Origin of the sequence: Devosia sp. (assembly GCF_017307495.1) — a bacterium.
Taxonomy (GTDB): domain Bacteria; phylum Pseudomonadota; class Alphaproteobacteria; order Rhizobiales; family Devosiaceae; genus Devosia_A.
Genome location: NZ_JAFKHE010000020.1, coordinates 1 through 54,942, shown reverse-complemented (window position 1 = coordinate 54,942; position 54,942 = coordinate 1). Strand labels below are relative to the sequence as shown.

At 66.9% G+C, this 54,942-nt stretch carries 53 protein-coding genes, 2 tRNA genes and 1 riboswitch (1 of these 56 only partly in view); of the genes, 27 read left to right on the top strand and 28 right to left on the bottom strand.

Translation table 11 applies throughout. From position 1 onward, the window contains the following. Positions 1-668, bottom strand: partial view of a co-chaperone YbbN gene (locus tag J0I99_RS12920; RefSeq protein ID WP_291389979.1) — the 5' portion only. The gene continues 280 nt to the left of window position 1, outside the view; only the first 668 of its 948 coding nucleotides appear in the window; its start codon is at positions 666-668; its stop codon lies beyond the left edge, outside the window. 206 nt (positions 669-874) lie between these two features. On the opposite strand from J0I99_RS12920, the gene J0I99_RS12915 reads away from it, so the two are divergent. Continuing rightward, a tRNA-Gly gene (locus tag J0I99_RS12915) sits at positions 875-949 on the top strand. A 92-nt stretch (positions 950-1,041) separates the two neighbouring features. On the opposite strand, the gene J0I99_RS12910 is transcribed toward J0I99_RS12915, so the two are convergent. The 6 genes from J0I99_RS12910 to J0I99_RS12885 form a co-directional block, all read right to left on the bottom strand. Continuing rightward, entirely contained in the window at positions 1,042-1,209 is a 168-nt protein-coding gene (locus J0I99_RS12910; RefSeq protein ID WP_291389978.1) for a hypothetical protein, read from the bottom strand. Positions 1,210-1,228: 19 nt separating this feature from the next. Then, positions 1,229-1,480 (bottom strand): hypothetical protein, encoded by a 252-nt coding sequence (locus tag J0I99_RS12905; protein WP_291389977.1) that lies wholly within the window; start codon positions 1,478-1,480, stop codon positions 1,229-1,231. Positions 1,481-1,865: 385 nt separating this feature from the next. Beyond that, positions 1,866-2,072 carry a cold-shock protein gene (locus J0I99_RS12900; protein ID WP_291389975.1) on the bottom strand — a complete coding sequence of 69 codons (207 nt, stop codon included), beginning with the start codon at positions 2,070-2,072 and terminating at the stop codon, positions 1,866-1,868. 214 nt (positions 2,073-2,286) lie between these two features. After that, the gene (locus tag J0I99_RS12895; RefSeq protein WP_291398081.1) at positions 2,287-3,435 is read right to left on the bottom strand and encodes a serine hydrolase domain-containing protein; all 1,149 of its coding nucleotides are present in this window, start codon (positions 3,433-3,435) and stop codon (positions 2,287-2,289) included. A gap of 115 nt (positions 3,436-3,550) precedes the next feature. Beyond that, positions 3,551-4,042 (bottom strand): ferritin-like domain-containing protein, encoded by a 492-nt coding sequence (locus tag J0I99_RS12890; protein WP_291398079.1) that lies wholly within the window; start codon positions 4,040-4,042, stop codon positions 3,551-3,553. A gap of 134 nt (positions 4,043-4,176) precedes the next feature. Next, the gene (locus tag J0I99_RS12885; protein ID WP_291398078.1) at positions 4,177-4,923 is read right to left on the bottom strand and encodes a FadR/GntR family transcriptional regulator; all 747 of its coding nucleotides are present in this window, start codon (positions 4,921-4,923) and stop codon (positions 4,177-4,179) included. Positions 4,924-5,033: 110 nt separating this feature from the next. Between J0I99_RS12885 and J0I99_RS12880 the strand changes: the two genes are divergently transcribed. Continuing rightward, the gene (locus tag J0I99_RS12880; protein WP_291398076.1) at positions 5,034-6,044 is read left to right on the top strand and encodes a mannonate dehydratase; all 1,011 of its coding nucleotides are present in this window, start codon (positions 5,034-5,036) and stop codon (positions 6,042-6,044) included. Between the two features lie 95 nt (positions 6,045-6,139). Here the strand turns inward: J0I99_RS12880 and J0I99_RS12875 are convergent, their stop codons facing one another. The 4 genes from J0I99_RS12875 to kdgD all read right to left on the bottom strand — a co-directional run bounded on the left by J0I99_RS12875 (position 6,140) and on the right by kdgD (position 10,416). Further along, positions 6,140-7,036, bottom strand: a complete 897-nt coding sequence (locus J0I99_RS12875) for an NAD(P)/FAD-dependent oxidoreductase (RefSeq protein WP_291398074.1) — start codon at positions 7,034-7,036, stop codon at positions 6,140-6,142. A 41-nt stretch (positions 7,037-7,077) separates the two neighbouring features. Next, positions 7,078-8,124 (bottom strand): NAD(P)-dependent alcohol dehydrogenase, encoded by a 1,047-nt coding sequence (locus tag J0I99_RS12870; RefSeq protein ID WP_291398072.1) that lies wholly within the window; start codon positions 8,122-8,124, stop codon positions 7,078-7,080. A 101-nt stretch (positions 8,125-8,225) separates the two neighbouring features. Further along, positions 8,226-9,188: an alpha/beta hydrolase gene (locus J0I99_RS12865; protein ID WP_291398070.1), complete on the bottom strand. Its 963-nt coding sequence runs from the start codon at positions 9,186-9,188 to the stop codon at positions 8,226-8,228. 322 nt (positions 9,189-9,510) lie between these two features. Next, positions 9,511-10,416 (bottom strand): 5-dehydro-4-deoxyglucarate dehydratase, encoded by a 906-nt coding sequence (gene kdgD / locus J0I99_RS12860; protein ID WP_291398068.1) that lies wholly within the window; start codon positions 10,414-10,416, stop codon positions 9,511-9,513. Positions 10,417-10,844: 428 nt separating this feature from the next. Here kdgD and J0I99_RS12855 point away from each other — a divergent pair, with 428 nt between their 5' ends. The 3 genes from J0I99_RS12855 to J0I99_RS12845 all read left to right on the top strand — a co-directional run bounded on the left by J0I99_RS12855 (position 10,845) and on the right by J0I99_RS12845 (position 15,829). Then, positions 10,845-12,248 carry an ABC transporter substrate-binding protein gene (locus J0I99_RS12855; RefSeq protein ID WP_291392006.1) on the top strand — a complete coding sequence of 468 codons (1,404 nt, stop codon included), beginning with the start codon at positions 10,845-10,847 and terminating at the stop codon, positions 12,246-12,248. A 211-nt stretch (positions 12,249-12,459) separates the two neighbouring features. Then, a complete protein-coding gene (locus J0I99_RS12850) occupies positions 12,460-14,379 on the top strand; it encodes an ABC transporter permease subunit (protein WP_291392005.1) in 1,920 nt (639 codons plus the stop codon). 121 nt (positions 14,380-14,500) lie between these two features. Then, entirely contained in the window at positions 14,501-15,829 is a 1,329-nt protein-coding gene (locus tag J0I99_RS12845) for an enolase C-terminal domain-like protein (RefSeq protein ID WP_291398066.1), read from the top strand. Between the two features lie 84 nt (positions 15,830-15,913). On the opposite strand, the gene J0I99_RS12840 is transcribed toward J0I99_RS12845, so the two are convergent. The 6 genes from J0I99_RS12840 to J0I99_RS12815 form a co-directional block, all read right to left on the bottom strand. Next, positions 15,914-17,071 carry a mandelate racemase/muconate lactonizing enzyme family protein gene (locus J0I99_RS12840; RefSeq protein WP_291392004.1) on the bottom strand — a complete coding sequence of 386 codons (1,158 nt, stop codon included), beginning with the start codon at positions 17,069-17,071 and terminating at the stop codon, positions 15,914-15,916. 172 nt (positions 17,072-17,243) lie between these two features. Continuing rightward, complete coding sequence (locus J0I99_RS12835; protein ID WP_291398064.1) at positions 17,244-18,233, bottom strand: SDR family oxidoreductase; 990 nt, start codon at positions 18,231-18,233, stop codon at positions 17,244-17,246. A gap of 99 nt (positions 18,234-18,332) precedes the next feature. Beyond that, positions 18,333-19,142 (bottom strand): ABC transporter permease, encoded by an 810-nt coding sequence (locus tag J0I99_RS12830; RefSeq protein ID WP_291398062.1) that lies wholly within the window; start codon positions 19,140-19,142, stop codon positions 18,333-18,335. Next, positions 19,127-20,362, bottom strand: a complete 1,236-nt coding sequence (locus J0I99_RS12825) for a hypothetical protein (RefSeq protein WP_291392001.1) — start codon at positions 20,360-20,362, stop codon at positions 19,127-19,129. The genes J0I99_RS12830 and J0I99_RS12825 overlap by 16 nt, the downstream gene beginning before the upstream one ends. Before the next feature lie 85 nt (positions 20,363-20,447). Continuing rightward, positions 20,448-21,437 (bottom strand): PQQ-dependent catabolism-associated beta-propeller protein, encoded by a 990-nt coding sequence (locus tag J0I99_RS12820; RefSeq protein ID WP_291392000.1) that lies wholly within the window; start codon positions 21,435-21,437, stop codon positions 20,448-20,450. Continuing rightward, on the bottom strand, positions 21,434-21,847 hold the full coding sequence (locus J0I99_RS12815; protein ID WP_291391999.1) for a hypothetical protein: 414 nt from the start codon (positions 21,845-21,847) through the stop codon (positions 21,434-21,436). The genes J0I99_RS12820 and J0I99_RS12815 overlap by 4 nt, the downstream gene beginning before the upstream one ends. A gap of 169 nt (positions 21,848-22,016) precedes the next feature. On the opposite strand from J0I99_RS12815, the gene J0I99_RS12810 reads away from it, so the two are divergent. The 4 genes from J0I99_RS12810 (at position 22,017) to J0I99_RS12795 (ending at position 25,313) form a co-directional block, all read left to right on the top strand. After that, positions 22,017-23,015 (top strand): ABC transporter substrate-binding protein, encoded by a 999-nt coding sequence (locus J0I99_RS12810; RefSeq protein WP_291398060.1) that lies wholly within the window; start codon positions 22,017-22,019, stop codon positions 23,013-23,015. Positions 23,016-23,143: 128 nt separating this feature from the next. Then, the gene (locus tag J0I99_RS12805) at positions 23,144-23,827 is read left to right on the top strand and encodes an ABC transporter permease (RefSeq protein WP_291398058.1); all 684 of its coding nucleotides are present in this window, start codon (positions 23,144-23,146) and stop codon (positions 23,825-23,827) included. Then, positions 23,824-24,555, top strand: a complete 732-nt coding sequence (locus J0I99_RS12800) for an ABC transporter ATP-binding protein (RefSeq protein ID WP_291390612.1) — start codon at positions 23,824-23,826, stop codon at positions 24,553-24,555. Before J0I99_RS12805 ends, J0I99_RS12800 begins: the two co-directional genes overlap by 4 nt. Next, a complete protein-coding gene (locus J0I99_RS12795) occupies positions 24,552-25,313 on the top strand; it encodes an ABC transporter ATP-binding protein (RefSeq protein WP_291398056.1) in 762 nt (253 codons plus the stop codon). Before J0I99_RS12800 ends, J0I99_RS12795 begins: the two co-directional genes overlap by 4 nt. A gap of 108 nt (positions 25,314-25,421) precedes the next feature. Here J0I99_RS12795 and argC read toward each other — a convergent pair whose 3' ends face one another. Beyond that, on the bottom strand, positions 25,422-26,372 hold the full coding sequence (gene argC, locus J0I99_RS12790; RefSeq protein ID WP_291398054.1) for an N-acetyl-gamma-glutamyl-phosphate reductase: 951 nt from the start codon (positions 26,370-26,372) through the stop codon (positions 25,422-25,424). A gap of 106 nt (positions 26,373-26,478) precedes the next feature. Between argC and deoD the strand changes: the two genes are divergently transcribed. Continuing rightward, complete coding sequence (deoD, locus tag J0I99_RS12785; RefSeq protein WP_291390609.1) at positions 26,479-27,192, top strand: purine-nucleoside phosphorylase; 714 nt, start codon at positions 26,479-26,481, stop codon at positions 27,190-27,192. Positions 27,193-27,359: 167 nt separating this feature from the next. Continuing rightward, the gene (locus J0I99_RS12780) at positions 27,360-27,677 is read left to right on the top strand and encodes a hypothetical protein (protein ID WP_291390608.1); all 318 of its coding nucleotides are present in this window, start codon (positions 27,360-27,362) and stop codon (positions 27,675-27,677) included. Here J0I99_RS12780 and J0I99_RS12775 read toward each other — a convergent pair. Next, positions 27,669-28,874 carry a GGDEF domain-containing protein gene (locus tag J0I99_RS12775; protein ID WP_291398053.1) on the bottom strand — a complete coding sequence of 402 codons (1,206 nt, stop codon included), beginning with the start codon at positions 28,872-28,874 and terminating at the stop codon, positions 27,669-27,671. The genes J0I99_RS12780 and J0I99_RS12775 overlap by 9 nt on opposite strands. Positions 28,875-29,051: 177 nt before the next feature. Between J0I99_RS12775 and J0I99_RS12770 the strand changes: the two genes are divergently transcribed. Then, positions 29,052-29,357 carry a hypothetical protein gene (locus tag J0I99_RS12770; RefSeq protein WP_291398051.1) on the top strand — a complete coding sequence of 102 codons (306 nt, stop codon included), beginning with the start codon at positions 29,052-29,054 and terminating at the stop codon, positions 29,355-29,357. Positions 29,358-29,375: 18 nt separating this feature from the next. Here the strand turns inward: J0I99_RS12770 and J0I99_RS12765 are convergent, their stop codons facing one another. Next, on the bottom strand, positions 29,376-29,582 hold the full coding sequence (locus tag J0I99_RS12765) for a DUF1674 domain-containing protein (protein WP_291390604.1): 207 nt from the start codon (positions 29,580-29,582) through the stop codon (positions 29,376-29,378). Positions 29,583-29,674: 92 nt separating this feature from the next. Here J0I99_RS12765 and htpX point away from each other — a divergent pair, with 92 nt between their 5' ends. The 4 genes from htpX (at position 29,675) to purH (ending at position 35,388) form a co-directional block, all read left to right on the top strand. Further along, positions 29,675-30,661: a zinc metalloprotease HtpX gene (gene htpX, locus J0I99_RS12760; protein WP_291390603.1), complete on the top strand. Its 987-nt coding sequence runs from the start codon at positions 29,675-29,677 to the stop codon at positions 30,659-30,661. A 6-nt stretch (positions 30,662-30,667) separates the two neighbouring features. Then, positions 30,668-31,966, top strand: coding sequence for an RsmB/NOP family class I SAM-dependent RNA methyltransferase (locus tag J0I99_RS12755; protein ID WP_291398049.1), 1,299 nt, complete (start codon positions 30,668-30,670; stop codon positions 31,964-31,966). Positions 31,967-32,024: 58 nt separating this feature from the next. Further along, positions 32,025-33,659 carry a heparinase II/III family protein gene (locus tag J0I99_RS12750; RefSeq protein ID WP_291398047.1) on the top strand — a complete coding sequence of 545 codons (1,635 nt, stop codon included), beginning with the start codon at positions 32,025-32,027 and terminating at the stop codon, positions 33,657-33,659. 40 nt (positions 33,660-33,699) lie between these two features. Beyond that, positions 33,700-33,781: riboswitch (ZMP/ZTP riboswitch) on the top strand. A gap of 20 nt (positions 33,782-33,801) precedes the next feature. After that, a complete protein-coding gene (purH, locus tag J0I99_RS12745) occupies positions 33,802-35,388 on the top strand; it encodes a bifunctional phosphoribosylaminoimidazolecarboxamide formyltransferase/IMP cyclohydrolase (protein WP_291398045.1) in 1,587 nt (528 codons plus the stop codon). A gap of 108 nt (positions 35,389-35,496) precedes the next feature. Here purH and J0I99_RS12740 read toward each other — a convergent pair whose 3' ends face one another. Further along, complete coding sequence (locus J0I99_RS12740) at positions 35,497-40,257, bottom strand: NAD-glutamate dehydrogenase (protein ID WP_291398044.1); 4,761 nt, start codon at positions 40,255-40,257, stop codon at positions 35,497-35,499. A 176-nt stretch (positions 40,258-40,433) separates the two neighbouring features. Here J0I99_RS12740 and leuC point away from each other — a divergent pair, with 176 nt between their 5' ends. Both leuC and J0I99_RS12730 read left to right on the top strand, forming a co-directional pair. Then, positions 40,434-41,837: a 3-isopropylmalate dehydratase large subunit gene (gene leuC / locus J0I99_RS12735; protein ID WP_291398042.1), complete on the top strand. Its 1,404-nt coding sequence runs from the start codon at positions 40,434-40,436 to the stop codon at positions 41,835-41,837. Between the two features lie 142 nt (positions 41,838-41,979). Continuing rightward, entirely contained in the window at positions 41,980-42,402 is a 423-nt protein-coding gene (locus J0I99_RS12730; protein ID WP_291398040.1) for a metallopeptidase family protein, read from the top strand. Between the two features lie 103 nt (positions 42,403-42,505). Here J0I99_RS12730 and J0I99_RS12725 read toward each other — a convergent pair whose 3' ends face one another. The 4 genes from J0I99_RS12725 to tsaD are packed head-to-tail and all read right to left on the bottom strand — an operon-like array spanning position 42,506 to position 45,244. Next, the gene (locus tag J0I99_RS12725) at positions 42,506-42,931 is read right to left on the bottom strand and encodes an EVE domain-containing protein (protein ID WP_291398038.1); all 426 of its coding nucleotides are present in this window, start codon (positions 42,929-42,931) and stop codon (positions 42,506-42,508) included. A 2-nt stretch (positions 42,932-42,933) separates the two neighbouring features. Beyond that, entirely contained in the window at positions 42,934-43,227 is a 294-nt protein-coding gene (locus tag J0I99_RS12720; protein WP_291398036.1) for a YciI family protein, read from the bottom strand. Continuing rightward, positions 43,228-44,196: an NAD(P)H-dependent glycerol-3-phosphate dehydrogenase gene (locus J0I99_RS12715; protein WP_291398034.1), complete on the bottom strand. Its 969-nt coding sequence runs from the start codon at positions 44,194-44,196 to the stop codon at positions 43,228-43,230. It lies immediately after the preceding gene. Then, positions 44,186-45,244 (bottom strand): tRNA (adenosine(37)-N6)-threonylcarbamoyltransferase complex transferase subunit TsaD, encoded by a 1,059-nt coding sequence (gene tsaD, locus J0I99_RS12710; protein WP_291398031.1) that lies wholly within the window; start codon positions 45,242-45,244, stop codon positions 44,186-44,188. Before tsaD ends, J0I99_RS12715 begins: the two co-directional genes overlap by 11 nt. Positions 45,245-45,340: 96 nt before the next feature. On the opposite strand from tsaD, the gene hemC reads away from it, so the two are divergent. The 6 genes from hemC to J0I99_RS12680 all read left to right on the top strand — a co-directional run bounded on the left by hemC (position 45,341) and on the right by J0I99_RS12680 (position 51,602). Beyond that, on the top strand, positions 45,341-46,276 hold the full coding sequence (gene hemC, locus J0I99_RS12705) for a hydroxymethylbilane synthase (protein ID WP_291398029.1): 936 nt from the start codon (positions 45,341-45,343) through the stop codon (positions 46,274-46,276). Positions 46,277-46,290: 14 nt separating this feature from the next. Beyond that, the gene (locus J0I99_RS12700) at positions 46,291-47,013 is read left to right on the top strand and encodes a uroporphyrinogen-III synthase (protein WP_291398028.1); all 723 of its coding nucleotides are present in this window, start codon (positions 46,291-46,293) and stop codon (positions 47,011-47,013) included. A 25-nt stretch (positions 47,014-47,038) separates the two neighbouring features. Beyond that, entirely contained in the window at positions 47,039-48,313 is a 1,275-nt protein-coding gene (locus J0I99_RS12695; protein WP_291398026.1) for a hypothetical protein, read from the top strand. Beyond that, on the top strand, positions 48,310-49,704 hold the full coding sequence (locus J0I99_RS12690; protein ID WP_291398024.1) for a heme biosynthesis HemY N-terminal domain-containing protein: 1,395 nt from the start codon (positions 48,310-48,312) through the stop codon (positions 49,702-49,704). Before J0I99_RS12695 ends, J0I99_RS12690 begins: the two co-directional genes overlap by 4 nt. A 235-nt stretch (positions 49,705-49,939) precedes the next feature. Continuing rightward, positions 49,940-51,427: a phage integrase SAM-like domain-containing protein gene (locus tag J0I99_RS12685; RefSeq protein WP_291398022.1), complete on the top strand. Its 1,488-nt coding sequence runs from the start codon at positions 49,940-49,942 to the stop codon at positions 51,425-51,427. Between the two features lie 99 nt (positions 51,428-51,526). Then, positions 51,527-51,602: transfer RNA gene (locus J0I99_RS12680), tRNA-Thr, on the top strand. Positions 51,603-51,678: 76 nt separating this feature from the next. Here J0I99_RS12680 and J0I99_RS12675 read toward each other — a convergent pair. Both J0I99_RS12675 and J0I99_RS12670 read right to left on the bottom strand, forming a co-directional pair. Beyond that, complete coding sequence (locus J0I99_RS12675) at positions 51,679-52,422, bottom strand: hypothetical protein (protein ID WP_291398020.1); 744 nt, start codon at positions 52,420-52,422, stop codon at positions 51,679-51,681. A 38-nt stretch (positions 52,423-52,460) separates the two neighbouring features. Next, the gene (locus J0I99_RS12670) at positions 52,461-52,880 is read right to left on the bottom strand and encodes a hypothetical protein (protein WP_291398019.1); all 420 of its coding nucleotides are present in this window, start codon (positions 52,878-52,880) and stop codon (positions 52,461-52,463) included. Positions 52,881-53,088: 208 nt separating this feature from the next. On the opposite strand from J0I99_RS12670, the gene J0I99_RS12665 reads away from it, so the two are divergent. After that, positions 53,089-53,406, top strand: coding sequence for a MarR family transcriptional regulator (locus tag J0I99_RS12665; protein WP_291398016.1), 318 nt, complete (start codon positions 53,089-53,091; stop codon positions 53,404-53,406). Positions 53,407-53,478: 72 nt separating this feature from the next. On the opposite strand, the gene J0I99_RS12660 is transcribed toward J0I99_RS12665, so the two are convergent. Further along, positions 53,479-53,685 (bottom strand): hypothetical protein, encoded by a 207-nt coding sequence (locus J0I99_RS12660; RefSeq protein ID WP_291398015.1) that lies wholly within the window; start codon positions 53,683-53,685, stop codon positions 53,479-53,481. Between the two features lie 91 nt (positions 53,686-53,776). On the opposite strand from J0I99_RS12660, the gene J0I99_RS12655 reads away from it, so the two are divergent. Both J0I99_RS12655 and J0I99_RS12650 read left to right on the top strand, forming a co-directional pair. Then, positions 53,777-54,148 carry a helix-turn-helix domain-containing protein gene (locus J0I99_RS12655; RefSeq protein ID WP_291398014.1) on the top strand — a complete coding sequence of 124 codons (372 nt, stop codon included), beginning with the start codon at positions 53,777-53,779 and terminating at the stop codon, positions 54,146-54,148. Between the two features lie 142 nt (positions 54,149-54,290). Continuing rightward, positions 54,291-54,704: an ImmA/IrrE family metallo-endopeptidase gene (locus J0I99_RS12650; protein ID WP_291398013.1), complete on the top strand. Its 414-nt coding sequence runs from the start codon at positions 54,291-54,293 to the stop codon at positions 54,702-54,704. Positions 54,705-54,942: the final 238 nt, after the last annotated feature.

Sequence of the window (54,942 nt, the reverse complement as noted above, 5' to 3'; positions counted from 1 at the left end):
AGGAGCCTCAGCGACTGGACCAGCGAGGTGTAGGCGTCGCCCTTGCGCTCGGCCTCGGGCATGGTGTCGAGCACAGCCTGCGCCTGCTCGGTGTCCTCGGCGGCGAGGAAGACCCTGGCCATGCCGAGGATGGCGCCGGCGTGGTCGGGCTTGTGCTGCAGTACCATGCCGTAGATCTGCGCGGCCTGGTTGAGGTCGCCCTGCGCGAGCGCCTCGTCGGCGGCGGCGACGGCGTTCTTGATCTCTTCCTCGATCGAGCCGGGGGCGGGCTGGCCGGCCGGAGCGGCGGCGATCACCTTGTCGGCAAAGCGCCGCACCTCGCTTTCGGGGATGGCGCCGAGGAAGGCATCGACCGGGCGGCCGCCGGCAAAGGCGAACACGGCGGGGATCGACTGGATGCCGAGCTGTCCGGCGACGCCCGGGTTCTCGTCGATATTGATCTTCACCAGCCGGATCTTGCCGGCCTTCTCGTTGATCACCTTCTCGAGATTGGGGGTGAGCTGGCGGCACGGGCCGCACCAGGGGGCCCAGAAATCGACCAGCACGGGCGCCTCGAGCGAGGCATCGATGACGTCGGCCTTGAAGGCGCGATCGGTCGATTCCTTGATCAGCGCGGCCGGCGGCGTGGCGGCCGAGGGAGTGGCGGTGTTGAGGTCGTTGAGCGACATGCTGGTGTTTTCCTGCCCGACCGGGCCGCCGAAAGGCCCGGATCACCTTGAGATTGTTGTGCCCCGATGGGTCCCGGAGGCAAGCCATATCACGGCTTGCACGAGACCAGAATTATGGGTTGCAAACCCGCTTTCGATTGGGCATATAGGCGCCCGTCGACCCGATGCCAAGCGCAACCGCGCGGCGACATCGGATGGACTGGAGTGCGGGTGTAGCTCAGGGGTAGAGCATAACCTTGCCAAGGTTAGGGTCGAGGGTTCGAATCCCTTCGCCCGCTCCATTATCCTCCCGACGCAAAGGGACGATGACAAAGGCGCCTTCGGGCGCCTTTTTGTTTTACCGCGACAATAATGGGAGCCGGCCGACCGACCGTCAGGGCTGCCGGTAGCGCAGCTGGCGCGCCAGTTCGGCGGCCGAGTCGCGTTCGCCGCAGGCGCGGTCGAGGATTTCACGCGCCTGCGCGAGCGTCAGCCCGAACGAGTTGGCGAGGAAGGTCGCGGTGTACTGCGGGCGGGCGGTGGCTGCGGAAGCATCGGTCATGACGGGCGTCCGTGCTGGTTCAGGCGGCGACGCGCAGGCGCGGCAGCGGGTAGCGCGCCGACTCGTAGAGCGCGCGGATGGCGTCGCCGTCGTAGCGCTGCTCGCCGACCTCGAGGAACGAGCCGGTCAGCCAGGTACCGGGGACATCCTCCATGATGTAGCGGATGGCCTCGGCTGCCGTGCCGAAGCGGCGGTACTGTTCGCGCGCCGACTTGGCGTAGCGGCGGCTGGGGTAGAGTTCGGCGGTCGCGCCGTAATCGAGGTCTGCCATTGTCTCTTCCTTTGCGTTGATGCGTGGGCGGCGCGGCGTTGCTGCTTGCGCTCGAGCGGGTAGTCGTCGCTGCGATAGAGCTCTGCGAGCGCGGCGCCGGAATAGACCCGGTCCCCGACCTTGAGCCGTGCTCCGGCCAGGCTGACGGGAGCGGCTTCCTCAAAGGCAAATCGTAGCGCGTGTGCGGCGACCCGGAAGGCCCGCGGGCCCAGCGTCGTCGCGGTGTCCCAGTCGCGGCCGAGAAAGAGCTCGGCGGCGTGCTGGTAGTTCAGGTCTGTCATATGTGTCCTATGGACCCGCGCCAATGGCGCAGGTCGCTGTCTCGCCCCGTCGTTCAGTCGCGGGGCGTGGGGCCGACCTGCGTGGCAGGTCGAGCGGTCGTGGGTCAGGCGAGGTTCAGGTTGGTGGCCGAGAGCTTGCCGTCGCGGCCGCTCTCGAGGTCGTAGGTCACCTTCTGGCCCTCGGCCAGGCCCATGATGCCGGCGGCCTCGAGCGCGGTGGCATGGACGAAGGCGTCCTTGCTGCCATCGCTCGGGGCAATGAAGCCGAAGCCCTTGGTTGCGTTATAGAATTTCACGGTGCCGTTGATCATGGCGAAGTTCTCTTTCGGTTGTGGGTCACGCCAGAGGGCGAGAGCACACGTTCCCTCGCCGCGACATGCGGCAAGGGCCTAGACGTCTGCAAAAGCGGGGACCAAACAACCGGCGAACCGGACGATCAGGAGCCAACGATGGCTGCAACGTACATCCTATATGGGGTCGCGCTGGCCGGAAAGCAAGGCCGCGGCGCCGGAAAGGTCAGGCCGGTCAGCGGACGAGCACGTCCCGCAGGGCGGCGACGACGCCGTTGCCGCGCGGATCGGGTGGGCTTTCCATGCGGTTGGTGAGGTAGGCGAAGCCGACCCGATACTCGGGATCGGCAAAGGCGACCTGGCCGCCGGCGCCGTCATGCCCGAAGCTCCTTGCCGTCAGCAGGCGCCTGGCCTCGGCGTCCAGCATGAAGCCCATGCCCCAGCGATAATACGGCGGCAGGCCCGGGTAGATGCCGGGGCCGCCCGAAACCTCGCGTGTGGCGCGCGCGATCACCTCGGGGCCGACGGTCCGCAGCCCTTCGGTCCGCGCCACCGCGGCCGACCAGAAGGTCGCGAGCCCGTCGGCGGTGGCGACGCCGCCGGCGCCGGGCAACTGGGCGGCGAGCAGGCGCCGGTCGTTGAAGCCGCCGGTCGGCGTGGCCAGCGCCAGGGGCAGGGCGTTGCCGAAGCTCAAGGCCCGCTCCGGCCAGTTCGGCTCGGGCGGCGGCGGCAGCGTCGGCTGCGGGTCGGGCGGGATCACCGTCAGGTGGGCCGGCACGACCCGGTCGGGGATGCCGATCCAGAGGTCGGCGCCGAGCGGGCCGGTGAGTTGTTCCAGGTAGGCGCCGGGCATCATCCCGGTGACGCGGCGCACCAGTTCGCCGCTGAGCCAGCCATGCGTGATCGGGTGGTAGGCGTAGCCCGAGTCCGGCTTGAACAGCGGGGCCTGGGCCGCGAGGGCCTCGACCATGGTGTTCCAGTCGCACAGTTCGTCGACGGTGAAGTCCCGGTCGATGGCGAGCAGGCCGGCCCGGTGCGACAGGGCCTCGCGCACGGTGATCGCCGCCTTGCCGGCGGCCGCGAACTCGGGCCAGTAGCGCGCCAGCGGGGCGTCGTAGTCGACGAGCCCCTGCTCGACCAGCCGGGCGACCAGCACCGACATCACGCCCTTGGTGCACGAGAAGATGACGCTCGGCGTATCGGCCTGCCACGGCCGGCCGGTGCGCGTGTCGGCGGTGCCGGCCCAGAGCCGGGCGACGTAGGCGCCATCAACGCGGATGGCGAGCGCGGCGCCCATGCCCGGGCGGTCGGCAAAGCCCTGCGCAAAGGCATCGGCCACGGGTTCGAAGCCGGGCGCGACCTGGCCCTCGATACGGATCGTCATTGGTGCCCCCTCGCAACTGGGTGACACTGTGGCCGATCCGCACGGGAAAGGCGACCGAGCCCTAAGGCTAGTCCTGCGGCCGGGTTTGGACGCCCGGCCGCGCGCCGGGAGCCGGCTAGGCCGCCTTGAGGTTGACCTGGGCCATGGCCAGCTGGGTCAGCTTGCGGTCGGTCGTCTCCTCTTCCTTGAGCGTGGCCTCGAGGAGACTGGCGGCCTGCTTCAGGCCGAGCTGCTGGGCCCAGGTCTTCAGCGTGCCGTAGCGGGCTATCTCGTAGTGCTCGACGGCCTGTGCGGCGGACACCAGGCCGGCGTCGAGGGCCGGCGTGTCCTTGAAGTCCTCGATGATCGACTTGCCTTCCTCGATGATGCCGAGGATGGCTTCGCAGGTCTTGCCGCGGGCCGGCTTGCCGATCAGCTCGAACACCTGCTCGAGACGGTCGACATGGCCCTCGGTCTGCTGCAGATGCTCCTCGAAGCCCGCCTTGAGTGCGGGGGACTGGGCGGCCCGGGCCATCTTCGGCAACGCCTTCACGATCTGCTTTTCGGCGAAGTAGATGTCCTTGAGGGTATCGAGGAACAGGTCGTCGAGTGTCTTTTCGGCGGGCATGGTTCGCTCCGTGTGGTTGAGTGGCTGTGCGACGCTCACAGACCCCACCAATCATCGAGCGCCGCCAAGGTTCCACGACCTGCTGCCCGGTTTGGGGGCATGGACGGGCGTTGGCATGCCGACGGAAGCCCGCGCTACCCGCCCAGGCCGCCGTCGTGGGCGAGGCTCCATTCGCGGTAGCGGCGGCGGCCGTCCTCGAGGTGGCGGCGCATGGCGAGGCGGGCTTCGTCGGGCTTGCGCTCGGTGATGGCGTCGAAGATGCGCTGGTGCTCGCCGGCAATGACCTCGAGGAACTCGGCCTTGCTCTTCTCGTCGGCGAAGCTGGCGCCCAGGGCGCGGCGCGGGATCAGCCGTTCGCCCATCTCGTCGACGAACAGGCGGAAGCGCTTGTTGCTGGTGGCATCGGCGATGGCGCGATGGAAGGCGCGGTCGGCGTCGCTGGCCAGCGTCTTGTCGCGCACGCTGTTGCGGAACTGGGCCAGCGCCTGCGCCATGCGCAGCAGGTTCACCTCGGTCCGGCGTTCGGCGGCGAGGCCGGCGGCCTCGACCTCGACCGAGATGCGGAACTCCATGAAGTCGAGGATGTCGGCGATCTCCTCGGGCGCGGCCATGAACAGGGAGAGCCCGCCGGCCGCCGGCGGCGGGGTCTCGACATAGACGCCGCTGCCGCGCAGCGAGCGCAGCCGGCCCTCGGCCTTGAGGCTCGCTATGGCCTCGCGCACCACGGTGCGGCTGACGGCGAACTGCCGGCAGAGTTCGTCGGCGGCGGGCAGCTTGTCGCCGGGCTTGAGGTTCGATGCCTCGATCAGCCTCATCAGGTCGAGCTTGACCCGGTCGGTCAGGTGGACGGGGGCGGCGGCAATCATCGGTTCAAGAACCATTCATCGGCGTGGCCAGGCGGCGGCGGGAACAAGGCAATCCGATCCCGGATTGCCCAGACGAAAAATCTATCATACTGCTTTGAAGAAGTCATAGAACAATGGGGGAAGGCATGTATGTAGGGACCCAGATGGGCGGCGCGCAGCTGGCCCAGGCCGGTGATCGCTATCTCAAGCAGCTGGCACAGCTGGGGGTCAAGCATGTCTGCATCGATCCCGAGGGCGATCCCTGGCAGTGGAACCGCGACGTGCTGCTGCGACATCGCGACCGGATCGAGGGCTTCGGGCTGAAGCTCGACATGGTGCAGCTGCCGCTGCCTTCGTCGGGCATCGAGCGCCAGCACCAGGCACCGGGGATCGTGCTCGGCCGGCCGGGCGAGCGCGACCGCGAGATCGACGGCATCTGCCGCATCATCGAGGCGCTCCGCGAGGCCGGGATCGGGGCGGCCAAGTACAATTTCAACGTGCTGGGCATTCCGCGCACGACCTCCGAGACCGGGCGCGGCGGGGCGGTGCTCTCGACCTGGCGCGCCGACAAGGCGACCGACGGCGATACGCTCACCATTGCCGGCAGGGTTTCAGCCGACGAGTTCTGGGAGCGCATCACCTATTTCCTCGAGCGCGTCGTGCCGGTCGCGACGACCAACAAGGTGCGGCTCGCCTGCCACCCGCACGACCCGCTGACGCCGCCCGGCTATCGCGGCTTCGAAAGGCGCGTACTGGGCGACGCCGAGGGGTTGATGAAGTTCGTCCAGATCGCCGAGAGCCCCTATCACGGGCTCAACTTCTGCCAGGGCACGGTGGCCGAGAGCCTCGAGAATCCGCGCGCGGAGATCGGCGAGATCATCCGCTGGTTCGGCCGCCGCAAGAAGATCTTCAACGTGCACTTCCGCAACATCAAGGGCGGGCGCTACTCGTTCACCGAGGAGTTCCCCGATTGCGGGGACATGGACATGCCGGCGGCGCTCCGCATCTACCACGAGGTCGGCTATGACGGCATGATCATGCCCGACCACGTGCCGCATATCGACGCCGCCGACTCCAACGAAACCGCCTTCGCCTTCTGCTTCGGCTACATCATCGGCCTGTTCCATGCCAATGGCTGGGACCCGCACGGGCCGTAAGGGGGCGGCGCTTCGCGAGCGCCGCGCCGGCCCTGGAGAGGCGGCCCGGCGCACCCTGTGATCCGCCTGGCGCCGCATCCGACCCGCCTGTAGGCTCAACCTTCGAGGATGAGCGAGCGATGGCAGGCCATGGCGGCCATCACGCCATCCGCGCAGGCAAAGGAAATGTTCTGTGCGACGCGCGTGATGTCGCCGGCAGCGAAGACGCCCTGCACGGTGGTCTTGTTCAGATCGTCCACGGTGATGATCTTGCCGAGCGGGCCGTCCTGGATGTCGCAGCCGATCTGGCCGGCAAGGTCGCTGTTGAGGCGATTGCGGGGACTGATGAACAGCGCTTCCATGGGGTGGGAGCGCCCATCGGCAAATCGGATGGCTGTCAGTGCGCCCGGCTCACCGGCCAGCGCCGACACCGGATCGGCCTCGATCTCGATACCGCGTCGCAGCAACTGATCGACGCTTAGGCCGTCCAGGTTCGCACCGTTGGCGTAGAAGGTCGTCGGTCCCCAGTCGGAAACGAGCAGGGCCTGCTGCAGTGAAGATGGCGAGAGGTTCAGCACGCCGAGGCGCCGACCGCTGACCTCATAGCCATGGCAGTAGGGACAGTGCAGCACCGATTTCCCCCAGCGCTCGGCGATCCCCGGAATGTCCGGCAGAAGGTCGGAGATGCCGAACGCCAGCAGCAGGCGTGCACCGGGAACCGTCGAGCCACCCGACAGGGCAACCTCGAAGCCGCCGCTCTGCCCCGAGACTTCGACTGCAGCCTCGTCTATGAAGGTGACCGTGGGATAGGCCGAGATCTGCTGGCGCATGGTGGCGAGCAGCATGCCCGGATCGCTTCCGTCCTGGGCAAAGAAGCCATGCGACGCTGCAGCGAAGCGGTTGCGCGGTTGGCGCGTGTCGAGGACGCACACCGACCGGCGCGCTCGCCCGAGGTAGAGTGCGGCAGCCAAACCGGCGAAGCTCCCGCCCACGATAACGACATCGTATTGCATAAGAAGGCTTGCTCCTGCGTAGGCCAATGCTTCGTGCGAGGTCACGCCGCCGCCGACAGGGGTCGGGTACGGCCAACCCGGACCAGCCGGCCAGAGAGGAAATCCGCCTCGCCGGCTCCCACCGTCAGGACGACGCTGCCGCGCTTGCGGCCGGTGTCCACGTAGGCATGGGCTGCGGCCGCTTCCTCCAACCGGTAGGTGCGATCAACGACTGGCTTCAGCTCGCCGTCCGACGCCAGCCTGGCGATGTAGCGAAGATCCTCGGCCGTTGCCGGCACATACCCGGCGATGACCTTCTTGCCGCTGGCCTTCGATGGCTTGCCGATGCCAAGCGTTTGCGCGAACGAGCCCTGGATGGCAACGAGCCGGCCACCGGGCTTGAGCGCATGAGCGCAGCGGGCGAACGGCACGGTGGCGGTCGTGTCGAGGATGATGTCCCAGGTCTCCCCGGTCGTTGCAAAGTCGGTCCGGGTGTAGTCGATCACGCGGCGGGCTCCGAGGCCGGCCACCAGCTCGACGTTGGCGGTGCTGGTCACGCCGGTCACGTCGGCGCCGAAGTGCCTGGCGATCTGGACTGCCGCAGTGCCCACCGCTCCGGAGGCACCAACGACGAGAACGGTGTCACCGGCCTTGATCCGCGCCTTGTCGCGCAGGAACGGCAGGGCCGTCATGCTGCCGAACGAGAGGGAGGCCGCTTCTTCGAACGAGAGGTTCGCCGGCTTGTGGACAATCGTTCCGGTTGCCGGCATCGTCCGGTACTCGGCGTGGCTGCCGTAGGCACCACCCGTGAAGGCCATGACTTCGTCGCCTGGATTGAAGTTCATCACCTCGGCCCCGACCGATTCGACGATCCCGGCCAGTTCCGTCCCCAGGATTGGCTGTCGCGGTCCGGTGAGGCCGAACACGAGGCGCCCGATCAGTCCGAAGCCTGCCGGCATGTCTAAGCTGCGGGCCCGATAGTCACCCGAGGTGACCGTCGTTGCCAGGATGCGGATCAGGACTTCGTTCGGCTTCGGGGTCGGCTTGCCGACCTCGCTGAGGGTGACGACATCGGGGCTGCCGTAGCGGCTGTAGGTCATGGCTTTCATGTTCGGTCTCCTTGCCGCAAGCCGCCGGGGTCTGGGCCGGACTCTTGCGGTGCTGTGGGTTGGGCGGTCAGGGGGTGGCGAGTGCTGAGACCGCTCCGCGACTAGCGCTCGGCGCGGACCTCCGAGACCACCTGGCGGATGGCGTCGATGACGATGCGGGGCTGCTCGATATGCACGGCGTGACCGCTGTGCTCGGCGATCACGAGCCGGCCGCGCGTGCTCAGTGCGGCAAGTTCCCGCTGCGCGGTCGACCAGTTCGGGATCTCCGCCATGCTTGCCGACGCAGCAATCACCGCGAGGGGGATCGAGCCAAGGGTGGAACTGGCGAGCGTCGCATCATCGGTGGCACGCACCAGTCCCTCCCTGGTGGTCTCGTCGATGGCGGCAGTCTGGGTCTGCAGGAGCGCCATCTCGGTGGCGATGGCCGGCGGAACCAGCGGCTCACCAACCAGGCTGGCTCCGAACGCCCGCGCCACGCCGAAGCGGCGGGCCAGCGCGTAGAGGCTGCCCTGCATCGAGAGCGTCAGGCCAAACGCGTCGGCCTCGGCCCGCGGGGTCAGCGCGTCGACATGCTCGCTGCGGGCGTCGACGAGGACCATGCCGGCCACCTCGTCGGGATGAGCCGAGGCAAGCATCCGGATGTTCTTGCCAGCCAGGGAATGACCGACGAGGACGTAGGGGCCAGGGACCCCGGCCATCCTCAGGAGCGAGTGCAGCTCTTCGGCTATGTGCCCGGGCGTTCTCGGCTGCGGGCTCGCGTCGCTCCAGCCCATGCCCGCCCGATCATAGCTGCAGACCCGCGTCGTGAGCGCGACGTCGGCCTGTACGAGGCTCCAGTCGAGCGACGACCCGCCCAGGCCGGCATCCATGACCACCGTGGGCGATCCTTCGCCGCGGCAGTCGAGGTGCATGCGGTACCCGCCAACATCGACCAGGCGCCCGGCGGGCGGGTAGGTCGACTGGTCCGTGGATCCCGCGACGATCTCGTAGGTCGCGCCGAATGCCGCGACCGCGGCGACCATGGCGAGGGAGGTGCCGGCAGCCCGGATCAAGGTGCGCGGCATCCGGGAGCCCCTGGGCCTTGCAGCTGGCCTGGGCGTGTCGCGGATGGCCGACCCAGCCGGGTCAAACAGTCGGTCTTCGGTCCTCGTGTGCATGTGCCGTCCCTCTCCAATCGATGGCGGAGGAATAGGCGACTTCCCGATGACGCGATTGAACGAAGAGGCTGAGGCTACCGGCTTGTGGCCGAAGGACCGGAACCTGCGGCTCCGGTCAGAAAACCGGCGCATGGACAGGGAGGCGGCGCATGTCGCGCGCCCTGCCAATCGGCACGGGGACGATGGTGTTGCCGGTGCGATCGGCAGCCCCGACGAGGTCGCCGCAGCCTCAGGCGTTCGCGGCGATCAGCGCGCGCAGCGTCTCGCGCTCGCCGGCATCGAGTTCGGTGAGCGGGGTGCGGACCTTGCCGGCCGAGCGGCCGACCAGCTCGGCGCCGGCCTTGATCATCGAGACGGCATAGCCGCGCTTCTTGTCCCTGAGCTCGATCAGCGGCAGGTAAAAGCCCCGCATCAGCGCATCGATGGTGGCGTGGTCGCGCTGGCGCACAGCGCGGTAGAAGCGCAGGGCCAGTTCCGGCACGAAGTTGAACACGGCCGACGAATAGGTGGTGACGCCCATCTCGAGGTAGGGCTGGGCGAAGACCTCGGCGGTCGGCAGGCCGCCGACATGGACGAGGCGGTCGCCGATGCGATGGGCGATGCGCTGCATCAGCTGCAGGTCGCCGATGCCGTCCTTGTAGCCGATCAGGTTGGGGCAGGTTTCGGCGACCTGCTCGAGCCCGGCAGGCGAGAGGCGGGAATTGTCGCGGGCATAGTAGATGACGCCGATGCCGACGGCGTTGCAGATCGCCCGCATGTGGGCGACGATCCCGGCCTCCTCGGCCATCATCAGGTAGTGCGGCAGCACCAGGATGCCGGCGGCACCGGCGGCCTCGGCGCGGCGGGCGAGGTCGACGGCCATGCGCGTGCCGTAGCCGACGCCGGCGAGGACGGGCACGTCGGGGCGGCTGTTCTCGACCGCGGTGCGGATCACGTCGTCGTACTCGTCGTAGCCGATCGAGAAGAACTCGCCGGTGCCGCCGGCGGCGAACAGCCCGGCCGCCTCGTGCGAGGACAGCCAGTCGAGGCGCCGGGCGTAGCCGTCGCGGTCGAAGGCGCCGTCGGGCCCGAAATCGGTCACCGGAAACGAAAGCAGGCCCGAGCCGATCCTGGCCTTGAGGTCGTCGAGCGTCATCAGGTCCTCCCCCGGTCCCCATTGAAAGTAGTATGATTACTTGCGACTAGCACCAGTGCCGACCGACTGTCAACGCAGCCCCGGACCGCCGCCGCGGTGGCATTGCCCACAGGCAGTATGATTGGTCGTTGACACACACGGCAATGCCCGACAGATTGACGTACGTTCGGCATCCGAACTTGCCGACGGCCGGGCAACGTCCCGGGGGAGGAATGGCAACGTGAAGCACGGGTGTGTGTGCCTGTCCCGGTTCGTTCACGTCGCAGCCGGTACGGCTTGCGGCAGCTCCCATGACGCAGATTGCGGGCCTCGTTCACCGCGCGCGAGGGGGCTCGCTTCGATGATCTGACATAGCTCGCGGGAGGCCTGGCGTGCGGTGGAGGGACCGCGCGCCCGGTGCGAGACCAACAACGAGGAGGAGACCAGACATGAACAACAACAGGTTCAGCCGCCGCGATATCCTGCGTGGATCGGCTGCGGTGGGCGCAGGAATGGTGCTGGGTGCGAACGGGTTGCCCGTCTTCGCCGAGGACGCGCCCAAGCCCGACGCGCCGCTGCCGGAGGGCGCCGCGGGCAAGCTGACCGTCATCCACCGCACCGAGTATTTCGAGGCGGCGCAGACGGCTTTCCGCGACACCGTCCAGGCCTTTGCCGACTCCAAGGGAGTCCAGCTCGACATCTCGACGACCAACCCCGAGTCGTTCGGCGACTTCATGGGCAAGATGACGGCCGCGGTGAAGGCCGGCAATCCGCCCGACTTCGCCTATACCTCCAACGTCTCGATCAGCCAGCTGCACCTGCTCGACCTCGTCGAGGACGTGAGCGACGTGGTGGATGAGGCGGTCAAGCGCTACGGCGACATCATGCCGGGCCTCAACGCGGCCAAGACCGCCAAGATCGACGGCAAGTGGTGGGCCGTTCCGCTGATCGGCACCACCACCGGCTACTATGCCCGCGGCGACAAACTCAAGGAAAAGGGCATCGATCCCGCCTCGCTCAAGACGATCGTCGATCGCCGCGAGGCTGCGCTCGCCATCTCGGGTCCCGACTTCTACGGCTGGGGCTTCACCCCCAACCAGTCCGGTGACGGCTTCGGCTTCCTGATCGCCGTCGTCCAAGCGTTTGGTGGTCACTTCACCGACCAGGCCGGTACGACCGTGACCTTCGACTCGCCCGAAACCGTGGCAGCGTTCGAATTCCTGCGCGAAACCTACGACCGCAACGGCAAGTATGCCGCCATGCTGCCGCCCGGCATCGAGAGCTGGAACGATACGGGCAACAACGAGGCGTACCTTGCCGGCCAGATCGGCTTTACCCAGAACGCCTTCTCGATCTATGCCCAGGCCAAGCGCGACGGCAATCCGGTTTACGCCAACACCCTGCTGCTGCAGGCGCCGACGGCCATCAACGGCGACAGCCGCGACGGCGGCAACGTCGGCGGCTGGATGACCGTGTTCAAGAATGCCAAGAACGGCGCCCTCGCCAAGGAACTGGCGCTGGCCCTGCTCGACCCGGCGAACTTCAACAAGATCGCGGCGCTGGGCAGCGTGCTGTTCACGCCGGCCTACCAGAAACTGTGGACTCCCGAACTGCTGGCTGCCGAACCGAACCTTGCCACGATCAAGCAGGCGGTCGACGTGCAGAACCCGTTCCTCGGCCAGTCCTGGCCGGCGGATCCGAATGCGGGCGTCGACGCCATCCGCGCCCAGGGCGTGCTCGAACAGTCGGTCGGTAACGTCATCTCCGGCCGCATGTCGCCCGCCGATGCCGTGAAGGACGCGCACAACAAGATGCGCGACATCTTCGAAGAAGGTGGCATGCCGCAGCCGTAAGGATCATGCGATCCACGGGGGAGGGCGGCGCAACCGCCCTCCCGTACCTGACCACTCAGCGTCATCGGCCGCAGCCCGGGCGGGGTTGCGTGTGCCGTTGTACACATAGGCCCGAGGCCGCCGGCGCGGCGACTTGCTGCGCATGACCAAAGTATCCAGAGGACAGTCGATGGTTGATCACGCACAGGCAAATGGCGTCTTCGAAAGAAAGATGCGACCGATCTCCATGGCGCGGCGCGTGCAGGGAGTGTTTGGCCGCGACTGGAAGATTGCCTACCTGTTCGTCCTGCCGATGGTCCTGCTCATGGCGGGCCTCATCTTCTGGCCCTTCATCAGTGCCATCCTGATGTCGACGACCACCTTCAACTTCCAGACCGGCGACACCGTGCAGGTGGGGCTGCGCAACTATCAGCGCCTCTACACCAACTCCGACTACCTGCTGTCGCTGTCGAACACGATCAATTTCACCTTCTGGTCGCTCTCGATCAAATTCGTCACCGGCATGACGATTGCCATGATCCTCCACTCCAAGCTGCCATGGCGCAACCTGCTGTCGGCGATCATGCTGCTGCCCTGGATCGTGCCCGAAATCGTCACGGCACTGGCCTGGAAATCGATCTACGATCCGTTGTTTGGCGGCCTCAACCCGATCCTGCAGGGCATGGGCCTCATCGAGCGTCCGCTTGGCTGGCTGTCGGACTCCAACCTCGCCCTGGGCAGCGTCATCGCAGTGAACGTCTGGAAGGGCATACCCTTCTTCACCCTGCTGCTGCTGGCCGGCCTCAAGGCCATCGACACCGAACTCTATGAATCGGCCGAAGTCGACGGCGCCAACGCGGTGCAGCGGTTCCGCTACATCACGCTGCCGGGCATGCGCTACGTCATCCTCGTGGTGCTGCTGCTGAGCTTCATCTCAACCTTCAACCAGTTCGGCCTCATCTTCCTGATGACCGGCGGCGGCCCGTCGGGCGCGACGCGCCTCTACTCGATCCTTGCCTATGAAAAGGCGATCGGTTCGCTGCAATACGGGCCGGGCAGCGCCATCGCGCTCAGCGTGGCGCCGCTGATGGCGTTCCTGATCTACCTGCTCGCCAAGTACATGCGGCATGACGAGCGTTCCGCCGGCGTCGAGAAGAAGCGCTTCAACCTGGGGATCGGCCGGTTCTTCGGCCGGCTGTTCGGCCTCGTGCTGGATGTCCTGTTCTGGCCCTTCGACATGCTGAACCGCGGCATCGAGCGGCTCGGCCAGAGCCTGCGCCGGCGCCTCACCGGCTCGTCCGAAAGGCCGGTGTTCAAGCCGCAGGGGCGCGAGCGCATGGGCATTGGCGTCCGCATCCTGATCCTGCTGCCGCTCATGGCGTTCGTGTTGTTCCCGTTCTACTGGGTGCTGATCACCTCGTTCAAGACGACGACCCAGATCAGCCAGCGCCAGTCGATCTTCTGGCCAAGTCCGCCGACACTCAATCAATACCAGGAGCTGATCTTCGGCTCGCCGTTCCTGATGTGGCTGGGCAATTCGCTGCTAGTAGCGGCGCTGAGCACGATCATCTCGGTGGCCATCGCGGCACTCGCCGCCTACGCGCTGACCCGCCTCAAGTTCCTTGGGGCCGGCCTGCTGACCACGGCGATCCTCATCACCTATCTGCTGCCGGGCACGCTGATCTTCATCCCGCTCTACCAGACGCTCAGCGACCTGGGGCTGATCAACTCCTACGGCGCGCTGCTGACCACCTATCCGACCTTCCTCGTGCCCTTCGCCACCTGGGTGCTGATCGGCTATTTCCGCTCGATCCCGGTGGAGCTCGAAGAGGCGGCGATGATCGACGGGGCGAGCCGGCTCTACGCCTTCCTGCGCATCACCTTGCCGCTGGCGGCGCCGGCGCTGCTGTCGGTGGCACTGTTCGCCTTCACCAATGCATGGAACGAGTTCCTGTTCGCCTTCGTGTTCATCACGTCGGAATCGCTCAGGACGTTGCCGATCGGCCTGCAATCGATGGTGGTGGGCGACATCCTGCCCTGGGGCGAGCTGATGGCGGCCTCGCTGCTGACGGCAATCCCGGTGGCGGTGCTCTACATGTACGCGCAGCGCTTCCTCGTCGGCGGTCTCACCGTCGGCGCCGTGAAGGGCTAGCGGTGCTCCCCCTCACCCTGACCCTCTCCCCGGTGGGGAGAGGGGACGCAGCTTGCACCGATCGCGCCCCATCGCCCCCTCTCCCCGCCGGGGAGAGGGCCGGGGTGAGGGGAAGTCTGAAATGACGTCAGCCACCCCCATCATCACGTCCCTCCGCGTCGTGCCCGTCGCCGGCGCGGACAGCATGCTGCTCAACCTCAGCGGCGCGCATGCGCCGCTGTTCACCCGCAATATCGTCATACTGACCGACAGCGCCGGACATACCGGCCTCGGCGAAGTGCCGGGCGGCGAGGCGATTGCCAGGACGCTCGAGGACAGTCACGAGCTGATCGTCGGGCAGGAGGTCGGCACCTACCGGAAGCTGCTGCGGCGGGTGGGCGAGACTTTTGCGGGACGGGATGCGGGTGGGCGCGGGGCGCAGACCTTCGATCTGCGCGTTACCATCCACGCCGTCGCGGCGCTGGAATGCGCGCTGCTCGACCTGATGGGGCAGTTTCTCGGCGTGCCGATGGCCGAACTGCTCGGCGACGGACAGGTGCGCGATGCGGTGCCGATGCTCGGCTACCTGTTCTATGTCGGGGATGGCGCGAGGACGCCGCTCGGCTATCGGCGCGCGAGCGAGGGTGACGACTGGGAGCGGGTACGGGACCTGCCGGCGCTCGATGCGGACGCCATCGTGCGCCAGGCGGAAGCGGCCGAGGCGCGCTACGGCTTCAGGGACTTCAAGCTCAAGGGCGGGGTGCTGCGCGGGGCCGAGGAGGGCGGGGCGATCGAAGCGCTGGCGCAGCGCTTCCCCCACGCGCGGATCACGCTCGATCCGAACGGGGCCTGGTCACTGGACGAGGCGATCGAGGTCTGCTCGGCGATCAAGCCGCATCTGGCTTACGCCGAGGATCCATGCGGGGCCGAGCAGGGGTTCTCGGGCCGCGAGGTGATGGCGGAGTTTCGCCGCGCCACCGGCATCCGCACCGCCACCAACATGATCGCCACCGACTGGCGGCAGATGGGGCATGCGGTAGTGCTGGGCAGCGTCGACATCCCCCTCGCCGACCCGCATTTCTGGACGCCGCGCGGTTCGATCGACGTCGCGAGGATGTGCGCGCGCTGGGGTCTGACCTGGGGCAGCCATTCGAACAACCACTTCGACATCTCGCTCGCCATGTTCACGCAGGTGGGGGCGGCGGCCCCGGGCACGATCACCGCGCTCGACACGCACTGGATCTGGCAGGACGGGCAGCACCTGACGCGCCAGCCACCGCTGATCCGGGAGGGCGAAATCGCGGTGCCGGAGCGGCCGGGACTCGGGGTCGAACTGGATGAGGATGCGCTCGCGGCGGCGCATGCGCTCTACCGGCGGTTGCCGGCCGGCGCGCGCAACGACGCGATGGCGATGCAGTATCTGATCGAGGGCTGGACCTTCGATCCGAAGCGGCCGGCGCTGGTGCGCTAGCCGTGGATGCTGCGGCAGGCGCCTTCCCGGCGTTCGCCGGGATGACGACCTGGGCCAAGGCGGGGAGGTGCCGCCCCCGGCACGTCACTCGAACCAGGTTGTGCCCGGATACTGGTACTGCCGGGCGACCTCCTCGTTCAGTTCGAGCCCGATGCCGGGCTTGTCGCTGACCCGGATGCGGCCGTTCTGGATGATGTTGCCGCCGTCGGTAACGGTGTTCCAGTACTCCATGCGGTTGAACCAGTGGAACTCGAGGATGAGGAAGTTCGGCACCGTGGCGCAGACATGTGCCGAGGCCATGGTCCCGAGCGGAGAGCTGACGTTGTGCGGCGCGAAGGGGATCGAGTAGAGGTCCGCCATCTCGGCGATCTTGCGGCACTCGGACAGCCCGCCGCACTTGGGGATGTCCGGCATGATGATATCGACGGCCTGGGTCTCGAGCAGCTTGCGGAAGCCGTGGCGGAGATAGAGGTTTTCCCCGGCGCAGATGGGGGTCGAGGTCTGGCGGGTGATCTCGGCCATGACGTCGATGTTCTCGGGCGGCACCGGCTCCTCGAGCCAGAGCAGCTTCAGGTGCTCGAGGTCGCGGGCGAGGCGGATGGCCGAGTGCTTGTCGAGGCGGGTGTGCAGGTCGGTGGCGACATCGACCGAGGGGCCGGCGGCCTTCACCACCATTTCGGCCAGCTGCACCATGCGCTCATGCTCCCACTTGTTGGGAGTCATGTTGAACCGGTCCTTGTCGTACCAGCCGGTCTCCGTGCCGGTGTGGCCGTAGGCGCGGATGTCGAGGTCGACCTTGAGCGCGGTGAAGCCAGCCTCGAGGACTTCGTCGACCACCTCCTGCACCTCGGCCATGTTCATGCCCGGCGAGACTTCGCAGTCGCAATAGACGCGGATATCGTCGCGGAACTTGCCGCCCATGAGCTCGTAGACGGGGACCTTGAGCGCCTTGCCCTTGAGGTCCCAGAGCGCGATCTCGATGCCGGTGAGGGCGGTGATCAGGGCACCGGCGAAGCCGCCCTCGAACACGAGGCTGCGACGCGTCTCCTCGAAGATGGCGTCGATGGCGAAGGGATCGCGGCCAACCAACCGCTCCTCGAGTTCCTTGATGATGGCGATGGCCTGATAGCCGCCATGCACGCATTCGCCGATGCCGGTGACGCCGGCGTCAGTGGTGATCTTGACCCACAGATGCATGCAATGGCCGGTCGACGCGGCCGTCTTTACGGACGTGATCTTCACTACGATTTCCCCTCGGTCAGCGCGATTCTCCCTGTCGCGCAGGGGGAAGTCTAGAGACGTGAGGGACGTACGTCGAGGTGGGCCAAGGAAGGGGTGGATCGAGCTCCCGCGATGTCGGCCACTGACACCGTGGCTGGGAGAGTGGAGCGCCCGGATTGCAAGAGGCGCTCGCCTACGATCGCCCCAGCGCCGCCTGCTCCGATGTGATGCGGTCGAACAGCGGGTCGAGCTCCATGTTCACCGGTGCGTTGGAGGCCAGCCGCTGCTTCAGGAAGCCGATCGATTCGGCCAGTACCTCGTCCAGATCCTCCGAGCACTTGAAGTCGCCGGCCACGCGCTTGACCTTGGAGTTGTCGAACAGGGCCGACCAGGTCTTGTCGCCGAGCAGCGGACCCTCCCAGGCCCTGTTGTAGGCGACGAGCGTGTCGGAGGGGACGTGGATGATCTGCGGGGTGAGGCCGACGCCGCGGCCGATGGCGCTGTAGATGTCGTTCCAGCTGTAGCCGCGATCCGAGGTGATCTGGAAGATCTCGCCGAGGGCCCCCGACTTGCCGAACAGGTTGACGAAGGGGACGGCGAAGTCCCGGCTCCGGGTCAGCGTCCACGGCGAAGTGCCGTCGCCGGCGACGATCACGGGCTTGCCCTGCTGCATGCGACGGATGACGATGTCGCCCTCGCCCATCATCGTGGGCAGGCCGGTGCGCACGGTGTGGCTGGGCCGGACGATGGTCCAGTGCAGGTTCGCAGCGCCCTGCAGCAGCGTCTCGCACGCGATCTTGGCCTGGCTGTAGCCCCAGTACGGGTTCACTGCCGGCGTCCGCTCGGTGATGATGTAGTGCCGGGCCGGCTTCTCGTAGACCGAGGCCGACGAAATGAAGATGTATTGCCTGGTCTTGCCGGCGAAGGTGGCGATGTCCTCGGCCATCTGCTCGGGCGTGAACACCATGAACTGGGCGACGACGTCGAAGCCCATGTCGCCGAGCCTGCGATAGGCGGCGGCGTCCTTCATGTCGCCGACGATGGAGGTGACGCCGGCCGGGAGCGTGGCGTCGCGCTGGCCGCGGTTGAAGACGCTGACCTTGTGGCCCTGGGCTACCGCATATTCGACGCAGGGCAGCGAAATCTGCCCCGTGCCGCCGACGAACAACACATTCAGCGCCATCAAATCCTCCTCAACATGGTGGCGCGAGCCTAGAGCCATGCAGCAGTCCGCCGCAAGCGTCGGTGGGGCACGCTGCGGCGGGGCGGAAGGTTCGCGGGATCAGCTGCGCTTGACGGTGCGGATGGCGCCGGCCTGGGGATCGTAGCCCCGCGCGGCGAGGAGGAAGGCGACTGCAGTGACGCCGATCACGACGCCGAGCGAGAGCCAGTCCAGCTGGCCATAGGCGAGGAAGCGGATCAGCTCGATGGCATAGGTGAGCGGGTTCACCTGGCTCAGCCACCAGATGATGTCGGCGCCGGCCTCGCGCAGCTTCCACAGCGGGTAAAGGGCGGAGGAGATGAAGAACATCGGGAAAACCACGAAGTTCATCATGCCGGCGAAGTTCTCGATCTGCGGCGTATAGACGGAGACGAGCAGGCCGATCGAGCCGAGCATCAGGCCGGCCAGCACGACGCCGGGCAGGATGTAGACGAAACCCCAGTCGGGGAAGCCGAAGCCGACGATGCGGGCGACCATCAGGAAGGCGTAGACCTGGATGATCGACAACGCAGTGGCGGCAGCGATCTTGGAGAACAGCAGGAAGTAGCGCGGCAGCGGCGTCACCAGCATCGAACGCATCACCCCGGCCTCGCGGTCATAGACCATGGAGAGCGCCGACTGCATGCACTGGAACAGGACGACGATGCCGACGAGGCCCGGCAGCACGTATTCCTGGTAGGGCACGTAGGTGGTGTAGGGCGGGATGATCGAGACGCCCAGGATATCGTGCAGGCCGGCGGCGAACACGATGAGCCACAGGGCCGGACGGACGATGGCCGAGATTAGCCGCTCCGTCTGGCGCAGGAATTTCGCGATCTCGCGCCGGGTGATGGCGGAGAAACCGAGCCAGTAGCTTAGGGCGCTTTGCACTTGGACTCCGGTTGATCGACGCCGAGCGTATCGAGCTCGTTGGTCTGGTGCAGGAACTCGGGGAAGGGCGCCGCCTCGGTGATGGCGTTCGAGGTCGCCAGCACCATCGGCATGCGCAACTGGCCGTCCCAGGGGCGGAAGTTCAAGCGATAGCCCTTGGAGCCGTCGATGGTGAAGCGGCTGCCGCGCATGTACTCGTACACCTTGGCGGGGTCGTCCGTACGCGCCTTGGCATAGGCGGTGGCGATGGATTTTGCCGCGATCCAGGTCGACCAGTCGGGACCCGACATCAGGCGCCTGCCTTCGGCGAGGCGCTGGAAGCGCAGCGTTACCTGGGTGGCGCCGTCGCGATCCCAGGACCAGTGCCATTCGGAGGCGGTCAGGCCGGTGGCACCGATCACCGGGCGCGGCAGTCGGGTGGCATAGTCAAGGTAGCGGGCATATTCGCCGAGGCTGTCGGCGATGAAGACGACGTCGTAGTCGGTGCCGCCGGTGATCAGCAGGGTATTGTTCGCCTCGCGGTTGGCCGGATCGGTCGAGAGCGTGAACTCGCGCCGGTCGCGGATGTCGAGGCGCAGGCGCCTGGCGGAGGCCTCGAAGGCATCGGCGATTTCCTTGTCGCGCGGCAGATTGCCGACGAGGATCAGCACCTTGGTCCAGTTCCGGTGACGCAGGAACTGGGTGTAGGTGTCGGCGACCATGCGGTCGGACGCGCCGGTGTGAACCAGGTTGGGCTGGCACAGGTCGCGCAGCGCGTCCTGCGGGGCGGTGGCGTTGACCAGCGTGATCGGCAGGGCGGCTGAGGCGGCGACCACCTCGCGCGCCACGTCACCCGGCAGGTCGAGGATGACGAAGCGCTCGCCGGCGGCTGCCATGGCGGCGACCTTGGCGCTGGCGTCGGCAGCGTCGGTCGCCTGCTGCTCGTCGAGCGACAGGGAGACCCCGGCGGCATCGGTAACGATCTTCAGGTCGTTGATGCCGAGGCGGGCGCCCTCCACCGGATTGAGGGCCGGGGCGATCTCGATGCGGGTATAGGCGACCTCCGGGTGATAGCGGAGATCGTCCTTGAGCCCCAGGTAGCCGATCCTGACGTCGGCGGCGATGGCGGCGCTGCCCATCACCAGCGCCGCGGCGAGGGAGAGGAGGGCTTTGCCGAGATGGGGCCAGAGCGTCCCCTCGCCCTTGGGGGAGAGGGTCAGGGTGAGGGGGCCTTGCCCCACGCTCGGTGCCGAGGAAGGCCCCCTCACCCGGCGCTTCGCGCCGACCCCTCCCCCAAAGGGAGAGGTGTAGGGAGCGCTTGGGTCACTAGTCATCGATCACCACCGAATGCGGCACGCGGCCGACGGGTACGGAGACGGTGGCCTTCATCGACGCCATGTCGATGACGGTGATGTCGTCCGACAGGCCGTTGGCGACATAGGCCTTGGTCTCGTCGCTGCTGAGATCGACCGACCAGGCGCGCCGGCCGACGAGGACGTAGCTCAGCACATCATGCGACCTGGCGTCGACGATGACGACGTGGTTGGCGCGGCCGAGGCTGATCAGGACCTTGCTGCCGTCCCGGGTGACGGCCATGCCGACCGGCGTCACGTCCTCCTCGCGAAAACCGTCCGGCACGTAGATCAGGCTCTCGCCCTTGATCTCGTTGGTGGCGGTGTCGATGATGAAGATCTCCGAGGAGAGCTCGCAACTGACCCACAGCTCGGACTGGTCGGGCGTCAGGATGAAGCGGCGTGGGCGGGTGCCGACGAGGATGTTCTTGGTCACGGCGCCGGTCGTGGTGTCGACCACGTGCACCATGTCGGCCACTTCCGAGGTGACATAGGCGGTCTTGCCGTCGGGCATCACCAGCACGCCCTCGGGCTCGGCGCCGGTCGGGATGTCCTGGATGGAGACGCGGGTCTCGAGGTCGATGGCCTCGAGGCGCGAGTCCTCCTCGTTGGAGACGTAGATGATCTTCTCGTCGGGCGAGAAGGCGAACACTTCCGGGCTCGGGCCGGTGGGGATGGAATCCACCACTTCGAGCGTCGCTACATCGATCACGTCGATCGCGTCGTCATCGCCGCAGGCGACGTAGAGCAGGTCCTTGCCGGCATTGAAGTGCATGTCGCGCGGCCGGCGCGAGGTGGCGATGCGCTTGACCAGGTTCAGCGACTGGTCGAGGACCACGACCTCGTTGCCCTTCTCGGTCGACACGAAGATCATGCCGGTGCCCTTGGCGCGGGCGGCGGGCATGGCCGCGGCAGTCGCCAGAAGCGCCGCGCCCGCGCCGATGAATGTACGTCGATCGATCATTTGACGATGAACTTGCCCTTGAGGCCGCGGCTCTCGTAGCCCGGCACGTAGATGTCATACTCGCCCGGCCGGACCGGGACGAAGGAGATGTTGAAGGTGCCGGCGTCGTCGAACTCGACCGAATACAGGCCGTAAGCCTTCACCTCGAGGTCGTTGACCACGATCTGGTTGATCCAGGAATTGCGCCACAGCTCGGGGGCCATGACGGCGATCTCCTCGCTGCCGTCGGACGTGATGTCGATCCGGTAGTACTTTCCGGTCTCGAGTTCCCAGGTGCTCTGCGAAAAGGTCAGGTCCTCGGTGTTGATGTCGAGCTTGAGATCGGTGCCGTTGGCCGCCAGGTTGCCTTCGGCATGAACCGACCCGACCAGCAGCAGCGTCGCGAGTACGGAGAGAGCGAGCTTATTCATAAAGAAGTCCCCCATAGGCAGTTTCGATTGGCAGCATCCGAAAAGACAATCGGATGCGCACAGGTTTTGCGGCAACCGACGGGCTTCAATACATGATATAGCCAAGCCCAATGAAGCCGGGTGGTAGCGCTCCAAGTACCTTAAGAACCAAGCGTTCCGGGGAGGAACCATGCGCAGATTCATCCGTATCGCACTCGCGGGCCTGGCCCTCGCGATCGCATCCACCGGCGGGGCAATGGCCCAGCACGGCCAGGATCCGAACAAGCTCAGCCTCGGGGTGCAGGCAACCGGCACGGTGAAATGGGAGCTGGCCGCCATGGCCGCCCTGGGCATCGACAAGAAGCACCTGCTCGAGCTCGACGTTCGCGACGTCGCCGACAGCAAGGCTGGCCAGATCGCGCTGCAGGCCAAGGAAGTGGACGTCATCCTGTCCGACTTCGTCTGGGTGTCGATCCAGCGCCATGAGGGCAACATGGTCACCATGGTGCCGCACTCGCTGACCGTGGGCGGGCTGATGGTCGATCCGGCAGCCGGCATCAACTCGGTGGCCGACCTCAAGGGCAAGACGCTCGCCGTATCGGGCAGCCCGGTGGACAAGAGCTACGTGATCCTCGCGGCCGAGTACAACAAGCTCACCGGCGGCAACCTGACCGAGGACGCCTCGGCCAAGTTCGGCGCGCCGCCGCTGGTCAACGAACTGATCACCGGCGGGCAGGCGCAGGCGGCCCTCAACCTGTGGAACTGGAACTCCCGCGCCAAGCTCGCCGGCAAGACCGAGCTGATCTCGGTGGCGGCCATGCTCGCGGACCTCGGTGTCAGCGAGACGCCGCCGCTGCTCGGCTGGACCTTCTTCGATGAGACCGCGCATGCGAAGAAGGAGGCGATCAAGGCCTTCCTCGATGCCAGCTTCGAGACCAAGAAGGCGCTGCTCGAGGATGACGGCGTGTGGGACAAGATTCGCGACGTAATGAATGTCGGCGATGACGACAAGCTGTTCGCCCAGCTGCGTGACGACTACCGCGCCGGTATCGTCACCAAGTACGCCTCGTCGGCGATGCAGCCGGCCGAGCAGGCCTTCGAGCTGATGGCCAGGTACGGCGGCGCCGATGTGGTCGGCTCCTCGACCGAACTCGCGGACGGCACGTTCTACAAGGGCTACCGCAAATAACGGCAGAGCTGCGCGACGGCAGGACCGCAGCCGAAACCGACGATGCGCAGCAGGCCCGGGTCGGGCGGGTCATTCCGCTCGAACTGATCAGCCTGCTGCTGCTGCTCGTCGCCTGGCAGGTCCTGTCGATGCTGTTTCCGTCGCGTCTGTTCCCCTCGCCGCTGGCCGTCGGCGCGCATGTGGTCGACCTCGCGCTCAACGGCAAGCTGTTGCCGGACCTGGGCAAGACGCTGAGCCGTGCGGCTGTCGCGTTCGTCGTGGCGATGGCGCTGGGGACGGCAGCCGGCATTGCGCTCGGGCGCTCGCGTGTCGCCGACCGCCTGTTCTCGGCCTGGGTGGTGGTGGGACTCAACATCCCCGCCATCGTCATCGCCATCGTGCTCTACATCTGGCTGGGCCTCACCGAGTTCGCGCTGATCCTGGCGGTCGTGCTCAACAAGCTGCCGCTAGTGATTGCCACCATCCGCGAGGGGGTGCGCAGCTTCGATCCCGCCTATGACGACCTGGGTCGGGCATTCCGCATGCCGTTCGCGCGCCGGCTGCGGCTGATCTTCCTGCCGCAGCTGATGCCGTTCGCGCTGGCGGCGGCCCGCACGGGACTGTCGCTGATCTGGAAGATCGTGCTGGTGTTCGAGGTGCTAGGCTCGGATGGCGGCGTCGGCTTCCGCATCTCGGTGTTCTTCCAGTTCTTCGACATCAAGGGAATCGTCGCCTACACGACGGCTTTCATCCTTGTGGTGTTCGCCTTCGAGTACCTGGTACTGCGACCGCTCGAGCGGCATATCCTCAAGTGGCGGCAGGTGCGCACATGAGCAGCGGACCGCGCCTCGAGATCGACGTCGAGGGCAAGAAGTTCGACTTCCTGCCCACCCCGCTGCTCGACGGCTTCCGCCTCGAGATCGAACCCTCCTCGGTGGTGGCGCTGGTCGGGCCGAGCGGCGTGGGCAAGTCGACGCTGCTGCGCATGATCGGCGGGGTGGATACGCTGTTCTCGGGCCGGGTGCTGGTGGATGGCGTCGTGGCCGCCGAAGCGCCGCCGGCGGGCTTCGTCTTCCAGGACCCGCGGCTGCTGCCGTGGCTGACGGCGCTCGACAACATCCGTGCCGTGCGGCCGGAAACGACGGAGTCCGAAGCCGAGGCGATGCTGATGCGGGTCGGGCTCAAGGGCTTCGAGCGCTATTATCCGCACGAGCTCTCGGGCGGCATGCAGCGGCGCGTGGCGCTGGCGCGGGCCTTCTCGGTCAATCCCAGGCTGCTGCTGCTCGACGAGCCGTTCGTGTCGCTCGACCGGACCCTGGTCGTCGAGATGGAGCAGGTGCTGCTGACGCTGATCGAGACGAACCGGCCGACGGTGCTGCTTGTCACCCACCTGCCCGAGGACGCGGCCACGGTTGCCGACCGGGCCGTGGTGCTGTCGGGCCGGCCGGCGAAGATCGTCGCGGACTACCGCTTCGCCAGTGCCGCCGGACAACGGCCGCGCGCCGAGCGCGAGCACATCGCCAACCAGATCGCCGGAGCTGCGGCGGAGAGGCTGCCATGACCGAGCCGGTGCTGTCGCTCAGGGACGTCCGCAAATCCTACGGCAGGCACGAAGCGCTGAAGGGCGTCTCGCTGGAGCTGGGGCGGGGCGAGATCGTCGGCCTGCTGGGGCCGAACGGGGCGGGCAAGTCGACGCTGTTCCAGATCGCCTCGGGGCTGTTCGCGCCCGATGGCGGCGAGGTCCGGCTGTTCGGCATGGACTACCGGCACAAGGCGTCGCAAATCCTCAGCCGGCTGGGTGTGGTGTTCCAGTCGCGCTCGCTCGACCTCGACATGACGGTCAAGGCGAACCTCAGCTTCCACGGCAACCTGTTCGGGCTGTCGGGCAAGGCGCTCGATGCCCGCATCGCCGAAGCCGCCGCCCTGTTCGAGGTCACCGACCTGCTCGACAAGCCGGTGCGCACGCTGTCGGGTGGCAACCAGCGACGGATCGAGATCGTCCGGGCGCTGATCAACGCGCCGGACCTGTTGCTGATGGACGAGCCCTCGGTCGGCCTCGACCCGACGACGCGGAAGCTCCTCGTGAAACACGTGCAGCAGGTGCGCGACCAGCGGCAGACGTCGATCCTGTGGGCCACGCACCTGGTCGAGGAAGTGGAACACGCCGACCGCATTGCTCTGATCGTCGGCGGCGGGATCATCCGGACCGGCACGCCGGCCGAATTGCTGGCCGCCGCCGGGGCTGACAATCTCACCGATGCCTATATCGCGCTGACCGGGGTCAAGCCGGGCGCACCGGCGATGGCCGAGGCGGGCTGATCGCAAGCTCCCCTCCCCCTTGAGGGGAGGGCCTAGGGGTGGGGGTCCGTCGGTGATCACCGCACCACCCCCTCCCTCATTGCCTCCCCCCAAGGGGGAGGGAGGCAGTCAGGCCGCGAGGCTGGTCGCGGCGTCGACGCCGAGCATCAGGTTGAGGTTCTGCACTGCGGCGCCCGAGGCGCCCTTGCCCAGGTTGTCGTAGACCGCGACCAGAAGCGCCTGGGCCTTGGCGTCATTGGCAAACACATGCAGGCGCATGCGGTTGGTGTCGTTGTAGAGCTCGGGGTTGAGTTCGGGCGTGCGCTCGAGTTCGGCGAGCGGCGCGACCTCGACGAAACCGCCCGAGATGTCAGCGAAGTGGTCGGCAATGGCGGCATGCAGGTCCGCGCCGGTCGGCACCCTGGCGAGCGTCCACAACTGCAGCGGCACGGCCGTGATCATGCCCTGGCGGAAATTGCCGACGGCGGGCTGGAACAGCGGGGTGTGCAGCAGCCGGGCATATTTCTGCAGCTCGGGCAGGTGCTTGTGCTTGAAGGTCAGGCCGTAGAGGGCGAACTCGTTGGCGTCCTCGCCCTTGGCCTCGTAGTCCTCGATCATGGTGCGGCCGCCGCCGGAATAGCCGGAGATGCCGTTGACCGTCACCGGGTAGTCGGCCGGGATGAGGCCGGCGTCGACGAGCGGCCGCAGCGTGGCGATGGCGCCCTGCGGCCAGCAACCGGGATTGCCGACGCGCTTCGATGCGGCGATCGCTGCCGATTGCTCACTGTCCATCTCGGCAAAGCCGTAGGTCCAGCCCTCGGCGACGCGGTGGGCGGTCGAGGCGTCGATGACCTTGGTGCGGTCGTTCTCGATCAGCGCCACGCTCTCCCTTGCCGCATCGTCGGGCAGGCAGAGGATGGCGACATCGGCGAGGTTGAGCAGGCGCTTGCGCTCGTCGAGGTCCTTGCGCTTGTCCTGCGCGATCGAGATCACCTCGAGGTCGCGGCGGCCGGCGAGGCGCTCGCGGATCTGCAGACCCGTGGTCCCGGCTTCGCCGTCGATGAAGATTTTCGCGACCATCGTGAGGCTCCTCTCGTGGCGACAAGTGCGGCCGAGATATAGGGGTTGCCTCCGTCGCGTGCAAAGGCTTTGGTGCGCCGGAATTTCACCAGTACGAGAGGCCGAAATGACCCCGCACAACCATGCCAAGCTCGGTGACTATGCAGAAGCCGTGCTGCTGCCCGGCGACCCGCTGCGCGCCAAATGGATCGCCGAGACCTTCTTCGAGAATGCCGTGCAGGTGAACTCGGTGCGCAATTGCCTCGGCTATACCGGGATGTGGAAGGGCAAGCGGGTCTCGGTGCAGGCGACCGGCATGGGCCAGCCGTCGCTGTCGATCTACGTGCACGAGCTGATCAACGTCTACGGGCTGAAGACGCTGATCCGCGTCGGCACCTGCGGCGGCCTCAATGCCCGGGTGAAGGTGCGCGACCTGGTCATCGCGCAGGGGGCGACGACCGACTCGGCGATCGTGCGCGACGCATTCACGCCATTCAACTTCGCGCCGCTCGCCGATTTCGGCCTGTTGCGCGACAGCGTCGAGCGGGCCGAGAAGGCGGGCATGCGCTATCACGTCGGCAACATGCTCTCGTCGGACATCTTCTACCATATCGAGCCCGGCCTCGCCGGCTACGGCAGGCTGCCGGCGCACGGCATCCTCGGGGTCGAGATGGAGGCGGCGGCGCTCTACACGCTGGCGGCACGCTTCGATGTCAGGGCCCTCGCCATCTGCACCATGACGGACTGCCTGATCACTCACGACGAACTGAGCGCCGAGGAACGGCAGAGCTCGCTGCGCGAGATGATCACGCTGGCGCTCGACACCGCCGTAGCGGCCTGAAAAGGGGCTGGAGCGGTCAATCGATCGGCATGACCTTCAGGATTGCGCGATCACGTTCCGACTCGCCGGGAACTGGCGTATGAAGGAGTGAAATCCGGGGCGCACGGGGGGAACCCCGCGTCCCCCGGTGACGTTCTGGGATCATAGGCATCTGCGGGGAGGCCAGGATGAACACCCATACGTTAATCGAACATCGCGACATCCAGAACTGGGTGGCAGACCAGCACGGGCAGCCGGCGCTGGCACGCTACGCGGACACGACGGGGCGCATGCATTCGCGCCTCGCCATCAGCTTCGCGCGGCGCCGCAATCGGCCCATCGTCGAAATGCCCAGCCTTGATGATGGTGTCAGCCCCTGCTCATGGACGGCATGGCTCGCCGAACTCGACCGCCAGAACCTGGCGCTGAGGGTCAGGGACGACGACGATTTCGAGTTTGTCGACCGTCGCGACCAGTTGATCCCGAGCCGTTCGACCTCAGGCTGACCTCGCCAGCGACGTTCCGGCCAGGGGGTGGGTTGGCATGGCGTCGGCGTCGGGGATCGCGGCGATGACGCGGTCCCGTCCGGCGCGCTTGGCATTGTAGAGGGCGGAGTCGGCGCGCCGGCGCAGGTCTGTAAGGCTTTCAGCGGCCATGCGCTCGGCGATCCCGAAGCTCGCCGTGCATCGGGCATAGATTGGCAGGCCGGGGATCTGCAGCGCCGCCAGCCCCACGCGCAGCGTCTCGGCCAGCAGCCGAGCCGTGGCGATGTTGGCCTCCGGCAGCAGGATGGCGAACTCCTCGCCGCCGAGCCGGCCGACGATGGCAGTCGGCGGGGCGCTATCGCGCATCAGCCGTGCGAAGGCGATGATCACCTGATCCCCCGTGTCATGGCCATGCGTGTCGTTGATCGACTTGAAGGCATCGAGGTCGGCAAGGATGATGGCCGCGGGCAGGCCTGATTGCTGCATCAGCGGAGCGGAACGCTCTTCGAAACCACGGCGGTTGTAGACCGACGAGAGCGGATCGGTCTCGGATCGGGCGGTGACCTCGACCAGCATGTCGCGGACAAGCAGGGTCAGCATCAGCAGGCCGGTGGCCACCTGCAGCATGGCGCCCAGCGATTGCGAATAGAGCGCATAGGTGGTGGCGATGTAGGCGTGCGCGCTGTCGCCCGAACCGCCGAGCAGGATGGCGGCGAAGGGCTTGCTCATGAACTGCAGGGTACTGAGCAGGAACAGCACGATCAGGCCGATATCGATGGGCTGGCGACGACGCGAAGCCAGGATGGCCCAGGCGGCGAGGGCCTGCAGTACGGCGTAAGGCGCCTGGTAGATGAGGTTGCGTGGTACCGCGTCGTGCGGGAGCAGGTAGCCAAGCCAGTTGGCGAGCACGGCGCAGACAATGAACAGGCCCATGGCCAGGGGATTGAGCGAGCGCCCGTAGCGCCGGGCCACGCCGTAGGTCACGGCGGTCACGGCCCCGAGGAACGAGGCGAAACCGGCGGTGTAAGACAGCTGGGGCATGTCATCGAGCGGGATGATGAACTCGGTGGCGATGTAGGCCATGCCAAACACGTAGGCGAGGGAGAAGCAGGGCGCCGCCCGGTCGGCGCGGTTGGAGACGCCGACAAGGAAGAACGCCAGCGCGAACAGCGCGGCGATGAACAGATTGATGGCGAGAATGAAGCTCGCGCCGGCCATGCCGAATCCTGCGTCCCGGTTGGGCGCGACACTAGGTCGGGTGCGGACAAGAAGAAGTTAACGCAGAGCCTGCAAGTGCGATCCGAGGCTTGGAACGGATGGGCGCCAAGCCCACTTATGGTGAAAGCGGATTGCGGCTAAGCTCAAGCGGCAAAAAGACCAGAAAGGCCCAGCAAGATGACTCAGGTCCTCGTCAAGCACGACGAAATCCGGCAGTGGGCGACCGCCCGTTCCGGCAACCCGGCGATCGAGGACCGGCCGACCGGCATCGGCGGACCGCCGGTGCTGAGGATCGTGTTCGACCAGCAGGCGCTCAATGCCGGCGAGAACCAGTATGGCGACCGGCCGGGTGGGCTCGACCTCGTCGGCTGGGACGAGTGGTTCGAGCAGTTCGATGCGATGAAGTACGGCCTCCTCGTCGAGGATGAACGTCCAGGCGTGCTGGACGACTACTACGAGTTCGTGCCGCGCGATCAGCGCTAGCGACCGGTGTGGCCGCGCCTAGAAGTCGGCGGTCAGGCCCTTGATCTCCCAGTCGCCATAGCGGGCCGGGTCGAGGCCGCCGCGGCCGTTCTTCTCGTTCCTGCCGGCGGCCGCGCGGGCGTCGATCTCGGCCCGGCGTGCGGCCGCTTCGGCGAGCGCGCGTCGCGCGGCAGGCGACAGGGGGCGCGTTGCGGAGGATGCAGCGGGGTCGGTGTCGTGTTCCACGTTGGGTCTCGCTCCGGTCCTTGCCGGGAACCGCCGGCCATCCCATCTATTTGCAGCCTAGCAACGCAACCGAGGTACAAGACTTAAGGCCAATGTTCAACTTCCTGCGCACGACCGTCCTGCTCGCAGCCCTCACCGCCATCTTCATGGCCGTGGGCTATCTGGTCGGCGGGCAGAGTGGCATGATCGTCGCCTTCGTCATCGCCGCCCTCACCAACCTGTTCGCATACTGGAACTCGGACAAGATGGTGCTGCGCATGCAGAATGCCGTGGAAGTCGATCCGCGCACGCAGCCGGACCTCTATCACACCGTCGCGGGACTGTCGCAGCGGGCAGGCATCCCGATGCCGCGGCTCTACGTGATCGATACCGACCAGCCCAACGCCTTCGCCACCGGGCGCGACCCGAACAATGCCGCCGTGGCGGTGTCGGCGGGCCTGCTGCGCTATCTCGAGCCGCGAGAAGTGGCGGCGGTGATCGCGCACGAGCTGGCACACATCCGCAGCCGCGATACGCTGACCATGACGATGACGGCCACCATCGCCGGCGCCATCTCGATGCTGGCGCAGTTCGGCCTGTTCTTCGGCGGTGGCAACAGCCGCAACAATCCGCTCGGGCCGATCGGCGTGCTGATGGCGGTGATCGTGGCCCCGATCGCGGCGGCGCTGGTGCAGATGGCGGTGAGCCGGACCCGCGAATACGAGGCCGACAAGGACGGGGCACACATCTCCGAGGACCCGCTGGCGCTCGCCTCGGCCCTCGCCAAGATCAGCCAGATCGCGCAGCGCACGGTCAACGTCGGGGCCGAGCGCAACCCGGCGCAGGCGCACATGTACATCATCAACCCGCTCAACGGGCAGCGCATGGACAACCTGTTCTCGACCCACCCCAATGTCGAGAACCGCATCACCCAACTGCAGCGGATTGCCGCCGACATGCAGGTCGATCGCACCGGTCGGCGGGCCGAAACGGGTGCCCAGACCCTCCGGCGGGCGCCTGGGGAGAACGGTGGCGGCTGGCGTGTCCCCTCGACAGGGGCAAGCGAGGATGGCAATAGCAGCCGCGGACCCTGGGGCTGATCGCCGGTGAAGAAACAGAAAAACCCGCCCGGGCTGAAGCTTCGGCTCCTGGCCGCAGAAAAGCTCGGCGCCGTGCTCAAGGGGGCGAACTTCGCCCCCTTTTCCGTCAGCGAGATCGCCGACGGACGCGATCGCGCGCTCGCCAACCGGCTGGTCACGGTGGCGCTGCGGCGGCACGGGCAGATCAACCTGATGCTCGCCCGCTATCTCGACCGGGGCGTGCCGAAGAAGTCGGGGCCGTTCGAAGCGATCCTGCGTCTCAGCCTCGCGCACCTGGTGTTCCTGCCGGAGCTCGGGGACCACAGCGCGATCTTTCTTGCAGTCGAAGCGGCCAAGCGCGACACGCGCAGCCAGCACCTGAGCAAGCTGATGAACGCCGTGCTGCGCCGGGCCCAGGCCGAGGCGCATGCGTTGCGCCACCTGCCGCACGAGGCGCTGTTCCCCGACACGCTGGGGCCGTTGTGGCGCGACACCTACGGCGCGGCGGCGATCGAAGACTTCGCTGCGGCGCTGGTCGAAGGCGCGCCCCTCGACCTGACGCTCAAGGAGGCCGATCCGGCCCTGATCGAGGCCCTCGGCGCCGCGCCGGTGCTGGCCGACACCGTGCGCATCGACGAACGCGACAGGCCGGTCGAGGCCTTGCCGGGGTACGAGGAGGGGCGCTGGTGGGTGCAGGACGCCGCCGCCGCGATCCCGGCCCGGCTGCTCGGCCTCGCCCCCGGTGCGCGGGTGCTCGACCTGTGCGCAGCTCCCGGCGGCAAGACGGCGCAGTTGCTGAAGGCCGGCTATGCGGTGACCGCGGTCGACAACGACGCCGAGCGTGTCGTCCGCATGCAGCAGAACTTCTCCCGGCTCGGCTACGCGCCGCAGGTGCTGACGGCCGACGTGCTGGCGTACGAGCCCGAGGGCAGGTTCGACGGCATCCTGCTCGATGCGCCGTGCTCGGCGACGGGTACGTTCCGGCGGCATCCAGAAGTGATCTGGCATCGCAGCGCCGCGGATATCGCCGGTCGCGTTGCCCTGCAGCGCCGGCTCATCGAGCGGGCCCTGGGCTGGCTCGATGCCGGCGGAATCCTCGTCTATTGCGTGTGCTCGCTCGAGCCGGCGGAGGGCGAGGAGCAGGCGCACTGGCTGCTCGGGCGCGATGGGGTCGAGGCGCTGCCGATCACGCCGGGCGAGGTCGGCGGGCTCGCGGGCGCCGTCACCGACGAGGGCTTCGTGCGCACGCATCCCGGCTTGCCGCTTCCTGGGGATAAGGGCGGTACCCTTGACGGGTTCTTCGTTGCGCGCGTACGCCGCCGCTAGGTAGTTTCGCGTTCGGCCGGATACGTTCCGGCCGGGCCACTTGTGAGGACGTAGAGACTTGGCAAATCCGCTGCGTTTCCTCGCACGCCGAACCCTGCTTTCGGCCGCCGACCACCTGGTCACCAATCCGCTCGTCCGCTGGACCTGGACGGGTCCCTCCAGCGAGGAGATGATCGGTGCGCTGGGCGAGTTCCGCCCCACCGACCGCGAGACCGTGCTCGAGATGATGCAGGGCCGGTACCTGCTGGCCAGCAAGCTGGTCGATACGCACGGGGTGTCGCCGTTCTCGCTCGAAGTCGATCATGACGACTGGCAGGACGACCTGCAGGCGTTCAACTGGCTGCGTCACTTCCGCGATGCCCGGACCGACGAGGAGCGTCGCTTCGCCCGGACGCTGACGCTCGACTGGATCGGGCGCGACGGGCATTTCAACCGCGATACGTGGGGGCCGTCGCTGACGGCGCGGCGCGTGCTTAACTGGCTGCGGCACTACAATATCCTGCTCGAGGGCGCGACCCCCGACCAGGCGCAGCAGGTTTCGCGCTCGCTTTCGACGCAGATCTCCTCGCTCAAGCTCAGGGGCGGTCTCGCCACCGATCCGGTCGATGCGCTGCTCGTTGCCATCGCGCTGGTCGGTGTGGCGCTGTGCGCCGACCGGCCCCAGGTCGAGGTCGAGGCACGCGTGCGCCGGGTGCTCCACCACATCGACCACCAGGTCGACGACGACGGGCTGCACCGGACGCGCTCGGCCAAGACGCAGGTGCAACTGCTGGTTGAACTGGTCACCATCAAGCAGGCGATGCGCCGCGACCACGAGCAGTTGTCGGCCGAGCTCGACGAGATCACCGACAGCATGCACCGGGCCCTCGATGCGATCTCCCTGGGCACCGGCGAGCCGGCCTATTTCAACGGCACCGGGCAGATGCCGCACGACCTGATCGTCGCGGTGCAGGCGCAGAGCCCGGCGCGGGCGCGCGAGACCGGTGTCGTGGGCGGCTACGGGCGGCTGATCTCGGGACGCTCGATCGTGGTCGCTGATTCCGGCCTCGTGCCGGATCCGGCCTTCACGCGGCATGCCCATGCCAGTGCGCTGGCCTTCGAATTCAGCCACGGGCGCGACCTGGTGGTCTGCAATTGCGGGCCGGCCCCGTCCGACTACGAGGACGGGCTGCTGTTCCGGCAGGGCATCGCGCACTCGGCGCCTACGATCAACGCGCTCTCGGCGGCGGCCATCCCGACCAGCGGCCCGCTGGCCGGTCGGCTGGTGCAACTGGGCCGGCCCAGCGAGATCGAGGCGCGCAGCGCCGACGACACCGTGGTCATCTCGGCGCACGGCTATGCCGAGCGCTTCGGGGTGACGCTCGAGCGCCACCTGACGCTGCTGGCGGAAGGCAAGACCCTGGTCGGGCAGGACCGGTTCGTTCGCCAGCGCGGCCGGGTCTCGGGCGCCGCGTCGATCCGCTTCCACCTCGCGCACCAGACCGAGGTGCAGGTCACCGACGACCTGGTGCGGCTGCGGCTCGGCTCCGGGGCGGTCTGGACGTTCCTGTGGGAAGGGGCGGAGATGCGGGTCGAGGACAGCGTGCGGCAGTCGGCCTATTTCGGGTTCCATCGCACCCGGCAGCTGGTGCTCGAGGTGCTGGTGGCCGATGCGAGCGAAGTCAGCTGGATCTTCACGCTCGAAGAGGACTGAGGCGGGCACTTTCCAAGGCCGGCCGTTTCTGCAATAAGGCCCGCGTTCGCGCGACTGGCGAGAAGAGATGGGTCACCATCGGGGAACGCGAACGACAGCTGCCGCTCGCCTGGGCCCTCTCTCAAAACCTGACGGAGCCCCCATGTCCAACGCCGTTGTTCCCATCAAGCGCGCCCTTCTCAGTGTCTTCGACAAGACCGGGATGGCCGAGTTCGCCAAGTCATTGGCAGGGTTGGGCGTTGACCTCGTTTCGACTGGCGGGACGTCGAAGCTCATTGCCTCGACGGGCGCGGTGGTGCGCGACATTTCCGACCTCACCGGCTTCCCCGAGATGATGGACGGCCGGGTAAAGACGCTGCACCCCAAGGTGCATGGCGGGCTCCTCGCGGTGCGAGACAATCCCACGCACAAGGCTTCGATGGACGAGCACGGGATCGGCGCCATCGATCTCGTGGTGGTCAACCTCTACCCGTTCGAGGAGACGATCGCCAAGGGCGCCTCTTACGAGGAGACGATCGAGAACATCGATATCGGCGGCCCGGCGATGATCCGCTCGGCGGCCAAGAACCATGCCTATGTCACGGTAGTGGTCGACCCGGCCGACTATGACGTGGTGCTCGACAGCATCCGGAACACCGGCGGCGTGCCCTACGAGATGCGCCAAAAGCTCGCGGCCAAGGCCTATGCCCGCACCGCTGCCTACGATGCGGTGATCTCGGGCTGGTTCGCCAGGACCCTCGGTTATGACGAGATGCCCTATCGCTCCTTCGCCGGCCGGCTCAAGGAAGTGATGCGCTATGGCGAGAATCCGCACCAGTGGGCCGCCTTCTACACCACCGGCGAGCAGCGTCCGGGCGTCGCCACGGCGCGACAGGTGCAGGGCAAGGCGCTGAGCTACAACAATCTCAACGACACCGATGCGGCGTTCGAGCTGGTCTCCGAGTTCGATCCAGCCGTGCCGGCCGTCGCCATCATCAAGCACGCCAATCCCTGCGGCTTCGCCGTCGGCAAGACGCTGATCGAGGCCTACCGGCTGGCGCTGCGGACCGATCCGGTCAGTGCCTTCGGCGGCATCGTGGCGCTCAACCAGGTGATCGACGGGCCCACGGCGACCGAGATCGTCAAGGTGTTCACCGAGGTGATCGTCGCGCCCGACGCGACGGAGGACGCCATCGCCATCATCGCGGCCAAGAAGAACCTGCGGCTGCTGCTCACCGGCGCGCTCGCCGACCCGAAGGCCGAGGGACTGACCGTGCGCTCGCTCGCCGGCGGACTCCTGGTGCAGGGCCGAGACAATCGCAATGTCGACGACACCGAATTCAAGGTGGTGACCAGGAAGCAGCCGACCGAAGCCGAGCTGCGCGATCTGAAGATCGCGATGAAGGTCGCCAAGCACGTCAAGTCGAACGCCATCATCTACGTGAAGGACGGCGCGACGGTGGGCATCGGCGCCGGCCAGATGAGCCGGCTCGATTCCTCCCGCGTCGCGCATCGCAAAGCGATCGACGCAGCCGAGGCGGCCGGGATCGAGGGCGCGCTGACGGCGGGCTCGGTGGTGGCGTCGGACGCGTTCTTCCCGTTCCCGGACGGCATGCTGGCCGCGGTCGAGGCCGGCGCCACGGCGGTGATCCAGCCGGGCGGCTCGGTCAACGACGACAAGGTGATCGCAGCCGCCGACGAGGCGGGCATTGCCATGGTGATGACCGGCATGCGGCACTTCCGGCACTAACCTGCCCCCCTCCCGCTTGAGGGGAGGGGACGGGGGCGGGGGTGGTTCAATGACCACCGATGGACCCCCTCCCTCAATCCCTCCCCTCAAGGGGGAGGGAGGCGCGCCCTAAGTCCCCCGGGCCAGGTCACCCAGCAGACCGGCTGCCACCGAGAGCCGCGACACCGTCATCTCGCCCTCGGTGAGGTCGCGGACCGCATCGGCGACGCGGGTGATCGGCTCGCCGTGTCTGTCGCGCCAGGCGGCGAGGCGCTTGCCGATATCGCCCTTGCCCTCGGCGAGGACATCGCCGGTGAGGTCGCGCTGGGCCCGCATCAGGTTGGCCAGGGCGCGATCGAGGGCCATACGGTCGAACTTGTCGCTGAGCACGATGGCATTGCCCTGTTCGATGACGCGAGCGAGGCCGAAGGCGTCCATCACGCCGAAGAAGGCCTGGGCGGCCTCGCGCACAGGCAGGATAGCCTTTTCGGCGACCAGCACGATGTCGGTGCCGAGCGCGAGCACCGGCAGCTCGGCAAAGCGCCGCGCTAGTTCGCGCGGCGTGCCGGCCGTCTCGAGCCGGGTGGCGCGGTCGGCGACACCGGCTTCGAGCCACGGGCCGAGCAGGCCGCCGATCATGGCCCGCAGTTCGGCAATGCCGTCACGGTAGCGGTCGACGAGCGGGCGCAGCCCGTGCTCGAAGCGGCCGTTGCGCAGGAACCAGAGCGTTCCACGCTTCAGCAGCGCCTGGGTTTCGGCGTAGAGCTGCAGTTGCTCCCGGCCCGGCAGCTTGCCATCGAGCGCATCGACGTCGCGGTTCAGCTCCGGCGTGTCGTAGACGTCGCGCGCCGCCGCGTAGGCAGCGGCCACCTGGCCGGCGTCGGCGCTGCTCGCCGCCATCATCTCGGTGACGAAGGCTGGCCCGCCGCGGTTGATCATGGCGTTCGAGAGCACCGTGGCGATCACTTCGCGGCGCAGCCGGTGATTCGTCACCGTGTCCTCGAAGGTCTCGATCAGGCGCTCGGGGAAATAGCGATAGAGCTCGCGGCCGAGATAGGGATCGTCGGGAACGCCGGTCGCCAGCAACTGTTCATTGGCGGTGTTCTTGGCATAGGCGAGCAGCACTGCCAGTTCCGGGCGCGTGAGGCCGCGGCCGGACTGGGCCCGATGGCGCAGGGCGGCGTTGTCGGGGAGGAACTCCACGGTGCGGCTCAGCTCGCCCGTGGTCTCCAGCGCTTCGATGAGGGCGACATGCTCGGGCAAGGCTGCCAGGCCGCGGGCCTCCTCGACCGAGAGCGCCAGTGTCTGCAGGTAGTTGTTCCTCAGGCAGAGTGCGGCCACCTCGTCGGTCATCGAAGCGAGGAACTCGTTGCGCACCTGCGTCGTCAACTGACCGGTGCGGGTCAGCGCACCGAGCGCGATCTTGATGTTGACCTCGAGGTCGGAGGAATTGACGCCGGCCGAGTTGTCGATGGCGTCGGTATTGATGCGGCCGCCCTTGAGCGCGTATTCGACGCGCCCGAGCTGGGTGACGCCGAGGTTGGCGCCCTCGCCGACGACGAGCGCACGGATATCGGCGCCGTTGACGCGGACGGCATCATTGGCCTTGTCTCCGACCTCGGCGTCGGTCTCGGCCGAGCCCTTCACATAGGTACCGATGCCGCCGAACCAGATGAGGTCGACCTCGGCCCTGAGGATGGCGCGGATGACGTCGGCCGGGGATACGGCCTCGGCATTGAGGCCGAGCAGTTTCCGCGCTTCGGCGAAGAGCGGCACGGTCTTGAGGCTGCGCGAATAGACGCCGCCGCCCTTCGAGATCAGCTCCGGGTTGTAGTCCTGCCAGCTCGAGCGAGGCAGTTCGAACAGGCGGCGGCGCTCGGCGAGGCCAGTGGCCGGGTCCGGGTCGGGGTCGATGAAGATGTCGCGGTGGTCGAAGGCAGCGACGAGGCGCAGCTCGGGCGACAGCAGCATGCCGTTGCCGAACACGTCGCCACTCATGTCGCCGACGCCGACGACGGTGAAGGGCGAGGACTGGATATCGCGGTCGAGCTCGCGGAAATGGCGTTTTACCGCCTCCCACCCGCCGCGCGCGGTGATGCCCATATGCTTGTGGTCGTAGCCGGCGGATCCGCCCGAGGCGAAGGCGTCGCCGAGCCAGAAGTCGCGGGCGAGCGCGATCGCGTTGGCGGTATCGGAGAAGCTGGCGGTCCCCTTGTCGGCGGCGACGACGAGATAGGGATCGTCGCCGTCGCGGCGCAGCACGTCGGGCGGCGGGACGACGGCGTCGACCTCAAGATTGTCGGTGACGTCGAGCAGGGTGGAAACGAAGATCCTGTAGCAGCTGGTGCCCTCGCGCAGCACCGTCTCGCGGTCGGCGCCGGGCGGCATCTGCCGCGGCACGAAGGCGCCCTTGGCGCCGACCGGCACGATGATGGCGTTCTTGACCTGCTGCGCCTTCACGAGGCCGAGCACCTCGGTGCGAAAATCCTCCGGCCGGTCCGACCAGCGCAGGCCGCCGCGGGCGATCGGCCCGAACCTGAGGTGCAGGCCCTCGACGCGCGGCGAATAGACGAAGATCTCGCGATAGGGCCTCGGCTCGGGCAAGCCGTCGATCCTGGCACAGTCGAACTTGAGCGCCAGGGCGGGGCGGCGCATGCCGGCCTGGTCGCGCTGGTAGGCATTGGTGCGCACCACCGCTTCGATCAGGTTGAGGTAGCACCGCAGGATGCGGTCCTCGTCGAGCGAGCTCGTCGCTTCGATCGCGGCGGCGATGGTGGCGCGCGCTGCCGCCGTGGCGGCCTTGCGATCGGCGGGGAAGTGGGGGTCGTTCTCGGCGTGGAACAGGGCGACCAGCGCGGCCGAGACGTCGGCATGGCGGGCCATGACGCCGTTCAGGTAGTCGCGCGAATAGGAGATGCCGACCTGCTTGAGGTAGTGCGTCAGCGCGCGAAGGACCTCGACATCCTCCCAGCCCAGCGCCCTGGCCGGGGTCAGCCGGTTGAGCGCATCGCTCTCGGCCTCGCCCCGCCAGACGGCGAGGATGGCCCGCTCGATCTCGGCCCCGCGCGCCCGATCGTCGAGCTCGATAGTGTGGTCGGTCTCGAGCAGCATTTCGTGCAGGTAGGTCTCGGCACCGTGCCGGGGCGTCACCGTGAATGTATCCTCGTCGATCACGCGGAAGCCGAAATTCTCGAGCATCGGCACCCGGTCGCTCAGGGCGATCGGCGAGCCCCGGTGGTAGACCTTGAGGCCCATCGAACCGGGGCGGCCCTCGCGGGCGCCGAGCCGCAGCGCAATGGCGCGTTCGTCGGGCAGGAGCCGGATGACGGCAATGTCCTCGAGTGACTCGGCCGCCGTGTGCACGGCCTGGTAGTCGGCCGAAAAGGCATCGATGAAGTCGGCTATATCGGCCGCGTCGGGCGCGGCGGCGACGAGGCGATCGGCAAAGGTGCGGATGCGCTCGGCGACGCCCTGCTCGAGGTCCTCCTGGCTGGGGCGCGGCGTGACCCCGCCGTTGCGCCCGATGATGAAGTGGATACGGACCAGCTCGCCTTCGGGGAAGCTGGGATAGTAGGCGGAGAGACGGCCCTCGAAGACCTCCGCCAGCCAGTTGCCGATCCGGGCGCGGACATCGGAATCGTAGTGGTCGCGCGGCACGAAGACGAGCAGCGAGACGAAATTGTCGAAGCGGTCGACGCGCGAAAGCACCCGTACGCGGGGACGATCGACCAGGTTGGCGATGGCGGTGGCGAACGCGTAGAGCTGGTCCTCGTCGATCTGGAACAGCTCGTCGCGCGGGAAGGTGTCGAGCGCGTTCATCAGCGCCTTGCCGGCATGGCCCCTGGGGTCGTGGCCGGAGCGCTTCATCACCTCGCTGATCTTCTTGCGGATCAGCGGGACCTCGGTCGTGGGAGTGCCCAGCGACATCGAGGTGAACAGCCCGACGATGCGCAGCTCGCCCGAGGTATTGCCGCCCTCGTCGTAGAGCTTGACCCCGACATAGTCCATGTAGCTGCGCCGGTGCACGCGCGAGCGGATATTGGCCTTGGTGACCATGATCGGGGACGCCTCCTCGAGGAAGGCGAAGTGTTGCGGCGTCATCTCCACATAGCTGGCGCCGGCGCGCAGGAAGAGCACGCTCTTGTCCTCGAGGACGCCCAGTTCGCTGTCGAGCACCGGGATGAGCCGGGCATCGGCGCCCGTACCCTCGAGGCGGTACTCGCGCATGCCGAGGAAGGTGAAGTTGTGCTCGGCGAGCCAGCCGAGGAAGTGGATGGCTTCGGCGACCTGCGCCGGCGGGGCCTTGGGGGCGTGCGTGTGCCAGTCCGTCATGGCGCGCCTGACGCGGGCGAGCATGGGGCGCCAGCCGGCGACGGCGCGGCCGACGTCGGTCAGCGTGTCGTCGATTTCGCCCTGCAGCGCCTCGCGTTCGACCAGCCCCGGGAGCGGATCGATCTCGACATGCAGGAAGCTCTCGAGCCGGCTGCCCGGCCCGGGAGCCTCGAGCACGCGATAGGTGGCCGGGTCGAACTTCAGGATCGGATGCGACAGCGAGCGGATCACCCCGCCCCGGGCGCGGATGGCAGCGAGCACGCTGTCGACGATGAACGGCATGTCGGCGCAGAAGACCTCGACGGTCTCGGGCTCGCCCGGATGTGCCGGCGGGTCGACATAGATGTTGTGGCTCGCCAGTTCGCGCTTGCCGAGCCGGCCATAGGACCGGCGGAAGACGGCTTCGAGCTCGTCGAGGCCGCGCGTGCCGAGATCCTCGGGATCCGTCGCCTCGGCCACGGCGCGCAGGAAGCGGGCAAAGCTCGGCTCGGTCGAGAGATATCCCTCGGCCCGCGCAACCAGGGCCGCGCGCCTGTCGAGCAACGACACTTCGTCCATGGCAGTCCCCCGCTCTCCCTTGAGACGGACTATACCGGATATGGGTGAAGCATGTGTCGCTTTCGACGGCAACCCGATCGACTGGACGGCTAGCCCTTCGGCCGGCTTGACCCACGTGGTTGGTGGGGCTTAGAACGCCCCGTTACTCCTCAACCCGAGCTGGAAACTCACGGAAAATGGCCGGCAGAACGCTGTACGACAAGATCTGGGACGATCACCTTGTTTCGAACAACGAGGACGGGACCAGCCTTATCTACATTGATCGCCACCTCGTCCACGAGGTCACCAGCCCGCAGGCCTTCGAGGGGCTCAGGCTGAACGGGCGCAAGGTCCGCCATCCCGAGCGCACGCTGGCCGTGGTCGACCACAACGTACCGACCACCGATCGGTCGCTGCCCAACCCCGACCCCGAGAGCGCCATCCAGATCGCCGCACTGGGCGAGAACACCAGGGATTTCGGCATCGAGTACTATGATCCCTTCGACAAGCGACAGGGCATCGTGCACATCGTCGGGCCGGAGCAGGGGTTCACGCTGCCGGGCATGACCATCGTGTGCGGTGACAGCCACACGTCGACGCACGGCGCGTTCGGCGCGCTGGCGCACGGCATCGGCACGTCCGAGGTGGAGCATGTGCTCGCCACGCAGACGCTGATCCAGCAGAAGGCCAAGAACATGCTGGTGCGCGTCGACGGCCAGCTGCCGCCGGGCGTCACCGCCAAGGACATCATCCTCGCCATCATCGGCGAGATCGGCACGGCCGGCGGCACCGGCCACGTCATCGAGTTTGCGGGCGAAGCCATCCGCTCGCTGTCGATGGAAGGCCGCATGACCGTGTGCAACATGACTATCGAGGGCGGCGCCCGGGCCGGCCTGATCGCGCCCGACGAGAAGACCTTCGAATACGTGAAGGGCCGCCCGCGCGCGCCCAAGGGCGCGGCGTTCGACCATGCCGTCGAGTACTGGAAGACGCTGAAGTCCGACGACGACGCGGTCTACGACAAGGTTGTGATCCTCGATGCCGCCAAGCTCCCGCCGATCGTTTCCTGGGGCTCGTCGCCCGAGGACGTGATCTCGGTCACCGGCGTGGTGCCGAATCCCGACGACATCCAGGATCCCAACAAGCGCGCCTCCAAGTGGCGGGCGCTCGAGTACATGGGCCTCGAGCCCGGCACCAGGATCACCGACATCGCGGTGGAGCGCGTCTTTCTCGGCTCATGCACCAATGGGCGCATCGAGGACCTGCGCGCCGCGGCCAAGGTGGTCGCCGGCAAGAAGGTCGCGCCGGGCGTCAACGCCATGGTGGTGCCGGGCTCCGGGCTCGTGAAGGAACAGGCCGAGGCCGAGGGCCTCGACGTGATCTTCAAGGAGGCCGGCTTCGAGTGGCGCGAGCCGGGCTGCTCGATGTGCCTTGCCATGAACCCCGACAAGCTCAAGCCGCACGAGCGCTGCGCCTCGACCAGCAACCGCAACTTCGAGGGCCGCCAGGGCTTCAAGGGCCGCACCCACCTCGTCTCCCCCGCCATGGCGGCGGCGGCGGCAGTGGCCGGCCACTTCGTCGACATCCGCGAGTGGAACTAGACCCCTCACCCGTCTCGGCCTGCGGCCGATCCACCCTCTCCCCGACGGGGAGAGGAACAGGGGTGATCACCGCAGCTTGGGCATTCTTCTCCCCGTCGGGGAGAAGGTGGCGCGTAGCGCCGGATGAGGGGGCTTGCCGGCCATGACCAATCCATGGACTGACCGGGCGGCACCCAGCCTCGACGACTTCGAACAGATCGCGGCGGCGGCCTTTTCCGCCCTGCCGTCCGAGTTCCGCGAACTGGCGGGGAACGTGCCCTGCGCCGTCGCCGATTTTCCGGACGAAGAAACCATCCGCGAGATGGAGCTCGAGAGCGAGTTCGACATCCTCGGGCTGTTCCGGGGCGTCGGCTTGCCGCAGGGCGGGGCGATGCCGTTCACCGGCCAGATGCCCAACCAGGTATGGCTCTATCGCCGACCCATCCTCGACTACTGGGCCGAGAGCGAGGCCGGCGAGACGCTGGGCGAGATCATCACCCACGTGCTCGTGCATGAGATCGGCCACCATTTCGGTTTCTCGGACGAGGACATGGAAGCCATCGAGGCCGCAGCGGAGCGGGAGTAGGGCGCCCGCAAACACCGTTGCTGGTGCGAGCGTCTCCCTCCCCCTTGCGGGGAGGGGACAGGGGTGGGCGTCTCTTCCTGCGCCGATGCTTGTGGCCTTGGGCTCAGAGCCCGCCCATCTTGCAGATCAGCTTCCACTCCGCGTCGGTCACCGGCGATACCGACAGGCGGGAGAGCTTCACCAGCGCCATGTTGGCAAGCTCGGGGGTCTTCTTGATCGTTTCGAGCGTCACGGGCTTTGGCAGCTTCCTGACCGGCATGACGTCGACGCATTCCCAGACGATGTTGCCCTTCTCGTTGGGCTCGGCGGTCGAATCCGGGTGCGCCTCGGCCACCACCTCGATGATGCCGACGATCTCCTTGCCGATATTGGAGTGGTAGAAGAAGGCCTGGTCGCCCAGTTTCATCGCCTTCATGTTGTTGCGCGCGGTGTAGTTACGCACGCCATGCCACTCCTCCGGATGCCCCTGGTTCACCACGTCATCGTATGAGACGACGTTGGGCTCGGATTTCATCAGCCAATAGGCCATGCCTACCTCCCGGCGGATCTGTTGATGGTGAGGGCCCAGCGGCTGATGCTGTAGGTCTCGAACACGCCGTGCCGGATGTAGGGGTCCTCGGCGTAGAGCGCCGTTGCCGCCGCGAGGTCGGGCGCCTCGATGACCATGAAGCTGCCGGTGGCCTTGCCCTCCTCGGTCTGGAACGGGCCGGCGATCACCAGCCGGTCGCCGAGATTGTCGAGATGCTTCAGGTGCTCGGGGCGGACCGCCATGCGGTGCTCGAGGCCGTTCGGCTTGTCGGTGGCAATCATCGAATAGAACGGCATTCAGTGTTCTTCCCTCTTGAGCGGCCGCGACATGAGGCCGGCAACGATATCAGCGATCGAGGTATTGCCCTCGAGCAGCAGGTTTACCGCGTCGATCAGCGGGGCGTCGATGCGCAGTTCGTCGGCGAGCGCCTTGGCGACGGGCGCGGTCAGCACGCCCTCGGCGAGTTCGCTCCCCGGATGCGCGCCGCGCCCCAGGCTGACGCCGTAGCGGTAGTTGCGCGACTGGGTCGAGGTGCAACTGAGCGTCAGGTCGCCCAGACCGGCAAGGCCGGTGAGCGTGTGGGCGCTGCCACCCATGCGCACGACCAGACGGGTCAACTCGGCAAAGGCGCGCGCCAGCAGGGCCGAGCGCGCCGATGCGCCGAGCCCGGCGCCCTCGACCGCCCCGCAGGCCACGGCATAGATGTTCTTCAGCGCTCCCGCGAGTTCGACGCCCAGCCGGTCGTCGGCGGCATAGAGGCGGAAGGTCGGGCCGGCGAGCGCTGCGGCGATTGCGGAGGTCTGTTCGGCGTCGTCGCCGGCAAGGGTCACCGCGGTCGGTCGACCGGCGGCGACGTCGGCGGCAAAGCTCGGGCCCGAGAGAACATAGGGCGTGGCGCTCGGCACGATTTCGGCAAGCACCTCGCTCTGGCGCTTGAGGCTGCCGTGCTCAAGCCCCTTCGCCGTCAGCACCACCGGCTTGCCGCGCAGCCCCGCACCATGCTGATGCAACGCGTCGCGGCTCGCCTGGGCCGGGACGGCGAGGATGACGAAGTCGGCATCGGGCACGACTGCCGATGCGGTGACGGCGGGCAGCAGCGTGACGCCCGGCAGATGCACGGAATTGCCGTGCCATTCGTTGATCTCGGTGATGACGGTGGGATCGCGGCCGACCAGCGTCACCTGGCGTCCGGCCAGCGCGGCCGCCTGGGCCAGGGCCGTGCCCCAGGCCCCGGCGCCGATGACGGCGACGCGCTCAAGCGGCATGGTCGAGGCCCATGTCGGCGCTGTCGAGCGGCCAGCGCGCCTTGGCCGCGATGTCGAGCGCATCGGTGGCGCCGAGCGCGAGCCGCTCGGCGCCGGCCCAGGCCACCATGGCGCCGTTGTCGGTGCAGAGCGGGATGGGCGGCACGATCAGCTGGGCGCCGGAGCCGGCCGCGGCTTCTCGCAGCGCCGCGCCGATCGCCTTGTTGGCGGCAACGCCCCCGGCAACCACGAGGCGCCTAGGTTCGCCGGGGAACGCGGCGGCATAGCGCTCGAGCGCCGAGCGGGCGCGGGCGGCGACGATTTCGGCGACGGTGCGCTGGAAGCTGGCGCAGATGTCGGCGACGTCCTGGTCGGTGAGCGGCGCATGCTGCTCGGCGGCAAGGCGAACGGCGGTCTTCAAGCCGGAAAAGGAGAAATCGAGCCGATCCTGGTTGAGCAGCGGGCGCGGGAAGGCGAAGCGGTGCGGGTCGCCGCCCAGTGCGGTGCGCTCGACATTCGGCCCGCCGGGCACGCCGAGGCCCAGGAGCTTGGCCACCTTGTCGAAGGCCTCGCCGAGCGCGTCGTCGATGGTCGTGCCCCAGCGCTCGTAGTCGCCCACGCCGCGCACCAGCACGAACTGGCTGTGCCCGCCCGAGACGAGCAGCATCAGGTAGGGAAAGGCGATGCCGTCGGTGAGCCGCGCCGTGAGCGCGTGCGCCTCGAGGTGGTTGACCGCGACCAGCGGCTTGTTGAGCGCGGCGGCTATGGCCTTGGCGGTGGTGAGGCCGACCAGCACCCCGCCGATCAGGCCGGGACCGGCCGTCGCGGCGACGGCGTCGACCTCGCTCAGCTTCACGCCGGCCGCCTCGGCGGCTTTCGCGATGATATGATCGAGGTGGCTGACATGGGCACGCGCGGCCAGCTCTGGCACCACGCCGCCATAGGGCGCGTGCTCGTCGAGCTGGCTGCGGACGATGTTGGAAAGGATCGTGGCGTGCCCGGACGCGTCGCGCTCGACGATCGAGGCGGCGGTTTCGTCGCAGCTGGTTTCGATGCCGAGAACTCTCATGGCGCTTGTCCGGGTCCTATCTATGGGGGTAAGCCCTGCCCGGGCTCCATAGGGCTGCGCCCGGCCCCGCTTGGCGTACAATAGGTGTGAACTGAAATGCAATCGGCGCCTCTCCTTCGCATCGGCACGCGCGGCTCCATGCTGGCGCTGGCGCAGGCGCAGCTGGTGCAGCGGCTGCTCAGCGAGGCGCACGGCGTTCCACGCGAGGCGATCGAGATCCGCGTGATTACGACGAGCGGCGACCGGCTGACCGATCGCCCGCTCAGCGAGGCCGGCGGCAAGGGGCTGTTTTCCAAGGAGATCGAGGCGGCTCTTGAGGCCGGCGAAGTCGATCTGGGCGTGCATTCGAGCAAGGATCTGGCCTCGTTCCTGCCCGACGGGCTGGTGCTCGCCGCCTTCCTCGAGCGCGAGGATGTGCGCGATGCCTTCGTGTCGCTCAAGTATCGCAGCCTCGAGGCGCTGCCCCAGGGCGCCAGGCTCGGTTCGTCCTCGATCCGGCGCGCCGCGCAGATGCTCAGGGCCCGTCCCGACCTCGAGATCGTGCCGTTCCGTGGCAATGTCGATTCGCGGCTCAACAAGCTCGCGGCGGGCGTCGCCGATGCGACGCTGCTTGCCGCAGCCGGCCTCAACCGGCTTGGCAAGGCCGACAAGGTCACCGCCTATCTCGATCCGCTCACCTTCCTGCCCGCCCCGGCGCAGGGCGCCATCGGTATCGAGATCCGCGCCGACGATGCGCGGACGGCCGGGCTCGTCGGCGTGCTGAACCACGCGCGGACCGCGACAGCCATCGCGGCCGAGCGGGCGTTGCTCGCCACGCTCGACGGCTCGTGTCGAACCCCGATCGGGGCGTTTACCGAATTGAATGGGGTTTCGTGCAGGTTGACCGCCGAGATCCTGAGCCCCGACGGGCGTGAGTTCCATCGCGACAGCGTCGAGGGCGCTGCCGGCGATGCGGCGCGGCTGGGGAGGGAACTGGGGCAGCGCCTGCTGGCAGCGGCGGGCCCCGAATTTCAGCGGCAGTTCAAGGGGTAGGCCCGCAAGTGAGGATGCTCGTGACCCGGCCGGAACCCGACGCGAGCGACACCGCCGCTCGTCTCGAGGCGCTCGAGATCACGCCGGTGATCGCGCCGCTGCTGGTGTTCGAACCGCTGCCGGTCGATCTGCCGGAACCGGCGAGCGTCGCCGCCGTTGCCTTGACGAGCGCCAATGCCCTGCGGGCGCTGGAGGCGAGGGGAGCGGTGGAGCGCTATCGGCACCTGCCTGCCTACACGGTAGGCGATCGGACGGCCGACATGGCCGAGGCGTTGGGCTTCGCGATGGTGACGAGCGCCAGCGGCGCTTTCGCCGATCTGGCCGAAGTGCTGGTGCATGCCCGCATCGATGGTCCGATCTTCTACCCCTGCGGGCGGGAGGTGTCGGCCGATCTGGGGCGCTCGCTCGCCCCCTTCGGGCGGCAGGTGCTGGCGGTGCCCGTCTACGCGATGAACCCGCCCGCCGAACTGCATGCGGGAGTGGCGGCCGCGCTGGCGGCTGGCGAGATCGACGCTGCGCTGTTCTACTCGCGGCGCACCGCGGAGGCGTTCGTGCGCCTCACCGCAAACCTGCTCGACCGGCCCCAGCGCGCCCGGCTTGGCGTGCTGTGCATGTCGGAAGCCGTTGCCGAACCGCTCCTCGATGCCCATTTCGTGCGCGTGGGGTTGGCGGAGCGGCCCGACGAAGAGGCAATGATGGGGCTTGCCTTGTCGTTTGCCCGCGACCACAACCGGTAGGCGGAACAGGTAGGGGATCAGCCGAATGGCTCAACGCAAGTCGGGGCCCGTGAAGCCGCCGGTCATCGATTTGAAGGCGAGGGAGGCTGCCGCCAGCACCGACGAGGGCAAGGCCGAGGAGGCCGCATCCGAGGGGGGTGGAGCGGGTTCCGCCGCCATGCCGGTCGAGGAGCCGCAGCGCACGCCGCCGCCCCGCCCGCAGGCGCGGCTTGCCATGCCGTGGAGCGCGATTTCCATTGCCGCCGTCGGCGGCGCGCTGCTCGGGGCCGGCCTCGTCTACGGCCTGGGCAACTGGGTACCGCTGCCGAACAATGTACCGGTGATTGCCGATCCTGCCGCCCGGCTCGATGCCCAGGAAGGCGCGATGGCGGGGGTCGAGAACCGCCTGGCGGCGGTCGAGGACCAGGCCAGGCGCACGCAGGTCAGCCTCGATGCCACCATTACCCAGCTCGACGCCGGGTTCAGCGAAGTGCGCAAGTCGATCGCGGCGCTGCCCGCGACCCCGCCGGCGACCGATCTCGGCCCGATCGAGGCCGAGCTCAAGAGCCTGTCCGATCGGGTCACCGCCATCGGTGCGGGGGCCTCGAGCGCCGACGCGGCGGCGCTGGCGCAGACGATCAACACGATCGAGGCAGGGATCGCCGGACTAAAGACGGCAGGCGCCGACAGCCAATCGAGGCTGGCGAGGCTCGACCAGGCCGTGGCGGCGCTGCAGCAGGAGATTGCGACGCTGAAGACGGCGATCTCGACCGCCAACCAGACCATCGGCAGCGGCCAGATCGCGCCGGCGGTAAAGCTGCCGCTGGTGGTGTCGGGGCTCGAGAGCGCGCTGGTCAACGGGCGGCCCTATGCGGCCGAGATCGCAAGCATCCGCACTCTGCTGCCCGATCTCGCCGTGCCCGACCTTGTCGCAGGCGCCGCCGAGACGGGCCTGCCGCGCCCGGACCTGGTGGCCACCCGACTTGCCGCCGCCGTGCCGGAGATTCTCGCCGGGCGCGCCGCGACCAGCAGCGGTGATCTGGGCACCGATGCGCTCGAGTGGATGAAGGGGCTGCTGGCGCTCAGGCCGGCCGGGGAGATTGCCGGCGATACCCCCGAGGCGCTCGTGTCGCAGCTCGAGGCGGCAGTGGGCCGGCATGATTTCACCGGGGCGGCCAAGCTCCTCGCGGCGCTGCCGCAGCCGATGCAGGCGGGGGCCGGCTCGGCCGGCGCCGACATCGTCAAGCTGGCGACGGCCGAGCAGTTCCTGACCGAACTCAGGGCCAGGGCACTGGCCCCGGCGACGGGAGCCAACCCGTGATCCGGCTGGCCTACTGGCTGATCGCGAGCCTGCTGGTCACCGCCGGCATCGCCTGGCTGATCGGGCTGCCGGGGACGCTCACCATCGAGTTCCTCGACTACCGCATGCAGCCGCGGCTGGGCATCGCCGCCCTGCTTGCCGTCCTTGCCATCGTGGCCGTCATTCTCATCTGGGGCATGGTCAAGCGCGTCATCGCGGCGCCCTACTACCTCGCACGCCGTTCGCAGGAACGGCGCAAGGACCAAGGCTACCTCGCCCTCTCGGACGGGTTCATCGCGCTGCAGGCGGGCGATGCGAACCGGGCCCGGCAACTGGCCCGCGAGGCTCAGTCCAACCTCCCGCGCAACGCGGCGGCACAACTGCTCGAGGCGCGCGCCGACCTCGCGCTCGGCGACATGCATTCGGCGCGCGAGCACTACCGGGCACTGATCAGCAACCGCAAGACGGCGCTGGCGGCACTCAGCGGCCTCTACGACCAGGCCCGCCAGCAGGGCCGGGTCGATGCGGCGCTCACCTTCGCGCACAAGGCGCTCGACATCTCGCCGCAGGCCCCGTGGGCGCGCGAGGCAGTGTTCGAGGACCTGACGCGCAACGGGCGCTGGGACAAGGCCTATGACATGATCGCCGACGATGTGGCGGTGACGCGTGAGGAAAAGACCCGCAAGCGCCGGCGCCTGGCGGTAGTCGAGACGGCCCGGGCGCAGCTGGCGGAAGGGCGCGAGCCGAGCGCGGCCCTCGAACACGCCCTGGCAGCGCTGAAACTGCAGGCGGATTTCGTGCCGGCGGCACTGATCGCGGCGCGCATCTACTCCAATCGCGGTGAAGCCCGCAGGGCCATGAGCCTGCTGCGCCGGGTGTGGCGGGCGACCTCGCATCCGGATGTCGCGATGCTGTTCGCCAATGCCGTGCCGGGCGCGTCGGCGGTCGACCGGCTGAAGCGGGTGAGGGAACTGATCGACAGCCCGCCGCCCAACAAGGCCGGCGCGCTGGTGCTGGCGCGCGCGTCGATCGAAGCTTTCGACTGGGCCGGGGCGCGGCAGGCGCTGGCCGGCTACAGCAGCGCCAGCCCGTCGCAGGCGGTGTGCCTGCTGATGGCCGAGATCGAGGACGGGCAATCGGGCGACAAGGGCAAGGCGCGCGACTGGCTAAACCGGGCGGCACACGCTCCGCGCGATCCGGTGTGGACGGCGGATGGCATCATCGCCGACGAGTGGGAGCCGCTCTCGCCGGTGACCGGCAGGCTCGACGCGTTCGAATGGCGCGTACCGACGAGCGCGGTGGCGACCCGCACCGGGCCGACCGCCACGCCGGCCCGCCTTGAAACGCCGACCCCAGCCAAGCCGGAAGCGGAAGCGCCATCCGTCACACCGCTTGCCCTGCCCGAGGGCTGATGGGCGCGAGGCCCTTGCGCGTGAAGTTCGGCGCCTGTAAGAGACGCCGGTCCGCCGCTACAAGCGCACCGGGCACGCCGCATTAGCTCAGTCGGTAGAGCATCTCATTCGTAATGCTGGCGACGCGGCGAAATATAGCTGCATAATTCAATAATTTCAACCAGTTAGCGGTTTGGTTGTAGCATAGAGAAACCTATGCTACATAGTCCTTGGAATTGTCCGTCGGATAACCGCCTTGGCCAAAAGGAAGCTCGTTCCCGCATCGCAGAAACCTGCTGCTAGTCGCAGTGTGGTTCCCATCCCAGCGACGATCGAGAGCATCAAAGGCTACCCCGAAAAGCTCATCATCTTTCAGGTGCCAGCATCGCCGTTCTGGTGGACCCGATACCATGACGGCAAACCGATCAAGCGCAGTACGAAGGCCACCGACAAGCGCGACGCCATCACTTTCGCCAAGCAGTTCTACGAAACGCTGCTGGTCAACAAGCGACTGGGGATCAGCAACAACCCGCGCCAAACCTCCTTCGTGATCGCCGCCGAAGAGGTCATCGAAGATGATCTGCAGAAGGCGCAGAGGGGCGAACTCAGTACCTCCTATGTCGCCAACCACAAGACGATCATCAGGGGGCACATCGCTGCGTTTCTGGGCACGTACGAGCTTGGTGACATCGACTATGCGGTGCTCGACAAGTTCAAAACCTATCTTTTCGGCAAAGGCCTGTCTGCGGCGTCGGTCAAGCTGAACTTCGTCTACGTGAAGAAGATACTGGATCATGCCCAGCGCAAGGGCGTCATCCGCAGTTCGCCGCTGCTGCCCAAGATCAAGGCAGAGGACAATGCGCGTGGCTATTTCGCGCTGTCCGAATACGCGCTGCTCCGTCGTACCGCACACAAGCTGATCGGTCAGCGATACGAGCTGAGGCAGGCGGCCAAAGACGATGGCGATGGTGACGCGCCATCGGCCAAGCTTAAGAAGCTGCGCAACATCGACATGACGGCGGAAATGGCGCTGCTGATCCCGTTCATGGTCTACAGCTTCATCCGGCCGACCGACCTCAAGCAGATCAAGCACCGCCATATCGAGATCAGGCAAGGAAAAGACGGGAAGGACTACCTATGGATGCCCATCCCCACCAGCAAGAAGCACGACAAGCCCATCACGTCGATGCCGCGTGCCGCAACTTTCTACAAGCGCCTGAAGGCGAACCGGCTAGCTCAGCTTGATGACCCGAAGACGATAGACGACGAGTATGTGTTCGTACCGCAGCACCCGAACAGGACCTATGCGTACAGGCAGCTTGCCCGCCAGTTCGACGTCCTGATGGAAGCGACTGATCTTCGGGAAAGCGCTGATGGCGAAGCCCGCACGCTGTACTCTTTGCGGCACACCAGCCTGATGTATCGGCTGCGTTATGGGGCGCAAATTAGCCCGCTAATCCTAGCCAACAACGCCCGCACCAGTGTTGAGATGCTGGAGCGGTTCTATCTGTCCCAGCTTGAAAGCACGCATGTCACAGCCGACCTGCACGCCAAGAAGCCGACGACGCCCAAGCGGAAAGCACCTGTTGCTGTTAAGCGCGGACGCACCGTCATCGTTACGCCGACCGAAGGTGCGGAGGTTCATATGCCGCACGGTCCGCAATCGACCAGCATCAGCAGTGCGGATACCGGTTTGGCGCTCAACTTCGACGGGATAGCCAATGGGTCGGCTCCCGACCGATAGACGCTCCGCACCGACGGCAAACCGGGCGTTTCATGCCGGTCCACCGATGCACAAAAAGGGGTTTGAACTAGGCTCGCGATACGCTATGTAGCGCCCGTTGCCGCTTTAGCTCAGTTGGTAGAGCATATCATTCGTAATGATAGGGTCAGGTGTTCGAGTCACCTAAGCGGCACCATTTATCTCACAAAATCAGATATTTGGGCGCATTCCTGTAGCACGGATACGCCTGAATTGCGCCGGCGACAGGCGTTCTACCAGCGCGGCTCAGGCTGATACGCAGCCGTAGCGATTACCTTTGTGGCGTCCGCCCTTCCGCCATAGGTCCCCATCAGAGAGCCTTTCTCGTCGTCGGACACGGAGGTGACACGGTGAAGGTGCCAGCGCTTGTCCTTAGCAGGCGACAGCCGATATGTCCGGCCGTTGCGCCGGCTGTACCAGCAGATAGACTTTGCTAGTTGCGTCCATCCGCAATCTGCCCCCGAAAGCAGGCGCTGTTCGCGAGCTAAGCGGTCTTGTTCCTTGATACGCTCATACCTGTCCCGTTGCTCGGTTCGAAGCCGCTCCTCCTCGTTCTCCACGTGGGCGCGCAGTAACCCGATGATCGCCGTTAACTCGGTGCCCCCTGCCTTTTCGCGCTCGTAAATCGCGAGGCAGCTGTCCCGAAACTCCTCGCGCGCGAACGAGTAATGGTCCTCCTCCTCAAGTGCGACTAGCCTTTGCGTCACATCCGTTGACGTCAGGGATGGACCGTCCATTTGGTTGAGGAAAGTGCGCAGGTCTTCAGGGGGTATCCAGCACGCTATGGCGGACTTGAGCAGAAGCTCACGCTGTGCGTCCCACTTCTTCCAAGGTGAGCTTCCCCGATCCAGCCTCTTAACGATCTCACCGGCCAGCTTGCTCACCGAGTAGGGATCGCGAATATGGCGCAGCGACGGGCTCCTCACATAGGAGAAGAGCAACTCCTTCACCGCCCATACTCGCTCATCCTCAACCATTGAGGCTCAGGCTCCCAGCCAGCGACAACGCCGCTCGTTCAGGGAATATACTCGAAGTCGCATTCCGTGAGATAGATAACGCCGCCTGTGAACACATCGTACGTGCCGACGATGTTGTAGCCGCCGATCTTCTTGACCGTGTCCATCGCCGCAATCCGCTTCTCCTTCGACTTCTGCGCGCAGATCAGTCGAGGAATGTTGTCGCCAACGCCGACGTAGAACGTGCTGCCTTCCGTTTGCGTAGTGAACACGAACGCACCGTTGACGTGGACGGTGTTGCCCTCCATCTCCAGCAGCAGCCTATCCAGCGACATGCCGTCGGACGTCTGGCCCATCCCCACCGCCATTATGATCTCGCTGCCGTCGATGGTGTAGTCCGCCGCCGAAACAGGAACGCTGCTCACCAGCACCAATGACAGAGCTGCACTCGCCACAACCGACATCGCACTCACACGCATTGCTAACCTCCTGTTTTGACCAGCAAAACAGCATGCATCGAAGGTGGAGGGCAAAGCCGAATGGCTCGGAAAGTCCGAGCCAATTCCGGTTGTTTTCTTCCGTCGCTGACAGGCAAACACTCCGAAAAGGAGTGCTGTCGGAGTGGATGGGGGCAAGCTGGCAAGACGATTGCTGCTCCTCCGTTCATGGGAACGGCAGCACATGCCAATGGCTGGCTCGGTCATCGCCGGCGACATTGTGCTGTTGGCTCTGGCACGCGACGACGGTGATGCAGCCCGTGTGAAGGACTTCCACCTATCCCTGCATTACAGCGAGGATCGCGTTAGCCAGGTCTTGAAGGAGCTAGTGCGTGATGGCTGGCTGGTCATGGAACGCGACGAAGCCGACAGGCGCATGCGGAAGGTGCACGCAAGCGACAGGCTGGAGCTGCTGTTCGCCGAGTATCAACGGTTCCTTCTTGAGATGCTCACCGTCAAAAGTGACGGCGCTGACAATGGGAACGAAGGGGGAATTGGGCTTCATTAGGAAGTAGCAGCCCACTGTTGCAGGCTGCTACTCAGTTTCGGTGGGGGAGGAGCTTGGGCAACGCCCAGCCACTTACTTTTCCCGCAGAGTGGTGCGGGGATTGCCGCCGGGCTTCACGAACTTGCCCGTGATAGCGCTCCGATAGGCGCCACCCGTGCTGCCGCTCTTACCCGGTGCTTCGAGCACGGTGGTACGAGGGCTACGCTGCCCGTGCGCGGCAGTGACGTAACGACCAGAGATCGCGCTGCGATAGTGGCCGCCGCCTTTTCCCTTTGACATTGGGAAACTCCTTGAATAGGCATCGATTGCCGATGCGGTTGTTGATTGCGATATTGCAACCGTCCATAGGTATTGCCGACAAGGAATCGAATTGCAAGATAGCAATGACATCGCTCTGCCGAAATTCGACGGGGAAAGGTTTTTTTCCGCGCTTGACGCTACGCGCAGCGCACGCGGAATCACGTGGAAGAAGGTGGCCGAGCAAGCTGGTGTTCCAGCATCTACGCTGACGCGAATGTCTCAAGGCAGAAAACCTGACGTTGATACCCTGTCAGCGCTTTGCGCATGGTCTGGCCTAAAGGCGGACGCGTTTATCTCCAGCCAGCCAAGGCAAAAACCGGAGACACTGTCTGAAGTTACCGCGTTGTTTCGCGCAGACCCCAACCTATCTAAAGAAGGGGCAATCGCTCTAGAAGCGATCATCAAAGCTGCCTACGAACAGATACGGAAAATTCGGGGTTAGCTCGCCGATGGCGTTGAGGCGCGGTTTCAAGACTGAAGCTAACTGGTGGTCCCGCTCATTGCGTGCGGAACTAGGACTTGGTCCTGCCAGTCCGATGTGTCCGCGGAAACTGGCGGCTCATTTGTCCTTGCCGTTGCTCACCTTGACCGAGTTCACCGACATTGCGCCCCAAGCGGTGCAGTATCTCTCCAGCCAAAAAGGACAGCGCGACTTCTCTGGCGTGACCATCACCTACGCTGGCGAACGATGGATCATCCACAACGACGCCAACGATCCGGGTCGGCAGGCGGCCGACATCGCGCATGAGATCGCACACGCTTTGCTTCAACACCCTGTCACTGCAATGTTCCAATCCGACGGCAGCCGGTCGCACAACAAGGAGCACGAGGAAGAAGCCAACTGGCTTGGCCCAACCCTGCTAGTGTCTGACGAGGCCGCCCTGTTCGCGGCATACAATAGGCTGTCGGTTGGAGATGCCGCCGAACTGTACGGGGTTTCGCGCGATCTTATGCAGATGCGGCTGAATGTCAGCGGTGCAAGAAAGCGCGTCGCATAGCAGCGTTAGGGCCTCTTCCACCCAGCCTTGAGCCGATCAAGGACGTTGTCGATCCAGTGTTCGTACCAGTACCAATGGTTCGCCACCATTGTTGATTTCCGCCGAGAACTGACCCGGGATTTCCACCGAGAAGTGACCCGCCTCTAGGTATGTTTCGGGTCGGGTTTGATGGTCAAGGTTCTGGCTTTCTCCTTCGTGGTTTTGGGATCGTGAGCGGAGCTGTTCTTGAAGCGGAAGC

What these genes read in the sequence shown, in the direction of transcription:
- J0I99_RS12725 (WP_291398038.1), bottom strand. Translation starts at nt 42,931, where the DNA reads ATGGCCTATTGGCTGATGAAATCCGAGCCCAACGTCGTCTCATACGAT.
- J0I99_RS12665 (WP_291398016.1), top strand. Translation starts at nt 53,089, where the DNA reads ATGGCTGGCTCGGTCATCGCCGGCGACATTGTGCTGTTGGCTCTGGCA.
- J0I99_RS12870 (WP_291398072.1), bottom strand. Translation starts at nt 8,124, where the DNA reads ATGAAAGCCATGACCTACAGCCGCTACGGCAGCCCCGATGTCGTCACC.
- hemC (WP_291398029.1), top strand. Translation starts at nt 45,341, where the DNA reads ATGCAATCGGCGCCTCTCCTTCGCATCGGCACGCGCGGCTCCATGCTG.
- J0I99_RS12815 (WP_291391999.1), bottom strand. Translation starts at nt 21,847, where the DNA reads ATGAATAAGCTCGCTCTCTCCGTACTCGCGACGCTGCTGCTGGTCGGG.
- J0I99_RS12835 (WP_291398064.1), bottom strand. Translation starts at nt 18,233, where the DNA reads ATGGCGCTGAATGTGTTGTTCGTCGGCGGCACGGGGCAGATTTCGCTG.
- J0I99_RS12720 (WP_291398036.1), bottom strand. Translation starts at nt 43,227, where the DNA reads ATGCCGTTCTATTCGATGATTGCCACCGACAAGCCGAACGGCCTCGAG.
- J0I99_RS12910 (WP_291389978.1), bottom strand. Translation starts at nt 1,209, where the DNA reads ATGACCGATGCTTCCGCAGCCACCGCCCGCCCGCAGTACACCGCGACC.
- leuC (WP_291398042.1), top strand. Translation starts at nt 40,434, where the DNA reads ATGGCCGGCAGAACGCTGTACGACAAGATCTGGGACGATCACCTTGTT.
- J0I99_RS12795 (WP_291398056.1), top strand. Translation starts at nt 24,552, where the DNA reads ATGACCGAGCCGGTGCTGTCGCTCAGGGACGTCCGCAAATCCTACGGC.
- J0I99_RS12820 (WP_291392000.1), bottom strand. Translation starts at nt 21,437, where the DNA reads ATGATCGATCGACGTACATTCATCGGCGCGGGCGCGGCGCTTCTGGCG.
- J0I99_RS12850 (WP_291392005.1), top strand. Translation starts at nt 12,460, where the DNA reads ATGCGACCGATCTCCATGGCGCGGCGCGTGCAGGGAGTGTTTGGCCGC.
- J0I99_RS12730 (WP_291398040.1), top strand. Translation starts at nt 41,980, where the DNA reads ATGACCAATCCATGGACTGACCGGGCGGCACCCAGCCTCGACGACTTC.
- J0I99_RS12740 (WP_291398044.1), bottom strand. Translation starts at nt 40,257, where the DNA reads ATGGACGAAGTGTCGTTGCTCGACAGGCGCGCGGCCCTGGTTGCGCGG.
- J0I99_RS12780 (WP_291390608.1), top strand. Translation starts at nt 27,360, where the DNA reads ATGAACACCCATACGTTAATCGAACATCGCGACATCCAGAACTGGGTG.
- J0I99_RS12895 (WP_291398081.1), bottom strand. Translation starts at nt 3,435, where the DNA reads ATGACGATCCGTATCGAGGGCCAGGTCGCGCCCGGCTTCGAACCCGTG.
- J0I99_RS12770 (WP_291398051.1), top strand. Translation starts at nt 29,052, where the DNA reads ATGACTCAGGTCCTCGTCAAGCACGACGAAATCCGGCAGTGGGCGACC.
- J0I99_RS12890 (WP_291398079.1), bottom strand. Translation starts at nt 4,042, where the DNA reads ATGCCCGCCGAAAAGACACTCGACGACCTGTTCCTCGATACCCTCAAG.
- J0I99_RS12805 (WP_291398058.1), top strand. Translation starts at nt 23,144, where the DNA reads ATGCTGTTTCCGTCGCGTCTGTTCCCCTCGCCGCTGGCCGTCGGCGCG.
- J0I99_RS12695 (WP_291398026.1), top strand. Translation starts at nt 47,039, where the DNA reads ATGGCTCAACGCAAGTCGGGGCCCGTGAAGCCGCCGGTCATCGATTTG.
- J0I99_RS12875 (WP_291398074.1), bottom strand. Translation starts at nt 7,036, where the DNA reads ATGCAATACGATGTCGTTATCGTGGGCGGGAGCTTCGCCGGTTTGGCT.
- J0I99_RS12660 (WP_291398015.1), bottom strand. Translation starts at nt 53,685, where the DNA reads ATGTCAAAGGGAAAAGGCGGCGGCCACTATCGCAGCGCGATCTCTGGT.
- J0I99_RS12865 (WP_291398070.1), bottom strand. Translation starts at nt 9,188, where the DNA reads ATGCCGCGCACCTTGATCCGGGCTGCCGGCACCTCCCTCGCCATGGTC.
- J0I99_RS12670 (WP_291398019.1), bottom strand. Translation starts at nt 52,880, where the DNA reads ATGCGTGTGAGTGCGATGTCGGTTGTGGCGAGTGCAGCTCTGTCATTG.
- J0I99_RS12775 (WP_291398053.1), bottom strand. Translation starts at nt 28,874, where the DNA reads ATGGCCGGCGCGAGCTTCATTCTCGCCATCAATCTGTTCATCGCCGCG.
- J0I99_RS12880 (WP_291398076.1), top strand. Translation starts at nt 5,034, where the DNA reads ATGTATGTAGGGACCCAGATGGGCGGCGCGCAGCTGGCCCAGGCCGGT.
- J0I99_RS12800 (WP_291390612.1), top strand. Translation starts at nt 23,824, where the DNA reads ATGAGCAGCGGACCGCGCCTCGAGATCGACGTCGAGGGCAAGAAGTTC.
- argC (WP_291398054.1), bottom strand. Translation starts at nt 26,372, where the DNA reads ATGGTCGCGAAAATCTTCATCGACGGCGAAGCCGGGACCACGGGTCTG.
- htpX (WP_291390603.1), top strand. Translation starts at nt 29,675, where the DNA reads ATGTTCAACTTCCTGCGCACGACCGTCCTGCTCGCAGCCCTCACCGCC.
- purH (WP_291398045.1), top strand. Translation starts at nt 33,802, where the DNA reads ATGTCCAACGCCGTTGTTCCCATCAAGCGCGCCCTTCTCAGTGTCTTC.
- J0I99_RS12675 (WP_291398020.1), bottom strand. Translation starts at nt 52,422, where the DNA reads ATGGTTGAGGATGAGCGAGTATGGGCGGTGAAGGAGTTGCTCTTCTCC.
- deoD (WP_291390609.1), top strand. Translation starts at nt 26,479, where the DNA reads ATGACCCCGCACAACCATGCCAAGCTCGGTGACTATGCAGAAGCCGTG.
- J0I99_RS12810 (WP_291398060.1), top strand. Translation starts at nt 22,017, where the DNA reads ATGCGCAGATTCATCCGTATCGCACTCGCGGGCCTGGCCCTCGCGATC.
- J0I99_RS12845 (WP_291398066.1), top strand. Translation starts at nt 14,501, where the DNA reads ATGACGTCAGCCACCCCCATCATCACGTCCCTCCGCGTCGTGCCCGTC.
- kdgD (WP_291398068.1), bottom strand. Translation starts at nt 10,416, where the DNA reads ATGACGCTCGACGACCTCAAGGCCAGGATCGGCTCGGGCCTGCTTTCG.
- J0I99_RS12715 (WP_291398034.1), bottom strand. Translation starts at nt 44,196, where the DNA reads ATGCCGCTTGAGCGCGTCGCCGTCATCGGCGCCGGGGCCTGGGGCACG.
- J0I99_RS12900 (WP_291389975.1), bottom strand. Translation starts at nt 2,072, where the DNA reads ATGATCAACGGCACCGTGAAATTCTATAACGCAACCAAGGGCTTCGGC.
- J0I99_RS12855 (WP_291392006.1), top strand. Translation starts at nt 10,845, where the DNA reads ATGAACAACAACAGGTTCAGCCGCCGCGATATCCTGCGTGGATCGGCT.
- J0I99_RS12700 (WP_291398028.1), top strand. Translation starts at nt 46,291, where the DNA reads ATGCTCGTGACCCGGCCGGAACCCGACGCGAGCGACACCGCCGCTCGT.
- J0I99_RS12905 (WP_291389977.1), bottom strand. Translation starts at nt 1,480, where the DNA reads ATGGCAGACCTCGATTACGGCGCGACCGCCGAACTCTACCCCAGCCGC.
- J0I99_RS12885 (WP_291398078.1), bottom strand. Translation starts at nt 4,923, where the DNA reads ATGGTTCTTGAACCGATGATTGCCGCCGCCCCCGTCCACCTGACCGAC.
- tsaD (WP_291398031.1), bottom strand. Translation starts at nt 45,244, where the DNA reads ATGAGAGTTCTCGGCATCGAAACCAGCTGCGACGAAACCGCCGCCTCG.